49 protein-coding genes (1 of these 49 running past the window's edge) are annotated in these 57,671 nt (G+C 66.1%); 34 read left to right on the forward strand and 15 right to left on the reverse strand.

Features of this window, described 5'->3' with window-relative positions; translation table 11 throughout:
* From AC1RQC_RS32145 to AC1RQC_RS32160, 4 genes are all read left to right on the forward strand, one after another.
* Positions 1-96: acyl-CoA dehydrogenase family protein (locus AC1RQC_RS32145; RefSeq protein WP_492368604.1), on the forward strand; the 96-nt coding region annotated here is incomplete at its 5' end.
* Between the two features lie 69 nt (positions 97-165).
* Positions 166-1,773 (forward strand): carboxyl transferase domain-containing protein, encoded by a 1,608-nt coding sequence (locus AC1RQC_RS32150; RefSeq protein WP_492376809.1) that lies wholly within the window; start codon positions 166-168, stop codon positions 1,771-1,773.
* Positions 1,774-1,827: 54 nt separating this feature from the next.
* Entirely contained in the window at positions 1,828-2,616 is a 789-nt protein-coding gene (locus AC1RQC_RS32155) for an enoyl-CoA hydratase/isomerase family protein (RefSeq protein WP_492833238.1), read from the forward strand.
* A gap of 82 nt (positions 2,617-2,698) precedes the next feature.
* Positions 2,699-4,723 (forward strand): acetyl/propionyl/methylcrotonyl-CoA carboxylase subunit alpha, encoded by a 2,025-nt coding sequence (locus AC1RQC_RS32160; protein ID WP_492885655.1) that lies wholly within the window; start codon positions 2,699-2,701, stop codon positions 4,721-4,723.
* Between the two features lie 1,536 nt (positions 4,724-6,259).
* On the opposite strand, the gene AC1RQC_RS32165 is transcribed toward AC1RQC_RS32160, so the two are convergent.
* Positions 6,260-7,165 carry a MurR/RpiR family transcriptional regulator gene (locus tag AC1RQC_RS32165; protein ID WP_492372773.1) on the reverse strand — a complete coding sequence of 302 codons (906 nt, stop codon included), beginning with the start codon at positions 7,163-7,165 and terminating at the stop codon, positions 6,260-6,262.
* Positions 7,166-7,255: 90 nt separating this feature from the next.
* Here AC1RQC_RS32165 and AC1RQC_RS32170 point away from each other — a divergent pair, with 90 nt between their 5' ends.
* A complete protein-coding gene (locus AC1RQC_RS32170; RefSeq protein ID WP_492827022.1) occupies positions 7,256-8,431 on the forward strand; it encodes a M20 family metallopeptidase in 1,176 nt (391 codons plus the stop codon).
* A 52-nt stretch (positions 8,432-8,483) separates the two neighbouring features.
* The gene (locus AC1RQC_RS32175; RefSeq protein ID WP_492811385.1) at positions 8,484-9,485 is read left to right on the forward strand and encodes a Bug family tripartite tricarboxylate transporter substrate binding protein; all 1,002 of its coding nucleotides are present in this window, start codon (positions 8,484-8,486) and stop codon (positions 9,483-9,485) included.
* Between the two features lie 48 nt (positions 9,486-9,533).
* On the opposite strand, the gene AC1RQC_RS32180 is transcribed toward AC1RQC_RS32175, so the two are convergent.
* On the reverse strand, positions 9,534-10,472 hold the full coding sequence (locus tag AC1RQC_RS32180; protein WP_492811406.1) for a LysR family transcriptional regulator: 939 nt from the start codon (positions 10,470-10,472) through the stop codon (positions 9,534-9,536).
* A 331-nt stretch (positions 10,473-10,803) separates the two neighbouring features.
* Between AC1RQC_RS32180 and AC1RQC_RS32185 the strand changes: the two genes are divergently transcribed.
* Positions 10,804-11,544, forward strand: a complete 741-nt coding sequence (locus AC1RQC_RS32185; RefSeq protein WP_492885657.1) for a class I SAM-dependent methyltransferase — start codon at positions 10,804-10,806, stop codon at positions 11,542-11,544.
* 31 nt (positions 11,545-11,575) lie between these two features.
* On the opposite strand, the gene AC1RQC_RS32190 is transcribed toward AC1RQC_RS32185, so the two are convergent.
* Both AC1RQC_RS32190 and AC1RQC_RS32195 read right to left on the reverse strand, forming a co-directional pair.
* Entirely contained in the window at positions 11,576-12,478 is a 903-nt protein-coding gene (locus AC1RQC_RS32190; protein ID WP_492372769.1) for a dihydrodipicolinate synthase family protein, read from the reverse strand.
* A gap of 87 nt (positions 12,479-12,565) precedes the next feature.
* Positions 12,566-13,345, reverse strand: coding sequence for a LamB/YcsF family protein (locus AC1RQC_RS32195; RefSeq protein WP_492885659.1), 780 nt, complete (start codon positions 13,343-13,345; stop codon positions 12,566-12,568).
* 122 nt (positions 13,346-13,467) lie between these two features.
* On the opposite strand from AC1RQC_RS32195, the gene AC1RQC_RS32200 reads away from it, so the two are divergent.
* The 22 genes from AC1RQC_RS32200 to AC1RQC_RS32305 all read left to right on the forward strand — a co-directional run bounded on the left by AC1RQC_RS32200 (position 13,468) and on the right by AC1RQC_RS32305 (position 38,969).
* Complete coding sequence (locus tag AC1RQC_RS32200) at positions 13,468-14,517, forward strand: ABC transporter substrate-binding protein (RefSeq protein ID WP_045242071.1); 1,050 nt, start codon at positions 13,468-13,470, stop codon at positions 14,515-14,517.
* 27 nt (positions 14,518-14,544) lie between these two features.
* Entirely contained in the window at positions 14,545-16,251 is a 1,707-nt protein-coding gene (locus AC1RQC_RS32205) for an ABC transporter permease subunit (protein ID WP_492885661.1), read from the forward strand.
* A 2-nt stretch (positions 16,252-16,253) separates the two neighbouring features.
* Entirely contained in the window at positions 16,254-17,318 is a 1,065-nt protein-coding gene (locus AC1RQC_RS32210; RefSeq protein ID WP_492827010.1) for an ABC transporter ATP-binding protein, read from the forward strand.
* 49 nt (positions 17,319-17,367) lie between these two features.
* A complete protein-coding gene (locus tag AC1RQC_RS32215; protein ID WP_253927696.1) occupies positions 17,368-18,090 on the forward strand; it encodes a GntR family transcriptional regulator in 723 nt (240 codons plus the stop codon).
* A gap of 56 nt (positions 18,091-18,146) precedes the next feature.
* A complete protein-coding gene (locus AC1RQC_RS32220; protein ID WP_492885663.1) occupies positions 18,147-19,100 on the forward strand; it encodes a dihydrodipicolinate synthase family protein in 954 nt (317 codons plus the stop codon).
* Between the two features lie 24 nt (positions 19,101-19,124).
* Positions 19,125-20,579 (forward strand): N-acyl-D-amino-acid deacylase family protein, encoded by a 1,455-nt coding sequence (locus tag AC1RQC_RS32225; protein WP_492372766.1) that lies wholly within the window; start codon positions 19,125-19,127, stop codon positions 20,577-20,579.
* Between the two features lie 135 nt (positions 20,580-20,714).
* Positions 20,715-21,941, forward strand: coding sequence for a pyridoxal phosphate-dependent aminotransferase (locus AC1RQC_RS32230; protein ID WP_492827004.1), 1,227 nt, complete (start codon positions 20,715-20,717; stop codon positions 21,939-21,941).
* Positions 21,896-22,720, forward strand: a complete 825-nt coding sequence (gene pxpB / locus AC1RQC_RS32235; protein WP_492372764.1) for a 5-oxoprolinase subunit PxpB — start codon at positions 21,896-21,898, stop codon at positions 22,718-22,720. Before AC1RQC_RS32230 ends, pxpB (AC1RQC_RS32235) begins: the two co-directional genes overlap by 46 nt.
* Positions 22,717-23,721, forward strand: a complete 1,005-nt coding sequence (locus AC1RQC_RS32240) for a 5-oxoprolinase subunit C family protein (RefSeq protein WP_492885665.1) — start codon at positions 22,717-22,719, stop codon at positions 23,719-23,721. The genes pxpB (AC1RQC_RS32235) and AC1RQC_RS32240 overlap by 4 nt, the downstream gene beginning before the upstream one ends.
* Before the next feature lie 17 nt (positions 23,722-23,738).
* Positions 23,739-24,491, forward strand: coding sequence for a LamB/YcsF family protein (locus AC1RQC_RS32245; RefSeq protein WP_492372762.1), 753 nt, complete (start codon positions 23,739-23,741; stop codon positions 24,489-24,491).
* Between the two features lie 91 nt (positions 24,492-24,582).
* Positions 24,583-26,178, forward strand: a complete 1,596-nt coding sequence (locus tag AC1RQC_RS32250; RefSeq protein WP_492885667.1) for an ABC transporter substrate-binding protein — start codon at positions 24,583-24,585, stop codon at positions 26,176-26,178.
* Between the two features lie 78 nt (positions 26,179-26,256).
* Entirely contained in the window at positions 26,257-27,243 is a 987-nt protein-coding gene (locus AC1RQC_RS32255) for an ABC transporter permease (RefSeq protein ID WP_045242101.1), read from the forward strand.
* A gap of 10 nt (positions 27,244-27,253) precedes the next feature.
* Complete coding sequence (locus AC1RQC_RS32260) at positions 27,254-28,090, forward strand: ABC transporter permease (protein WP_492885669.1); 837 nt, start codon at positions 27,254-27,256, stop codon at positions 28,088-28,090.
* A gap of 4 nt (positions 28,091-28,094) precedes the next feature.
* Positions 28,095-29,810 (forward strand): ABC transporter ATP-binding protein, encoded by a 1,716-nt coding sequence (locus AC1RQC_RS32265; protein WP_492885671.1) that lies wholly within the window; start codon positions 28,095-28,097, stop codon positions 29,808-29,810.
* Positions 29,807-31,069 (forward strand): Zn-dependent hydrolase, encoded by a 1,263-nt coding sequence (locus tag AC1RQC_RS32270; RefSeq protein ID WP_492885673.1) that lies wholly within the window; start codon positions 29,807-29,809, stop codon positions 31,067-31,069. Before AC1RQC_RS32265 ends, AC1RQC_RS32270 begins: the two co-directional genes overlap by 4 nt.
* Positions 31,070-31,148: 79 nt before the next feature.
* Positions 31,149-32,153 (forward strand): hydroxyacid dehydrogenase, encoded by a 1,005-nt coding sequence (locus tag AC1RQC_RS32275; protein WP_492885675.1) that lies wholly within the window; start codon positions 31,149-31,151, stop codon positions 32,151-32,153.
* Positions 32,150-32,974, forward strand: coding sequence for an N-formylglutamate deformylase (gene hutG, locus AC1RQC_RS32280; RefSeq protein ID WP_492885677.1), 825 nt, complete (start codon positions 32,150-32,152; stop codon positions 32,972-32,974). The genes AC1RQC_RS32275 and hutG overlap by 4 nt, the downstream gene beginning before the upstream one ends.
* 123 nt (positions 32,975-33,097) lie before the next feature.
* Positions 33,098-34,054: a LysR substrate-binding domain-containing protein gene (locus tag AC1RQC_RS32285; RefSeq protein ID WP_492885679.1), complete on the forward strand. Its 957-nt coding sequence runs from the start codon at positions 33,098-33,100 to the stop codon at positions 34,052-34,054.
* 262 nt (positions 34,055-34,316) lie between these two features.
* On the forward strand, positions 34,317-35,303 hold the full coding sequence (locus tag AC1RQC_RS32290) for an N-carbamoyl-D-amino-acid hydrolase (protein WP_253927682.1): 987 nt from the start codon (positions 34,317-34,319) through the stop codon (positions 35,301-35,303).
* 111 nt (positions 35,304-35,414) lie between these two features.
* Entirely contained in the window at positions 35,415-36,428 is a 1,014-nt protein-coding gene (locus AC1RQC_RS32295; protein ID WP_492827035.1) for a threonine ammonia-lyase, read from the forward strand.
* Between the two features lie 81 nt (positions 36,429-36,509).
* On the forward strand, positions 36,510-37,496 hold the full coding sequence (locus tag AC1RQC_RS32300; protein WP_253927680.1) for a Bug family tripartite tricarboxylate transporter substrate binding protein: 987 nt from the start codon (positions 36,510-36,512) through the stop codon (positions 37,494-37,496).
* Between the two features lie 12 nt (positions 37,497-37,508).
* The gene (locus AC1RQC_RS32305; RefSeq protein ID WP_492885681.1) at positions 37,509-38,969 is read left to right on the forward strand and encodes an N-acyl-D-amino-acid deacylase family protein; all 1,461 of its coding nucleotides are present in this window, start codon (positions 37,509-37,511) and stop codon (positions 38,967-38,969) included.
* Positions 38,970-39,037: 68 nt separating this feature from the next.
* Here AC1RQC_RS32305 and AC1RQC_RS32310 read toward each other — a convergent pair whose 3' ends face one another.
* From AC1RQC_RS32310 to AC1RQC_RS32345, 8 genes are all read right to left on the reverse strand, one after another.
* Positions 39,038-39,865: a putative hydro-lyase gene (locus tag AC1RQC_RS32310; RefSeq protein ID WP_492826987.1), complete on the reverse strand. Its 828-nt coding sequence runs from the start codon at positions 39,863-39,865 to the stop codon at positions 39,038-39,040.
* 20 nt (positions 39,866-39,885) lie between these two features.
* Positions 39,886-41,229: an MFS transporter gene (locus tag AC1RQC_RS32315; protein WP_492885683.1), complete on the reverse strand. Its 1,344-nt coding sequence runs from the start codon at positions 41,227-41,229 to the stop codon at positions 39,886-39,888.
* A 536-nt stretch (positions 41,230-41,765) separates the two neighbouring features.
* Positions 41,766-42,005 (reverse strand): acyl-CoA carboxylase biotin carboxyl carrier protein subunit, encoded by a 240-nt coding sequence (locus AC1RQC_RS32320; protein ID WP_492372749.1) that lies wholly within the window; start codon positions 42,003-42,005, stop codon positions 41,766-41,768.
* 17 nt (positions 42,006-42,022) lie between these two features.
* Positions 42,023-42,787, reverse strand: coding sequence for a LamB/YcsF family protein (locus AC1RQC_RS32325; RefSeq protein WP_492372748.1), 765 nt, complete (start codon positions 42,785-42,787; stop codon positions 42,023-42,025).
* Entirely contained in the window at positions 42,780-43,760 is a 981-nt protein-coding gene (locus AC1RQC_RS32330; RefSeq protein ID WP_492885685.1) for a 5-oxoprolinase subunit C family protein, read from the reverse strand. The genes AC1RQC_RS32325 and AC1RQC_RS32330 overlap by 8 nt, the downstream gene beginning before the upstream one ends.
* Positions 43,757-44,518 (reverse strand): 5-oxoprolinase subunit PxpB, encoded by a 762-nt coding sequence (gene pxpB, locus AC1RQC_RS32335; RefSeq protein ID WP_492826981.1) that lies wholly within the window; start codon positions 44,516-44,518, stop codon positions 43,757-43,759. The genes AC1RQC_RS32330 and pxpB (AC1RQC_RS32335) overlap by 4 nt, the downstream gene beginning before the upstream one ends.
* On the reverse strand, positions 44,515-45,927 hold the full coding sequence (locus AC1RQC_RS32340) for an acetyl-CoA carboxylase biotin carboxylase subunit (protein ID WP_492826980.1): 1,413 nt from the start codon (positions 45,925-45,927) through the stop codon (positions 44,515-44,517). The genes pxpB (AC1RQC_RS32335) and AC1RQC_RS32340 overlap by 4 nt, the downstream gene beginning before the upstream one ends.
* A gap of 148 nt (positions 45,928-46,075) precedes the next feature.
* A complete protein-coding gene (locus AC1RQC_RS32345) occupies positions 46,076-46,510 on the reverse strand; it encodes a VOC family protein (protein WP_253930999.1) in 435 nt (144 codons plus the stop codon).
* A gap of 164 nt (positions 46,511-46,674) precedes the next feature.
* Here AC1RQC_RS32345 and AC1RQC_RS32350 point away from each other — a divergent pair, with 164 nt between their 5' ends.
* From AC1RQC_RS32350 to AC1RQC_RS32360, 3 genes are all read left to right on the forward strand, one after another.
* Entirely contained in the window at positions 46,675-47,553 is an 879-nt protein-coding gene (locus tag AC1RQC_RS32350) for a LysR family transcriptional regulator (protein WP_492372744.1), read from the forward strand.
* 238 nt (positions 47,554-47,791) lie between these two features.
* Complete coding sequence (locus AC1RQC_RS32355) at positions 47,792-48,496, forward strand: methyltransferase family protein (protein ID WP_492372743.1); 705 nt, start codon at positions 47,792-47,794, stop codon at positions 48,494-48,496.
* 215 nt (positions 48,497-48,711) lie between these two features.
* Positions 48,712-49,032, forward strand: coding sequence for a calcium-binding protein (locus AC1RQC_RS32360; RefSeq protein ID WP_183031142.1), 321 nt, complete (start codon positions 48,712-48,714; stop codon positions 49,030-49,032).
* A gap of 476 nt (positions 49,033-49,508) precedes the next feature.
* Here AC1RQC_RS32360 and bglX read toward each other — a convergent pair whose 3' ends face one another.
* Positions 49,509-51,797, reverse strand: coding sequence for a beta-glucosidase BglX (gene bglX / locus AC1RQC_RS32365; protein ID WP_492885742.1), 2,289 nt, complete (start codon positions 51,795-51,797; stop codon positions 49,509-49,511).
* Between the two features lie 241 nt (positions 51,798-52,038).
* Here bglX and AC1RQC_RS32370 point away from each other — a divergent pair, with 241 nt between their 5' ends.
* Positions 52,039-53,586, forward strand: a complete 1,548-nt coding sequence (locus AC1RQC_RS32370; protein WP_492885744.1) for a glucan biosynthesis protein G — start codon at positions 52,039-52,041, stop codon at positions 53,584-53,586.
* A 70-nt stretch (positions 53,587-53,656) separates the two neighbouring features.
* On the opposite strand, the gene AC1RQC_RS32375 is transcribed toward AC1RQC_RS32370, so the two are convergent.
* Positions 53,657-55,000, reverse strand: a complete 1,344-nt coding sequence (locus AC1RQC_RS32375) for an aspartate aminotransferase family protein (protein ID WP_492885687.1) — start codon at positions 54,998-55,000, stop codon at positions 53,657-53,659.
* A 29-nt stretch (positions 55,001-55,029) separates the two neighbouring features.
* Positions 55,030-56,496, reverse strand: coding sequence for an N-acyl-D-amino-acid deacylase family protein (locus AC1RQC_RS32380; RefSeq protein WP_492885689.1), 1,467 nt, complete (start codon positions 56,494-56,496; stop codon positions 55,030-55,032).
* Between the two features lie 349 nt (positions 56,497-56,845).
* On the opposite strand from AC1RQC_RS32380, the gene AC1RQC_RS32385 reads away from it, so the two are divergent.
* Positions 56,846-57,671 carry the 5' portion of a MurR/RpiR family transcriptional regulator gene (locus AC1RQC_RS32385; protein WP_492372740.1) on the forward strand. 68 nt of this gene lie beyond the right edge of the window, so 826 of the gene's 894 nt are visible here — the first part of the coding sequence; its start codon is at positions 56,846-56,848; its stop codon lies off the right edge, out of view.

Genomic DNA, 57,671 nt, shown 5'->3' on the forward strand with positions numbered 1-57,671 from the left:
CTGTGGCGCGACGCCAAGCTGTACGAGATCGGCGCGGGCACCTCGGAAATCCGCCGCATGCTGATCGGGCGCGAGCTCTACGCCGAAACGGCCTGAGCATCCAGCCGACGCCCCCCGCGCCCACAGCACAAGCCACAAGAACAAAGACCCGAGATCCGACACCTTATGCCCACGCTCGAAACCAAACTCAATGCGCGCTCGGAATCCTTCCGCGCCAATGCCGACGCCATGCAGGCGCTGGTCGTCGACCTCAAGGCGAAGATCGCCAAGCTGGCGGAAGGCGGCGGCGAGCAAGCCCGCGCCAAGCACCTTGGGCGCGGCAAGCTGCTGCCGCGCGAGCGTGTGCAGCAACTGCTGGATCCGGGCACACCGTTCCTGGAACTGTCGCAGCTCGCGGCTTACGACATGTACGACAATGCGGCGCCCGGCGCAGGCATCATCACCGGCATCGGCAGCGTGGCCGGACAGGAATGCGTGATCGTCTGCAACGACGCAACCGTCAAGGGTGGCACCTACTACCCGCTCACGGTGCGCAAGCACCTGCGCGCGCAGGAGGTCGCCGAGCAGAACAACCTCCCCTGCATCTACCTGGTGGACTCGGGCGGCGCCAACCTGCCTAACCAGGATGACGTGTTCCCGGACCGCGACCACTTTGGCCGCATCTTCTACAACCAGGCCAACCTGTCCAAGCAAGGCATTCCGCAGATCGCGGTGGTGATGGGTTCGTGCACGGCCGGCGGCGCCTATGTGCCGGCCATGAGCGATGAATCGATCATCGTCAAGAACCAGGGCACCATCTTCCTGGGCGGCCCGCCGCTGGTGAAGGCCGCCACCGGCGAGGAAGTCACCGCCGAAGACCTGGGCGGCGCCGATGTGCACACGCGCCTGTCGGGCGTGGCCGATTACTTTGCGCAGAACGACGCGCATGCGCTGTCGCTGGCGCGCAATATCGTGCAGCACCTGAACCGCCGCAAGCCGGACCAGATCCGCCTGCACGAGCCGCTGCCCCCGCGCTATCCGGTGGAGGAGCTGTACGGCGTGATCCCTACCGACACGCGCAAGCCCTATGACGTGCGCGAGGTCATTGCGCGCATCGTGGACGACTCGGACTTCGACGAGTTCAAGGCGCGCTACGGCACCACGCTGGTGTGCGGCTTTGCGCGGATCTGGGGCTATCCGGTGGGCATCATCGCCAACAACGGCATCCTGTTCTCGGAGTCGGCGCTCAAGGGCGCGCACTTTATCGAACTGTGCTGCCAGCGCAAGATCCCGCTGGTGTTCCTGCAGAACATCACCGGCTTCATGGTGGGCCGCAAGTACGAGAACGAGGGCATTGCCCGCAACGGGGCCAAGATGGTGACGGCGGTGGCGACCGCGCAGGTGCCCAAGTTCACGGTGATCATCGGCGGCTCGTTTGGCGCTGGCAACTACGGCATGTGCGGGCGCGCTTACTCGCCGCGCTTCCTGTGGATGTGGCCGAACGCACGGATCTCGGTGATGGGCGGCGAGCAGGCAGCCAGCGTGCTGGCCACCGTGCGCCGCGACGGCATCGAGGCCAAGGGCGGCAGCTGGAGCGCGGAAGACGAGGACAAGTTCAAGCAACCGATCCGCGACCAGTACGAGCACCAGGGCCACCCCTACTACGCCAGCGCGCGGCTGTGGGACGACGGCGTGATCGATCCCGCGCAAACCCGCACGGTGCTGGGCCTGGGCCTGTCGGCAAGCCTCAACGCGCCCATCGGCGAGATGAAGTTCGGCGTGTTCCGCATGTAATTTTCCATTGCTCAAGCGCCCCGGATAACGAATCGCACCGTACAGGACACCAACATGGATTTCACCACGCTTACCGTCACGGCCGCGCAGCACGTGGCCACCGTCACGCTGAACCGGCCGGACGTGCGCAACGCCTTCAACGAAACCGTGATCGCCGAGCTCACCGGTGCGTTCCGCGCACTCGGCAGCGAGCCCACGGTGCGCGCCATCGTGCTGGCTGGCAATGGCCCGGCCTTCTGCGCCGGCGCCGACCTGAACTGGATGAAGAAGATGGCCGGCTACTCGCACGACGAGAACCGGTCCGACGCGCTCACGCTGGCGCAGATGCTGCACACCATCTGGGCCTGCCCCAAGCCGGTGATCGCGCGCATCCACGGCGACACCTATGCGGGCGGCGTGGGCCTGGTTGCCGCCTGCGACATCGCCGTGGCCGCGCAGACGGTGAATTTCTGCCTGTCGGAGGCGCGCCTGGGCTTGCTGCCCGCCACCATCAGCCCCTACGTGATCCGCGCCATGGGCGAGCAGGCGGCGCGGCGCTACTTCATCACGGCCGAGCGCTTCGGCGCGGCCGAGGCGCTGCGCCTGGGCTTTGTGCATGAGGTGGTGCCGGGCGACACGCTGGATGCCAAGGTGAGCGAGATCGCCGCCGCGCTGGTGGCCAACAGCCCCAACGCCGTGCGCGAGAGCAAGCGGCTGGTGCAGGAAGTGTCCGGCCGCGCCATCGACGATGCGCTGCTGGCCGACACCGCCGAGCGCATTGCTGCGATCCGCGCGTCGGACGAAGGCCGCGAAGGGGTGCGCTCCTTCCTGGAGAAGCGCTCGCCGTCCTGGCGTCCTGCCTGAGCCAAGGCACCCAGCCAATCATGCGCATCCGCCGCGTGGCCACCGCAGCCGCGCCGCCAGAACCAGAAAACTAGGAACAGTCATGTTCAACAAGATCCTGATCGCCAATCGCGGCGAAATCGCCTGCCGCGTGGCAGCCACCTGCCGCCGCCTCGGCATCCGCACGGTAGCCGTCTACTCCGACGCCGACGCCAACGCGCGCCACGTGGCACTGTGCGACGAGGCCGTGCATATCGGCGGCGCGGCAGCGCGCGACAGCTACCTGCGCGGCGACCACATCATCGAGATGGCCAAGGCCACCGGCGCGCAGGCCATCCATCCGGGCTACGGTTTCCTCTCCGAGAACGACGGCTTCGCAGAAGCTTGCGCCGAAGCCGGCCTCGTCTTTATCGGCCCGCCGGCATCCAGCATCCGCGCCATGGGCAGCAAGAGCGCGGCCAAGCGCCTGATGGAGGCGGCTGCGGTGCCGCTGGTGCCCGGCTACCACGGCGAGGATCAGGATGCCGCCCTGCTGCGCCGCGAAGCCGACCGCATCGGCTACCCCGTGCTGCTCAAGGCCAGCGCCGGTGGCGGCGGCAAGGGCATGCGCGTGGTGGAGGCCAGCGAAGGCTTTGAAGCCGCGCTGGCGTCCGTGCAGCGCGAGGCCAGCGCCAGCTTCGGCGACGACCGCGTGCTGGTCGAGAAATACCTGACCCGCCCCCGCCATATCGAGATCCAGGTCTTTGCCGACACGCACGGCAACTGCGTCTACCTGTTCGAGCGCGACTGCTCGGTGCAGCGCCGCCACCAGAAGGTGCTGGAAGAGGCTCCGGCCCCTGGCATGAGCGAGGAACGCCGGCGCGCCATGGGCGAAGCCGCCGTTGCCGCCGCGCAGGCCGTGGGCTACGTCGGCGCTGGCACGGTGGAATTCATCGCCAACCAGGACGGCTCGTTCTACTTCATGGAGATGAACACCCGCCTGCAGGTAGAGCACCCGGTCACCGAGATGATCACCGGGCAGGACCTGGTGGAGTGGCAACTGCGCGTAGCCTCGGGCGAGCCGCTGCCTCTCAGGCAAGATCAGCTTCAAATCCACGGCCATGCACTGGAAGCCCGCGTCTACGCCGAAAACCCCGACAAGGGCTTCCTGCCCTCCACCGGCACGCTGCGCTACCTGCGCACACCGGCAGCGGTCACATTCGCGCTGGGCCAGGACGGCAACGGCCCGGCTGGCGTGCGTATCGACTCCGGCGTGCGCGAGGGCGACACCATCAGCCCGTACTACGACCCCATGATCGCCAAGCTGATCGTGTGGGGCCGCGACCGCGAGGAGGCGCTGGCGCGCATGGCGCAGGCGCTGGCCGAGTATCACGTGGTGGGCCTGTCGACCAATATCGCCTTCCTGCAGCGGCTGGTGACGTCGCAGGCGTTCCGCACGGCGGACCTCGACACCGGCCTGATCGAGCGCAACCAGGCAGCACTATTCCCGCCGCCCGCGAAGGTGGGCACCGAAGTCATCGCGCTGGCGGTAGCGGCACTGGTCGATGCGGAAAACCGCGCGCGCCGCGTGGACCCGGCCGACGCCCATTCGCCCTGGCAGAACGCCGGCGCATGGCGCCTGAACGGAGACGCCACCAGCCAGTTCCGCCTGCGCACCGGTGAAGGCGAAACGCTGGCCAGCCTGCGCAGTGACGGCGGCAAGCAATGGCTGACGGTAGGCGAGCAGACCCTGCCCTTCCGCGCGGCCAGCCTGGCCGGCAGCCACGCACTCGACCTGGGCGAGCGCACGGTCAAGGGCAACACCCATATCGAAGGCGACGCTCTCTACGTGTTCAGCGGCAAGCAGCAAACCCGGCTGGAAGTCATCGACCCGCTGGCCCATGCGGGCAGCGCCGATGCCGAGGGCGGTAAGCTGGTGGCGCCGATGCCGGGCCGCATCATCGCGGTGATGGTCAAGGCCGGCACGGTCATTGGCAAGGGAGATCCGCTGATCGTGATGGAAGCCATGAAAATGGAACACACCCTGACCGCGCCGGCCGACGGCGTGGTGCAGGAGGTGCTTTATGGTATCGGCGACCAGGTGCAGGATGGGGCGCAGCTGGTCACGTTGGAAGATGTGGTGGTGTGAAGGAATGCGGGCCTTTTGGGGCGGGGGGGCAGTTTGTAGCCCCGCTGACTGTAGCCCCGCTGACGCGGGGGTGGCGTTTGTGGGCGGGGTTTTGATGCTTCTAGCTGCTGTCGCGGCTGTACGGTATTGGCCGTTTTGGAACGTGTGAGATGTCACTTCTCTTTACTCGTAAAGAGAAGTAACCAAGAGAAAGCGATCCTTGCAGGAGGCTGGCTTATTGGGGTTGCGTAGCCCGGTGGTTTCGTCGTACGGCCCTGGGTTCTAATGGCCTCGTGCCGTTACCGGTTCAAAGGACCACGCTCCAGCAAATGACGCTGGTTTCGTGGTGAGGCTGCTCGGTAGCGACATCCCTGCTCATTCATCCATCTGCCGGTACCGGTGCAAAGTGTCACGATATGTCACGCCGCGATGGTTTCGTGGTGGGGTGGGCGCGGTGGAAGAATTCTTCGGCCTATCAATCCGGTGCCACCGCGCCCACGACGGAAACGGGACGCTTGCAACTTCGTAGCCGGCCACTCCGCGAGCGACAGACGGCTTGAAGTTCGTGATGGCCGCTACCGGGGGGGACCACCACGAATCCCTGGGCATTGGCCGGGTCGTGGTGCTCTGAACCGGTTACGGCACGAGTCCATTAGCACCCGGGGCCTGACGACGAAACCATTGGGGTCCCCAATGACGCCACGCCAGCCTCCTGCAAGGATGTACGAATCAACCACATGGGTATCGCTTTCTTTTGGTTACTTTTCTTTACGAGCCCGAGCGAGTAAAGAAAAGTGACATCTCACACATTCTAAATCAGCCAACACCGTACAGCCGCGACAGCAGCTAGAAGCATCAAAACCCCGCCCACAAACGCCACCCCCGCGTCAGCGGCGAAATCGCCGGCACCAGCCTACCCCCGCCTCAAACCCTCTCATGCCGTTACCGGATCGAGTGACCACGATCCTGCGGATGGCGCTGGTTTCGTGGTGAGGCTGCTCGGTAGCGGCATCCCTGCTCATTCATCCATCTGCCGGTACCGGTGCAAAGTGTCACGATATGTCACGCCGTGATGGTTTCGTGGTGGGGTGGGCGCGGTGGAAAAATTCTTCGGCCTATCAATCCGGTGCCACCGCGCCCACGACGGAAACGGGACGCTTGCAACTTCGTAGCCGGCCACTTCGCGAGCGACAGACGGCTTGAAGTTCGTGATGGCCGCTACCGGGGGGGACCACCACGAATCCCTGGGCATTGGCCGGGTCGTGGTGCTCTGAACCGGTTACGGCACGAGTCCATTAGCACCCGGGGCCTGACGACGAAACCATTGGGGTCCCCAATGACGCCACGCCAGCCTCCTGCAAGGATCGCTTTCTCTTGGTTACTTCTCTTTACGAGTAAAGAGAAGTGACATCTCACACGTTCCAAAACGGCCAATACCGTACAGCCGCGACAGCAGCTAGAAGCATCAAAACCCCGCCCACAAACGCCACCCCCGCGTCAGCGGGGCTACAGTCAGCGGGGCTACAAAGCAGCAATATCGTACCCAGAGCTAAATCCCTACCCCCGCCTCAACCCCTCAACAGGATCCGCCTCAAAAGCCTCCCACAGCGCATCGCGCCGTTGCAACGCCTTGATGACCGCCGGATGGCGCAATTGCGCGACCGCCGAGACCAGCGCATTGCACAGGAAGAAAGCCGCCGTATAAGAGTCGAAAGGCGACGCATTGGCCGTGCGCACCAACAGATGGTGATCCGATAGCGGCACCAGTGGCGCGGCCGGACTGTCGCAAATCGCGATCACGCGCGCGCCGCGTTCGCGAAAGGCGCGCGCGATGCTCACCGGTGCGCTGGAATACCGCCGGATACTGAAAGTCAGCAGCACATCCTCCGGCTCCACCCACAGCATGGCATCCGTGGCCGTCACCGCGCCCGCGCCCAGTTCCTGGACTTGTGGCCGGCACATATTCAGATGCAGCGCCAGCCATGCGCCCACGGGCGCGCTGTTTTTCTGCGCCAGCACGAACAGCCGGCCGCGCGGCTCGGCCAGCAGGCGCGCGATCGCCTCGAAGGCGGCCATGTCCAGCCCTTCGTGGGTGGCCGCCAGGTTGTGCTGGTCGTGCAGCAGCGCGTCGTCCACGCAAGCTCGCAGGGTGCGCTTGCCGCCAATCGTGGCCGGCGCACGCTGGCCGGCGGTGGGCAGCAGCGCCGTCACGCTGGCCCGTGCCTCGCGCTGGGCATCGCCATAGCTGGCATAGCCCAGCTTGGCGAACAGCCGCACCACCGTGGAAGCGCTCGTGCCGTGCTGGGCAGCCAGCGCGGTGGCCGATTCCAGCAGCGCATGCGGATAGTCGCGGCCCAGTGCATCGGCCAAGGTGCGCTCGCGGGCGGTCAGCGTGGCCGCCTCGCGCGCAAGGCGCTCGAGCAAGGTAGCGTCACGTGAGGGAGTCTCCTGGGCATGTTTCATGGTGTTGACACGTTGCAATGCGTATTGCATGATCATATCACTTTTGCAATGAACGATTCACTCCCACACGAAGCAAGGAGCAAGCGGTATATGGCGGACAACGCAGCGGATAGCGACATGCATGCCCAGGCGGCAAGCGGGGTGATCGATTGGCTGGGCGGCCAGCAGGCTGAAATGCAGGCGCTCCTGCAGCGCATTGTCGACATCGACAGCGGCAGCCGGCAGGAAGCCGGCGTGACGGCCGTGGCAGAGGTCCTGCGCGCGCACCTGGAGGCCGCCGGCATTGCGGTCACACTGCATGCCGTGCCCGGCTATGGCGTGTGCCTGGATGCGCTGGTGCCCGGTGCCGGCGATGGCGCGCCCATCCTGCTGATGGGCCATATGGACACCGTGTTCCCGGCCGGCACGGCCGCACGCCGCCCCTTCCGCGTGGAGGATGGGCTTGCCTACGGGCCCGGCGTGGCCGACATGAAATCCGGCCTGGTCATGAACGTATTCGTGGCCGAGGCCCTGGCGCGCTGCGGCGGCAACGCCTTGCCGGTGCGCCTGTTCTTTTCCTGCGACGAGGAAATCGGCTCCGGCGCCACCCGCGAACGGATCATGGACGTGGCGCGCGGCGCGCGCGCCGTGTTCAACGCCGAGCCCGGCCGCGTCAGCGGCAACCTGGTCACAGGGCGCAAGGGGTCGATGGTGGTGGAGTTCGAGGTGGAGGGCGTGGCCGCGCACGCCGGGGTCAACCATGCCCAGGGCGCCAGCGCTATCGACGCGCTCGCGCGCAAGATCCTGGCGCTGCATGCGCTGACCGACGCCGAGCGGGGCATCACCACCAATGTGGGCTGTGTGAAGGGAGGCATCGTGCCCAATATGGTGGCGCCACTTGCGCAGGCCGAGCTCGACGTGCGCTTTACCGCCGACACGGACATCGAAGCGCTGGTCGAGCAGGTGCGTGCGATCATCGAGGCCGAATCGCTGCCGCGTACCAAAGGCAGGATCACCGAGATGCGCCGCACCCGGCCGATGACCCAGACGCCCGCGGACCTGCTGGCGCTGTACCAGCGCGGCGCGCAGCACCTGGGCTTCTCGGTAGACGGCGAGTTCACCGGCGGCGCAGCCGATAGCGGGCTCACGTCCTCGGTGGGTACGCCCACGCTGTGCGGCACCGGCCCGGTGGGCGGCCATGCGCACACCGTGCGCGAGTACTGCGAGCTTGCCACTTTCGTGCCGCGCGCGCAGGCGGTGGCGCTGGCCGTCCTCGCACTGCGCTGAGCCGGGGCACTGCCCCCCGCACCCGATTTCTAACTACCTTCAACTCACTGCCATGCCGAACGTGCCATTCTCTCGCCGCCATTTCCTCCGCACCGGCCTCAGCGTAGCCGCGCTCGCGTGTGCCGCGCCGCTGGCCGCGCAAGCACAGGGCGCCTATCCCTCGCGCCCCATCACGCTGGTGGTGCCCTTCCCGCCTGGTGGTTCGGTGGACATCATGGCGCGCCAGTACTCGGAGCCGCTGTCGCGCATCCTCGGCGTGCCGGTGGTCGTCGACAACCGCCCGGGCGCGGGCGGCTCGGTCGCCACGCAATCGGTGGCGCGCAGCAAGCCCGATGGCTATACGCTGGTGGTGTCCTCCCAGAGCAGCCACCTGGCCAACCCGCTGACCCAGCCAAAGCTGGGCTATGACCCGATCAAGGATTTCGAGAACATCGCCATCCTGGGCCGCCAGCCCAACGCCCTGGTGGTGCATTCAAGCCTGCCGGTGCGGACTTTCGGGGAGTTCCTGGCCTACGCGAAGAAGAACCCGGGCAAGCTCGATTACGGCAGCGGCGGCGTTGGCAGCATGGGCCAGCTGAATGTGGAAATGCTCAAGGCCAGCACCGGCATCTACGCCACGCACATCCCCTATCGCGGCGGCACGCACCTGATCACGGCCGTGCTGAGCAATGAGGTCCAGTTCATCCTCGACAACCTGGTCATCATGCTGCCCTACATCAAGGAAGGAAAGGTGCGTGCACTGGCGGTGGCTTCCGAGCAGCGCCTGCCGCAGCTGCCCGACGTGCCGACCATGGCCGAGCTGGGCTACCCGCAGCTCAACCTGAGCTCCTGGACGGGCATTGCCGCGCCTGCCGGCACACCCGAGCCGGTGGTGCAGAAGCTCTACCAGGCGGTGCGCCAGGCCGCCAGCGATCCCGCCATGCAGACGGCGCTGCGCGCGCGCGGCGTGTTCCCGCCCGAGGAGATGGCACCGGCCGCCTTCGAACGCATGATGGCCGACCGGATGGTGCGTTACGGCGAAGTGGTCCGCAAGGCCAAGATTTCCGCGGATTGAGGGCGCGGGATTGAGCGCGCGGGATTGAGCGCGCGAACTAGGGCGGGACTAAGGCTTGGCGGTGGCCGCCCCGCCCTTGCCTTCCATGCCACCCGTTGCCGTCGCTCCGCCCGCGCGCAGCATGTCGATGACAAGCTGCATGGCGGGAGTGGGCGGACGGCTCCTGCGCAGCACCAGGCCATAGGGCGCAAGCCGGCCATGCAACGCTACCGGCAGCGTGGCGATCATGTTCAGGTCTTCGTAGTAGCGGGCCACCGAGGTGGGCAGCACGGCGAGCATGTCGGACTCGCGCAGCACGGACAGCGTGGTGAGGATCGACGAGGTCTCCACCGTGCTCACCGGCGGCGGCACGCGATTCTCGCGGAAGGTCTGGTCGATGATCTGGCGCATCGGGCTGGGGTGCGGCTGGATGATCCACGCGTACTCCGTCAGCGCGGCCAGCTTTAGCTTGCCGCGCGCCGCCGCCGGATGCCCCACGCGGGTGACGATCGACAGCGCCTCTTCCCCCAGCGTCTCGAACGACAACTCCTCCGACGGCCAGCCATCGGGGATGCGGCCCAGCACGATATCGATCTGGTCCTGCTGCAGCGCGTGCACGAGCACGTCGCTGGTATCGATCTGCACGATGATGTGCAAGCGCGGATGCGCCTGCTTGAGCTTGACGATCACGTGGGTGAGCAGGTCCGGCGCCGGCGCCATCACCGCGCCCACGCGCACCTTGCCTACATCGCCGGCCTGGATGGCGACAAGCTCCTCGCGCAGTTCATCCATGTCGGCAAAGACCACCCGCGCGTAACGCATCACCGCCTTGCCCGATACCGTCGGGTCCAGCCCGCGCGCGTGGCGCGTAAAGAGCGATACGCCGAGCACGTCTTCCAGTTCCTGAAGGGACTTGGTAGCGGCCGGCTGGGTCAGGGCCAGCCCTTCGGCCGCCTGGCGCAGCGAGGGCGACTCCGAGAGCGCCAGCATCAGTTGCAGGTGCCGCATGCGAAGGCGCTTGCGGATGGATGCGCTGGACGGGATGGATGGGATCGATGGAATGCTCACCGCGATAATCTCCGAGAATAGGCGGATCGTGATTTCCGCTATTTTGCTTATCGCGAATTCTCGCACGGCGTGGGTGGCAACAAGAACGGAGTGCCGCGTCAGGCGGTTGCCGCACTTCCTGCCTGCGGCGGCGCCTGCCCACCCCCTTTTCATGGCGACTTCGCTTCATTTCGACGCATTTAGCCTCACATTCCAGGCTTGCGGAGGGGTTTTCGGGCATACTGGCCAATTCCCTCCTATTGCGAAGCCGGCGTTCTGGCTTCCCCCCTCGATGCCCGGCTACCAAACCAAGCAAGAGAGCATCGCCGTGACGGGCGTCGCCGACCTGGTCATTCGCTCCTTGCTGGACAAGCAGCAGTACTCCGATCCCCTCGGCGAAGCCGAACGCATGGGCATTTCTTCCGCCATGTGGCCGCTGTTCGGGCTGCTGTGGCCGTCCGGCGCGCACCTGGCAGCGCGCATGGCGCTGCGCCCGGTGGACCCCACCGAGCGGGTGCTGGAAATCGGCTGCGGGCTGGGGCTGGCCAGCCTGGTGGGGCACCGCAGGGGTGCCGACGTGACCGCCAGCGACTGCCATCCGATGGCCGCCGCCTTCCTCGCGGAGAACGTACGCCTGAATGACCTCGCGCCAATGAAGTACCGGCACGGGCACTGGAGCGCCGCGGAGCACGAGCAAGATACCCCTGCTGGCGCCGGCCCCGCCCCCGCCGACGTCCACGGCCATTTCGACCTGATCATCGGCAGCGACCTGCTCTACGAGCGCGATGCCAATGCCAACCTCGCCCACTTTATCGGGCGCCATGCCAGCCCCACGGTCGAGATCTGGATCATCGATCCCGACCGCGGCAACCGGCCCGCCTTCAACCGGCAGATGGCCGAGCAGGGTTTCGCGATGCGCGAGGAAAAGCTCGACCGCGTGGCCGCGCCCGGCATCGATGCCTACAAGGGCCGCCTGCTGGTCTACCGCTGGGCCATGGCACTGCCGCCGACGCCTGGCCTGCCTCTGCAGTAGGGCAGCAATGCCCCACACAAGGTTCTGGTAGTCACGCCTCGCGCACCCCACTGGCATGCAAAGCTTCGCGCACGGCTTCGATCCCGGCTGCATCGAGGTCCCGCAGCGGCTGCCGCACATGACCGCCGCGCCAGCCGCGCAGATTCATGGCAGCCTTGGTGGACTGGGGCTGGCCCAGTTTGCGGGCGACCGCCCGCATGGGGTACCAGCGACGATGCAGCCCGCCGGCGTCCGCCGCGTTGCCAATGCGCACCGCATCGTAGGTAGCCTTGACCAACTCAGGCAGCGCGCAACTGTTGGTCGAGCTGACACCGTCGAACCCTAGTACCAGCGGCCCAAGCATCACGAGATCGGATGCGGCCAGTACGCGAATGCGGCCGCTGACGCGCCCGACGAGCTGATCGACCGTGGTCGGATTGAGATCGCCTTGCTTGAGTGCGACCACTTGGGGCACATCGCACAGGCGCTCGATCAGCGGCACCGATAGCGTAATACCGACGCCCGGCGCGTTATAGATCATCACGCCGGTTCTAGAGAGCGGCGCCACTTCCTCAAAGAAGCGCACGATCTGGCCATCGGTGACTTCGGACACGAACGGCGGCATCAACATGGGCAATCCGCCCAGTTCGCCAGCCAACGAGGTCAGTTCCTTCACCACGCGCACATCGGCATGTGCGGTGCATAGCAATACAGGCACGCGATCGCCCACCACTTCCATGGCGTGGCGGAAGAGCGCTGCGCGCTCGGCGGTATTCATGGCCGGGAATTCGCCGTAGGTGCCGCCAATCAGAAGGCCGTCGTAGCCCAGGCCCAGCATGCGCTCGACGTTCTCCGTCAGCGCGGGGAGATCCAGGCTGCCATCCGCCGCGAAAGGCGTGACTGCGATATTGAACAGGCCGCGGGCACGCGCCAGGGATTCGTCTTGAGATTTCATAATGCCTCGGGTCAATGTTGAGACGTTAGCTGTGAAAAAAATAGGTGGCCGACCTAGGAATCGGCTGGAATACGAACAGGATTGGGATTAGAAATCGAGCTGGCTGAGCGGACGAATGCGTACGCCATCGCCTTCCAGCGCGGCGCGCACCGCCCTGGCAATGGCAACCCCCTGCGGGTTGTCGCCATGCACGCAGATCGTGTGGACCCGCATGTCGACCTTGCGGCCGCCAACGGTATGAATCGCCTGCTCCCGAACCATCTGCATGGCACGTGCCGCCGCAACGCCCGGGTCGTGGATGACGGCGCCCGGCTGGTTGCGCGGCAGCGTTAAGCCGTTGTCGCCATAGAGACGATCCGCAAAGACCTCGCAGGCCATGCGCACGCCGCCCCGGCGGGCCGCGCGCTCGGTTTCATTGTGCGGCGTGCAGACCAGCACGAGATCCCGGTCAAGGGCGCGCATGGCGCCGATGAGTGCGTCGGATAGCTCGGGGCACTCGAAGGCCATCGTGGCCAGGGCGCCATGGAGCTTGACGTGCGTCACGCGATGGCCCACGGCCTGCGCCATCCCCTGCAGCGCGGCAATCTGGTAGATCAGCATCTTCTCGATGTCACCGGGACTGTCCCCGACGATCTTGCGCCGGCCAAAACCGTACAGATCGTTAAAGCCAGGGTGCGCACCAACATCGACGCCTCGCGACAGTGCCTGGGCCGCGGTCTGGTGCATGACGACGGGATCGCCGCCATGAAAGCCGCAGGCCACGTTGGCCGACGTGACGATGGCCAGCATGGCGCCGTCGTCCCCTATTTCATAAGGGCCAAAGCTCTCGCCCAGGTCTGAATTCAGATCGACTTCCCGCACTTTCATTCTCCGAAACGCCACTCGGCGCCGCTTGGTATACCACTGGCACGCAAAATGCATGCCATTTGCCGGGCAGCAGAATCCTGATGGCCGCATCCCCAAAATCGGGCGTTTCAACTGGAGAAAGCATGACAAGCAAGTTGCAGAAAATGGTTAGTACCGTGGCGGCCGCCGCGGCCTTGCTGGCAGGTGCAGCCCACGCGGCGGAACTGAACTTCGCGAGTTGGGGCGGTGCCTACCAGGGCGCGATCCGCGAGGCCTGGCTGAAGCCGTTCGCCAAGGACACTGGCGTCAAGCTGACGGAAGACACCGATCCGCAGGTCGCAAAGATCCGCGCCATGATCGACACCAAGACCGTGAACTGGGATGTGGTGACGGAGAACAGCGCACGGCTGACGCGCGGCATCAAGCTGGGCGTATTCGAAAAGATCACGCCGGAGATGGTGGATCAGAAGCACGTGATCCGCGGCGCGCGCAACGACTATGGTGTGCCGTCCGAGATCTTCTCGACCGTGGTGGGTTTTTCGTCCAAGACGTTCCCGGCCGGCAAGCCCCAGCCATCCACCTTCGCGGATTTCTGGGACGTGGCCAAGTTCCCGGGCAAGCGCACGCTGCAGGACGATCCGGCCACCGTCATCGAGGCCGCGCTGATCGCCGACGGCGTTGCGCCCGCCGACGTCTACAAGGTGCTCGCCACGCCTGCTGGCGTGGACCGCGCCATGAAGCAGATCGAGAAGATCAAGCCAAGCGTCGCCATGTGGTGGAAGAACGGCGCCGAGCCGGTCAACGCGCTAGGCAGCGGCGAGGTCGTCATGGCGCTGGGCTGGAACGGCCGCTTCCAGGCCGGCATCGATTCCGGGCTGCCGATCCAGATGGGTTGGGGCAACGCCGTGGCGCAGGTTGGCTACTTCGCCCTGGTCAAGGGTGCGCCGCATCGCGACGAAGCCCTGAAGCTGCTGAACTACATCATCCAGCCGAAGAACCAGGCCGAATTCAGCAAGCACATCGCCTACGGTCCCACCACCGAAGCCGCCTTTCCCCTGATCGACGAGGCCCGCAAGCAGCGCCTGCCTTCCACGCCCGAACGGCTGAAAAGCGCGTTGTTCCTCGACTCCGAATTCTGGGAAAAGCAGGGGCCGGCCATCGTCGAGCGCTACAACCAGATCCGCGCACGTTGATTCGTACCACCGCGAGGTAACTGCATCATGACAGGCACCGCCCTGCCCCTTCCCCCCGCCTCGACCGCACCCGCCGTGAGGCAGGCGCGCCGCCGTCCGAGCCGCGCGGCGGTGCTCGCCAGCTTGCCGTTGCTGCTCTTCCTGCTGTGCTTCTTTGTCGGGCCCATCGCGGGCCTGCTCAAGGAAGGCTTCTATCAGGACGGCGTGGCGACGCTGGCCAACTACCGCCACCTGATCGACACGCCAATCTACCGGATCGTGCTGGGCAACACCTTCACCATCGCCGCGGCGGTGACGCTGTCCTGCGTGCTGATGAGCTACCCGCTTGCCTACCTGATGGCCAGCGTGCGGCCCAATGTGGCCAAGCTGCTGTTCTTCGCGGTGCTGCTGCCGTTCTGGTCGAGCGCACTGGTGCGCACCTCTGCCTGGATCGCGCTGCTGGGCAAGAACGGGCCGCTCAATGCCCTCCTGACGGGCAGCGGCATTCTGGACCAGCCGATGGCCTTCCTCTACAACTTCACCGGTGTGATGATCGGCATGACCCATGTGCTGATGCCCTTCGTGGTGCTGCCGCTCTATGCCTCGTTCCGCTCGCTGGACCACACCCTGGTGCAGGCCGCGCAGAGTCTCGGCGCGGGTTCGGTGAGCATCTTCAGCCGCGTGGTGCTGCCGCTAACCAGCCCCGGGGTGGTGGCGGGCGGCATCATCGTCTTCATGAATGCGGTGGGCTACTACATCACGCCCTCGCTGATGGGAGGCCCGGCCCAGCGCATGGTGGCCGAGCTGATTTCCTACAACATCACCGAGGAACTGAACTGGGGCCTGGCCGCGGCGTTAGCCGCCGTGCTGCTGCTCACGGTGCTGGCATCGCTGTGGCTCTTCAATCGCCTCTTCGGCCTGGACAAGCTGATCGCCGGTTCGACCAGCAAGGGCAGCAGCACGCCTGGCACGGGGCGCACTCCGGGCGGTCGGCTCGCCGTGGCCGCCGGCATTGCCTGCGCCGTGTTCCTGGTGCTGCCGATCGTCATCGTGATCCCGATGAGCTTCGGCACCACCGATTTCCCGGTGTTCCCGCCGCCACGGTATGGGCTGCGCTGGTACGCCAGTTTCTTCGACGACGCCAAATGGCTCGATGCTCTCTGGTCGAGCCTGCGCGTTGGCGCGATCGTGACGGTGCTGGCCACCCTGCTTGGCACCACCGCGGCGCTGGGCGTGCACAAGATGGCATCGGCGCGCAAGGGCTGGCTCGATGCCCTGTTCGTCGTGCCGATGTCGGTGCCGGCGATCATCACCGCTGTGTCCCTCTACTACCTGCTGGCGCCGCTGGGCTGGGTGGCCAACTCGCTGGCCATCGTCATCGGCCACACCGTGCTAGCCACGCCCTACGTCTACATCACGGTGCGCGCCGCGCTGCGCAGTTTCGATCCCAGCCTGGAACTGGCAGCGCTGAGCCTGGGCGCCCCGTGGCCGACCATGTTCCGGCTAGTGATGCTGCCGGCGCTGCTGCCCAGTCTCGTCGGCGGCGCGGTGTTCGCCTTCGTGACCTCGTTCGACGATGTCGTGATGGCGCTGTTCCTCACCACCATCCGTAACCGCACCCTGCCCAAACTGATGTACGAGGGCCTGGCGCACGATTTCGATCCAACGGTGATCTCCGCGTCCTGCGTGCTGATTGCCGCTACAGCGCTCATCCTGATGGCCAACCAGTTGCTGGGAAAGAAGAAAGGAGCATGACGATGCAAGCCACCCTCTCGCCAACCGCGTCCCCGCCCTATGCTGCGGCGCCTGCGCTGCAGCTCTCCGAGCGCCCCGAGGCCCAGGGCAAGGACATCTCGGTGCGCGCCGTGCGCAAGTCCTATGGCAGCACGGTCGCGCTGCCGGATGTCTCGCTATCGGTGGCACGCGGCGAATTCTGTACCCTGCTTGGCGCCTCGGGCTCGGGCAAGACCACGCTGCTGAAGATCATCGCCGGCTTCGAAGCGCCCGACACCGGCAGCGTGCACATCGCCGGCCGCGACGTCACCCACACGCCGATCGCCGAACGCAATATCGGCATGGTGTTCCAGAACTACGCGCTGTTTCCCCATATGTCGGTGTTCGAGAACGTAGCCTTTGCGCTGCGCATGCGGCGCCTCAACCATGAGGACATCAAGCGGCGCGTTGGCGAAGCGCTCGAGCTGGTGAGCCTGCAGGCCCTGGCAGCGCGCCTGCCACGCGAGCTCTCAGGCGGGCAACAGCAGCGCGTCGCGCTGGCCCGCGCGCTGGTCTTCATGCCGGACGTGCTGCTGATGGACGAACCGCTTGGCGCGCTCGACAAGAACCTGCGGCAGGCGATCCAGCTGCAGCTCAAGAAGCTGCACCATGACCTCGGCCTGACGGTGGTCTTCGTCACCCACGACCAGGAGGAAGCCATGAACCTGTCGGACCGCATCGTCATCATGGACCAGGGCCGCATCGTGCAAGCGGGCGCGCCCGCCGCGCTGTACCGCTCGCCCGATACGCCGTTCGTCGCGGGCTTCCTCGGCGAATGCAACTTCCTCGGAGAACCCGCCCGCGTGCTCGGGATCAGGCCGGAGAACGTGCGCGTTGGCGCGCTGCTTGGCGCGTCGGACGTACGGCACGAGGGCCGCGTGGTGGCGTCGACCTTCTGCGGCCTGCACTGGAAGGTATTCATCGCCTGGCGGGACAGGACCATCGTTGCCTATGCGGCTACCGGCATGGCTGGTACCGATCACGAGCCCGGGCGGCTCGTAGCCTGGGGGTTCAGCCCCAGCGACGCCATGGTGTTCGCCACCCAATGAGGGCCGGTGAGCACCAGCAGCGCGACAGCATATTCACTACCGCACCAACATGAAAACACTGACAAAAATCGAGACTGACCACGGCGCTGCCGCAAGCGAGCTGGACGACATCGCGCTGACCTCGACCACGCCCGCCGGAGACATCCCCGACCTGGCGGGCGATGCCTACAACACGCTGCTTGACATGATCCAGCTGGGCCGCTTGCGCACCGAGACGCCACTGCAGGAACGGGCGCTGGCGGCAACGCTGGGCATCTCGCGCACGCCGCTGCGCGAAGCCATGAGCCGGCTCATCGGCGGCGGCTTTGCCGTGCGCACGCCGCGCGGGCAGCTCATGATCAAGGAGCCCACGCTGCGCCAGTATCTGGAGATTCTCCAAATGCGGGGCCTGCTGGAAAGCGAAGCCGCCGCCCAGGCCGCGAGCCGGATGGACCCCAAGCATGCGCAATACGTCATCGCCCAGGTGGAGGCGCATCTGCTGGCGCGCAACACCACCAAGGACGAGAACCACAGGATCGATAACCTGCTGCACGACACCGTCGCCACGGCCAGCGGCAACCAGATGCTGGCGCAGACGATCCATGACCTGCGCATCAAGGCCAGATGCTTCGACCAGAACGGCGCACCCGAGCGTTTCGAGCCCTGCGCACGCGAGCATATCGCCATCCTGCAGGCCATCGCCGAGCGCAACCCCGACGCGGCGCGCGCCGCCATGAGCCTGCACCTCGCCAACGCACGCGCCGGCCTGGTTGCGCGCCATACAAACCTGTGACTCCGTGTGTCCACCAACACGTCCATCAATGCTTCCATCAACCAGCAGATTCATCCATGACAAGTACATCGCGCATTGACGAAGGCGCAAAGGGCGTCTTCATCATCTCCGCGACCCCCTTCACGGAACAGGGGGCGCTCGACCTGGAGAGCACCGACCGCCTGGTCGATTTCTACCTCGGCAAGAAGGTCGCGGGCATGACCATCCTCGGCATGATGGGCGAAGCGCCCAAGCTGTCGGAGGAGGAGTCCATGATTTTCGTGCGCCGCGTCCTCGAGCGGGTCGATGGCCGGGTGCCGGTGATTGTCGGGGTGAGCCACGCGTCGAATCAGCATGTGGAGCGCCTGGCGAGGACCTCGATGGCGCTCGGCGCGGCCGGGGTCATGCTGGCGCCAGCGGCAAACCTCAGGACCGACGACCAGGTTTATGGCTACTACGCCGCCATTGCGCGCCTGCTTGGACCGGATGTGCCGATCTGCCTGCAGGACTTCCCCCAGGCCACTGGCGTCTACACCTCGGTCGACGTCGTCCTGCGGATGGTGCGGGAATTCCCGCAGGTGGTGATGTTCAAGCACGAGGAGCTACCCGGCCTGCGCAAGCTCTCGCAGATTCGTGCCCAAAGCGAGGCGGAAGGCCTGCGTCGCATCAGCATCCTGGCCGGCAATGGCGGCCTGTTCCTGCCGCAGGAGATGCTGCGGGGCGCGGATGGCGCGATGACCGGCTTCGCCTACCCCGAGATGCTGGTCCAGGTCTGCGACCTTTTCGCCCAGGGTAGGGCCGGTGAAGCTGAAGACCTGTTCGATCTGTACCTGCCGCTGCTGCGCCATGAGTTCCAGTACGGCATCGGCCTGGCACTGCGCAAGGAAACCCTGCGCCGGCGCGGTGCGATCGCCAGTGCCGCGGTGCGCAAGCCCGGACCGGTGCTGGACGCAACCGACCTTGCGGAGCTGGAGCGGCTGATCGGCCGCCTGGAAGCCAGTTTGGCGAACGCCGGCCAGGCTGGTCACTGACGCCAGGGGAGACAGGGAAACAGCATGACTTTCGACTTCTGTATCACCGGCGCATCGATCGTGGACGGCAGCGGCAGACCCGCCTTCGTTGGCGACGTGGGCGTGAAGGACGGGAAGATCGCGGCCGTTGGTGAGCTTGCCCACGCCAGCGCGGTGGAACGCATCGATGGCCGTGGCCGGGTTGCAGCGCCTGGCTTCATCGACGTCCATACGCACGACGACCGCGCCTTGCTGATGCCGGGCGCGATGACGGCGAAGCTGTCCCAGGGCGTGACAACCGTCGTCACCGGCAACTGTGGACTCAGCCTGGCGCCTGCGCGGCCGGGCACCGCCATACCGCCTCCGCTGGACCTGATCGCCACGCCGGAATGGCTACGTTTTCCTGCCTTCCGCGATTACCTCCACGCCTTGGACGCGAACGGGACCGCGGTCAACGCCGTCTGCCTTGTGGGCCACCTGACGCTGCGGGCCAGCGTCATGGACAACCTGGAACGCCCGGCCACCCCGGCCGAATGCGATGCCATGCAGCGCCTGCTGGCAGACGCGCTCGAGGCAGGTGCCTGGGGCATGTCCACCGGCACCTTCTATCCGCCCGCGCGGCTTGCCACCACCGACGAAATCGTCGCGGTAGGCGAGCCCCTGCGGGCCCATGGCGCGCTCTATGCCACCCATATGCGCAACGAAGCCGAGAAGATCATCGATGCGCTGGATGAAACCTTCGAGATAGGCAGGCGGCTTGGCGTACGCGTTCTGATCTCGCACCACAAGCTGGCGGGCATCGCCAATCACGGGCGCTCCGCCGAGACGCTGAAGCACATCGCAGCCGCGATGCAAACGCAGCCGGTATCGCTGGATTGCTACCCCTACAACGCGTCTTCCACGGTACTGCGGCCGGAGTTCGTGGCGCGCGCCGCCGCCGTGATGGTCAGCTGGTCCACGCCACATCCGGAACATGCCGGCAGGCTGCTCGCCGATATTGCGCGCGAGATGGGCTGCGGCGATGAACAAGCCGCCGCGCGCCTGGCACCCGCCGGCGCCGTCTACTTCATGATGGACGAGGGCGACGTGCGCCGCATCCTTGCCTTCCCCAAAGCCATGATCGGCTCGGACGGCATGCCGCACGACGAGCATCCCCACCCGCGCCTGTGGGGAACATTTCCCCGAGTGCTGGGCCACTACTCGCGCGAGGAGCGGCTTTTCCCGCTGGTCACGGCAATCCACAAGATGAGCGGCCTGACCGCCGGCGAGCTCGGCATCGCCGACCGCGGCCATATCGCCGTTGGCCAGGCGGCCGATCTTGTGCTGTTCGACCCGGACACGGTCGGGGATCGCGCGACCTTCGCCAAGCCGGCCACGCTATCGGCAGGTATCGAGAGCGTCTGGGTCAACGGACGGCTGGCTTTCGCAAAAGGAGAAGTGCGGGACGATCGCGCGGGACGTGTACTGACCAGGACACCATCACAACCCGTCCAAGCGTAGCAATCCGTTTGGCACGTGTATTGCTTGCACTCCATTGGCATACCAATGGCACACAAGCCTCATATCAACCACCAACGCAATGCCATGTGCGATCGATCGATCCCCATGGGCGCGTATAGGAAAGCAGCGCAAGCCATGTCTGTTCTTAGCTTAGATACCCGCCTGGCGTCCCGCCTGAGCGCCGCGCGGCCGTCGGCCACGGGGGCTGTTGCCGAAGCCGCCCGCCTCATGGTGGCGCAAGGCCGCGCAGTCATCAGCCTGGCCGAGGGGGAACTCGACTTCGATACGCCCGCGCACATACGGCAGGCTGCCGTCGCCGGCATCATGGACGGGCATACGCGCTACACAAACGTGGCAGGCACGCCCCAACTCAGGGCCGCGATCGTGCGCAAGTTCGTGCGTGACAATGCCCTGCACTACGACGAGAGCGAGGTCATTGCCGCGACGGGCGCAAAGCAGATTCTCTTCAATGCCTTGCTGGCCACCGTCAACGACGGGGACGAAGCCATTGTCGTGGCGCCCTGCTGGGTGTCCTATTCCGAGATGGTGCGCATTGCCGGAGGCACGCCAGTGGCGGTGACGCCGGCGGCCGATGCCGGCTTCAAGCTGACGCCGGACGCACTCGCCGCCGCCATCACGCCCAGGACACGCTGGCTGATGCTGAACTCACCCTGCAATCCTTCCGGATCACTCTACTCCGCCGACGAACTGCGTGGGCTGGCGGACGTGCTGCGCGCACATCCCCGCGTGCTCGTGATGTCAGACGACATCTATGAAAAGATCGTGTTCGAGGGCGAGTTCTGCTCCTTTGCGCAGGCGGCGCCGGACATGAAGGCGCGCACGCTCACCGTCAATGGCGTCTCCAAGGCTTACGCCATGACGGGGTGGCGGCTGGGCTATGCCGGCGGCCCGCGGTGGCTGGTCAAAGCGCTGGAGATGTTGCAATCCCAAAGCACTAGCAACCCCAGCTCGGTTAGCCAGGCCGCCGCCATCGCCGCGCTCGACGGGCCGCAGGATTTCCTGGAGGACTGGATGGCGCGCCTGCGCTGGCGCCGGGACCTTGCCATCGATCTGCTCGCGGGGGCGGCGCCGCTGTTGACCATGCGCACGCCGCCCGCGGCCTTCTACCTCTATGCGGATTGCAGCGGCACGCTTGGCATGCGCACGCCGGGCGGCAGCCTCATCGAAAGCGACCTGGACCTGGCGCGCTACCTGCTGGAGGAAGCGGGTGTCGCGGTCGTGCCTGGCACGGCATTCGGCCTGGCGCCGTACCTGCGGTTTGCCTATGCGGTCTCCGATGACCGTCTGCGCATGGCATGCGAGCAGATCGTCCGGGCCTGCCGCAGGCTGTCCAGGCCATGAAAGCGGCGGACATGGATGCACCGGCGCAACCCGGGAGCGTGGCGGAGCCCGGGCCTGCGCACCAGCGCCTGCGCGACGGATGGCACATCGAGCCCGCCGGCGACCGCTGCCTGTTGATCCGCCTGGGCAACCGGGTCGATGCCGAAGTCAGCCAGACAGTGCACGCAGTGACGGCATGGCTGTCCAGCCACGCCCTGCCCGGCGTCGTCGACGTGGTGCCGGCGTTCACCACGGTGGCCGTCCACTACCTGCCCGCCCAGTTGCCACGCGGCGAGGGCTCCGCCTCGCAGTCCCTGAGCGCGACCATAGACCATCTCCTGTCACAAGGCGTGCCCAGGATCGCGGGCTCCGCACGCCTGGTGGAAATTCCGGTGTGCTATGGCGGCGAGTACGGCCCCGACCTGGAAGACGTCGCGCACCAATGCAGTATCTCCACCGGCGAGGTCATCCGCCTGCATACCGCCGCGCCGCTCGTCCTCTATACGTTCTTCTTCGCGCCGGGCACCCCGTTCGCCGGACCGCTGGATCCCAGGCTGCAGGTGCCGCGCCGTGCGGTGCCGCGCACCCGTGTGCCGGCCGGGTCCGTGGCGATCGCCAACGGGATTTCCTCCATCTACCCAACTGAATCCCCCGGCGGGTGGAACCTCATCGGCCGTACGCCCTGGACCTTGTTCGACATCCGCAAGAGCCCGCCGACGCGCCTGCAGATCGGCGACCGCCTGCAATTCATGCCGATCACGCCGCGCGAGTTCGAAGCGCTGCTGGAGCCGCACCAATGAACCATATGCTGGTTGAGAAGCCCGGGGTGTTTTCCCTCCTCCAGGACACGGGGCGCAACGGCTACCAGCGCTATGGCGTACCGGTCAATGGGCCGATGGACGAGTGGGCGCACCGCGTCGCCAATACCCTGGTAGGCAATGGCGAGGAGGCCGCCACCCTTGAGTGCACGCTGAAGGGACCCAGCATCAGCTTCTCCCGCAACACCCTGATCGCCCTGAGCGGCGCGGATATGCGGGTCACCGCGGGCGGTGCACAGATACCGATGCACTGTGCCGTCGTGCTGCGCCACGGCGTACGCCTGGAGTTCGGCGAGCGCAGGTCGGGTGCCCGCTCCTATCTCGCGGTGCGGGGCGGATTCGATGCCCCGCTCGTGCTGGGCAGCCGCAGCACCTACGTGCGGGGCGGCTTCGGCGGCTTCGAAGGCCGCGCGTTGCGCCGCGGCGACCGGGTGCCGGTGGCATCGCCAAGGGGCGAAGTCCTGGAACTCGAGCGCATGATGATCCAGAGCGGCATGCCCTTCGTCGCCGCGGCGGCGCCGGACACCACACCACCGTCATCCGCCACGCCGGCGCTGCGCTTCGTGCCCGGCCCGCAGTGGCAGTCCTTCACCAGCCAGGCGCAGCACGATTTCGAATCCGCGTGTTTCCGGGTTTCAGCGCAATCCGACCGCATGGGCTACCGGCTGGAAGGTCCCGAGTTGAGATTGGCGCAGCCACTGGAAATGATCTCCGAAGTCGTGACCTTCGGCACCGTCCAGGTGCCACCGGGCGGTAGTCCCATCGTGCTGATGGCCGACCGCCAGAGCGCCGGCGGGTATCCGAAACTGGCCTATGTCGCCAGTGCCGACCTGCCGTCGCTGGCGCAGGCCCTGCCAGGCGATGCGCTGCGCTTCCAGGCCATCACCCAAGCCGAGGCAGAGGCACTCTGCCTGGAAGTCGAAGATCGCTTTGCCCGCGTCAGCGTACTGGGCGCAAAGGCGCTTGGCCTCCCCATCCCATAACGCAAAAGGAATCCATCATGCCGTTCATCGATATCAACTGCGATATGGGCGAGAGCTTCGGGCCCTGGGTCATGGGCAACGACCGCGCGATCCTGCAGCATGTCACCTCCGCCAACATTGCCTGCGGATTCCATGCCGGGGATCCGGACACGATGCTCGAGACGGTCCGTGCGGCCGCGGCCGCCGGCGTGGCGGTTGGCGCGCATCCGGGACTCCCCGATTTGCAAGGCTTCGGCCGCCGCGCCATGGCCATGATGCCAGGCGAGGTCTATGCCCTCATCGTGTATCAGGTGGGAGCCATGCTGGGCGTCACCCGCGCGGTGGGGGTCCCCCTGCACCACGTGAAGACACACGGCGCGCTCTACAACATGACCGCGCGCGACCCGGCGCTTGCCCAGGCGGTAGCGCAAGCCGTGCACGACATCGATCCCAAGCTGATGGTCTACGTCGCCAACGCCAACATGGCGAGCGCCGCCCGCGCGATGGGCCTGCGCGTGGCCTTCGAGGTCTATGCGGACCGCAGCTACCAGGACGACGGCACGCTGACCCCGCGCTCCGAGCCGCACGCGATGATCGAAGACGTGGCGGAATCGATCGCCCAGGTCAAGCGCATGGTGACCGATGGCAGCGTGATCTCGCTCGCAGGCAAGACCGTTCCCATCGCAGCCGACACGCTCTGCATCCATGGCGACCAGCCCGGCGCGGCGGTATTCGCGGCGCGTATCCGCGCCGCGCTCGATGCCGATGGCATCGGCGTGCGGCCCGTCTGACGTATTCCGCCACCGATGCAAGAAACGCTCACGAAACGCACACGCCCCGCGCCCCATTCCGACCGACCCTCCCCACACCAAGGTGATCCTCATGTCTTCCAAGCTGACTCCGCGCCCCAAGCGCATGCTCAACCTCGCGGCGTGCGCCGTTGCGCTGGCACTCGGCACGCTCGCTGGCACCGGCGCGCATGCGCAGACGCGCGGCGGCACGTTGCGCGCGATCGCGCAGCCCGAGCCACCCACGCTCATGCTCGGCCTCAATCAGCAAACGCCCACCCAATACGTGGCGGGCAAGATCTATGAAAGCCTGCTGACGTGGACGCCGGACATGAAGCCGAAGCCGGGCCTGGCCAGGTCCTGGACCATCTCGCCCGACGGCAAGGTCTACACGTTTGAGTTGCAGCCGAACGTCAAGTGGCACGATGGCAAGCCGTTCTCGGCAGACGACGTTGTGTTCTCGGTCGACAAGTTCCTGCGCACGGTGCACCCGCGCGCGCGGGTCATCATCGAGCAGTTCGTGGACACCGTGAAGGCACTCGGCCCAAACAAGGTGCAAATCACGCTGAAGGCGCCATTTGCTCCGTTTCTGAAAGCCTTCGTCAGCGACAACATGCCGATCGTGCCCAAGCACATCTATGACGGCACCGACTACGCCAAGAACCCGGCCAACCAGACGCCAATCGGGACCGGCCCGTTCAAGTTCAAGGAGTGGAAGAAAGGCGCGTACATCATCCTCACGCGCAACCCCGATTACTGGCAAGTCGGCAAGCCTTACCTGGACGAGATCGTCTTCAACGTGATTCCCGATGCAGCCTCGCGCGCGGTTGCTTTCGAGCGCGGCGACGTTCAGGTGGTGAGTGCAGGTGACGTGGACAACGTGGAGGTGAAACGTCTCAAGGCGCTGCCGGGCGTGCAATACACGACGAAGGGCTGGGAGATGTTCTCCAAGCTGGCCTATATCCAGATGAACCAGCGCAAGCCGCCTTTCGACAACGTCAAGGTGCGCCAGGCCGTGATGGAGGCCATCAACCGCAAGTTCGTCGTGAACAGCATCTTCTTCGGTCTCGGCAAGGTTGCCACAGGTCCGATTTCTTCCACCACGCCCTTCTACGATGCCAACGTGCCGGCCTACAACTTCGAACTGAAGAAAGCACGCGCGCTGATCAAGGAGTCGGGTGTCGACCCCGCGAAGATGCCGATCAAGATCCTGTCGTATCCCTACGGCGCGACCTGGGACCGGCTCGGCGAGTACACGCGTCAGAGCCTCGAACAGCTTGGCTTCAAGGTCGAGATAGAGTCGGCGGATGCGGGCACGTGGGCCAAGCGCGTCTCGGATTTCGATTTCGACCTCACCTTCAGCTTCACGTCGCAATATGGCGATCCGGCACTGGGCGTCTCGCGTCTTTACCTGGCCCGCAACATGGTCAAGGGCTCTGCATTCGTCAACAACCAGGGATACCGGAACGACGCGGTTGACGCGATGTGGGACAAGGCAGCCGCCGCGACCTCTAACGACGAGCGCCAGAAGCTGTACTCCAGCATCCAGAAGACACTCGTGGAAGAGGTGGCGAACGGGTACCTGTTCGAGATGGAGATTCCGACGCTCTACAACGCGAAGGTGCACAACCTGATCCAGACGGCGATCGGTCTTAACGACACATTCGCCGATGCCTACATCGACAAGTAAGCACCGGTGCGCGGCGATGCGCCGGGCGAGTGGCACGGCGCATCGCTCCTCCTCGTCAACCTTCTTGGAATCTATTCCGTGGATAAGGCACTGTCAGTGTTCGCGCGGCTCGGCAAGGCAGCCCTGGTCGTGCTGGGCGTCGTCGTCGTCAACTTCCTGTTGATCCGCCTGGCGCCGGGCGATCCGGCCGCCGTGCTGGCGGGCGAATCGGGGGCCTCGGACCCCACCTACGTGGCACAGCTACGGCAAGAGTTCGGCCTTGACAAGCCGGTCTATGTGCAACTGGCGAGCTACCTGAACGGCGTGGCGCACCTCGACCTGGGCTACTCATACCGTGAACGCTTGCCGGTGCTCGATATCATTCTCGACCGCCTGCCCGCCACGCTTCTGCTGATGTCGTGCGCGTTCGCCTTCGCGCTGGTGTTCGGCGTGTTGTTCGGTGTGGTGGCCTCGCGCAGCCGCTATCAGGGCACGCACCCATGGCTCGACAGCGTGCTGATGACGGGATCGCTTCTGATCTACGCCACGCCGCAGTTCTGGCTGGCACTGCTGGCCATTCTCTTCTTTTCCCTGCACCTGGGCTGGCTGCCGCCCTACGGCATGGAGACAGTCGGGGGCGCGTTGACCGGCTGGGCGCGCGTGCGCGACGTTGCGCATCACCTGGTGCTGCCTACCGCGTCGCTCGGCTGCTTCTTCATGGCGGTCTACGCGCGGCTGACGCGCGCTTCCATGCTCGAAGTGCTGGGCATGGATTTCATCAAGACGGCGCGCGCCAAGGGGGTTTCAGTGGGCGGGACCATCCGCCATCACGCGCTGCGCAATGCCTTGCTGCCGGTGGTGACTTTCGCGGGGATCCAGCTGGGGCAGATGGCCGGCGGCGCGGTGCTTACCGAAACCGTATTCGGATGGCCCGGCATCGGACGGCTGATGTTCGATGCGCTGCTCCAGCGCGACTATCAATTGCTGCTCGGTGTGTTCCTGGTGACATCGACGATGGTGGTGGTCTTCAACCTGCTCACCGATCTCGCCTACCGGCTGATCGATCCACGCATCCAGCAAGCCTGAGGAGCCTCACATGTCTTTCCTGAAACGATTCGTCGCCAACCGCGGCGCGGCCGTCGGCCTCGCGCTGCTACTGGTGGTGATCCTGACGGGCATCCTTGCCCCGACGCTCTATCAAGATCCCCCATGGATGATGGTGGCGGAGCCGCTGCTCGGCCCATTCGCCGACACCGCGTATCCGCTGGGCACCGATATGTTGGGCCGCGACATCGCGGCGGGCCTCGCCTACGGCGCGCGGGTGTCGCTGATGATCGGCGTGATCTCTACGCTGGTGGCGGTCCTGATCGGCATCGTGGTGGGTGCCCTGGCGGGCTACCACGGCGGCCGCGTGGACGACGCCCTGATGCGGGGGACGGAGTTCTTCCAGACCATTCCACAGCTGGCCATGGCACTCGTCCTGGTGGCGATCTTCAAGCCGTCGCTGTACTCGATCGTCGGGACCATCTCCATGGTGTCGTGGCCGCCGGTGGCGCGCCTGGTGCGATCCGAGTTCATGACCCTCAAGCAGCGGGAATTCGTGCAGGCCGCCATCGTGATCGGCCAGAAGCCGGCCCGGATCATTTTCACCCAGATCCTGCCCAATGCCGCCTCGCCGATCATCGTGACGGCCTCGCTGATGACCGCGACGGCCATCCTGACCGAATCGGCGCTGTCTTTCCTCGGGCTGGGCGACCGCAACCTGATGAGCTGGGGATTCATGATCGGCGCCGCGCGCACGATGCTCCGCGAAGCGCCGTGGATAAGCCTCTGGCCCGGCATTGCCATCATGCTGACGGTGCTGGCCATCAATCTGATCGGCGAGGGGCTCAACGACGCCCTCAGCCCGCAACTGCGCAAGCGAGGAGCTTAATACCGTGGCTACAGGCAATCCAGGCAATCCAGGCCAGGGCGCCGCCCTGCTCTCCATCCGCGGATTAAGCATCCCGCTTCCGGCTGGCGGCGACCGCCAGTATGCCGTGCGCGATGTGTCGTTCGACATCCGCGCCGGCGAGATCCTCTGCATCGTCGGCGAATCCGGATCGGGGAAATCGATGAGTGCCAACGCCATCATGGGCTTGCTGCCCACCTATCTGCGTCCGCAGCAGGGGCAGATCCTGCTGCACGGCGAGGATCTGCTCGGCATGGACGAGGCGGCGCTGCGCGGCATGCGCGGCAAGGACATGGCGATGATCTTCCAGGAGCCGCTGTCGGCGCTCAACCCGCTGCAGCCGGTGGGCGCGCAGATCGCCGAGGTCATGCGCGTCCATGCGGCCTATCCGGGTCCGGCACGCGAGGCCCGTGTACTAGAACTGCTCGACTTCGTCGGCTTGCCGGATCCGGCAGGGTTGTTTCATGCCTGGCCGTTCAGCCTTTCGGGTGGCCAGCGCCAGCGCGTGATGATCGCGATGGCGCTGGCGCTGGAGCCGGCGCTGCTGATCGCCGACGAGCCCACCACGGCGCTGGACGTCACCACGCAGGCGCAGATCCTCGCGCTGATCGCCCGCATCCAGCGCGAGAAAGGCATGGGTGTCATGTTCGTGACGCACGATTTTGGCGTCGTGGCCGAAATCGCGGATCGTGTCGTCGTAATGGAGAAGGGCCAGCTGGTCGAGGAGGGTACGGCCGACCAGGTGCTGAACCGGCCCCGCCATCCCTACACGCAGCGGCTGATCGCCAGCGTGCCGTCACACCGGCCGGGCGATCGCGAGCACGATGACCCGGCTGACGCAGCGAACGGATATCCAGTGCTGCGCGTCGATGCGTTGCGCAAGACCTATGTTAGTTCGGGCGGGCTGTTCAAACGCAAGCGCGTGGTCGAAGCCGTCAAGGACGTGAGCTTCTCGGTCGGCGCCGGCAAGACGCTGGGAATCGTCGGCGAGTCGGGTTCAGGCAAGTCGACGATCGGCAAATGCCTGCTCAAGCTGACCGGAACCGACGGCGGTGGGATGTATTTTGATGGGCGCGACATCGCCCCGTTGAGCGAGCGGGAGTTCCGGCCGTTACGCCGCCATATCCAGATGATCTTCCAAGACCCGTTCGCCTCGCTCAATCCGCGCCATACGGTCGGGCGCATCCTCTGCGATGGCCCGCTTGCGTGTGGCGTGTCCCGGGAACAGGCACTGGCGAGGGCGCGCGAGCTGTTGCAGCTCGTCGAGCTCGATGCCTCGGCATTCGACCGCTATCCGAGCCAGTTCTCCGGCGGCCAGCGCCAGCGCATCGGCATCGCGCGGGCGTTGGCGATGGAGCCGCGGCTGATCGTGGCCGACGAATCGGTATCTGCGCTCGATGTCTCCGTGCAGGCGCAGGTGCTGCGGCTGCTTCGCGCCGTGCAACAGCGCCTCGGCATCGCGCTGGTCTTCATCACCCACGATCTGCGTGTGGCGGCGCAGATTTGCGACGCGGTGCTGGTCATGCACCGGGGCAGCGTGGTCGAACAGGGCAGCCCTGCCCAGATCTTCGAGACACCCCAGCATGCCTACACGCGCCAGCTCATCGACGCGATGCCGGGGCGTGACTGGGATCCGTCACTTGCCAGGCAGACGGCCACGCAAGCCGAGGTGCAGGCAGACACGATGGCAACCATCCTATGACCATCGCCGAACCGGATTTCACCCTCGCCACCAAGCTGTTCGACCGCTTGCGCGAACAGAGTTTTGACGGCGTCGGCGTCACGCGAGACAGCTACGGCGCGGGCGAGCAGCGGGCGCACCGGCTTGTCGCCGACGCCGCCCGCGCGCTCGAACTGCAGGTGGCGACCGATGCGGCGCTCAATCTCTATCTGACATTGCCGGGCACGGATCGCGGTGCTGCAGCGGTCATGACGGGTTCGCATCTCGACTCGGTACCGCGCGGTGGTAATTTCGACGGCGCCGCCGGGGTCGTCGCCGGTCTCGCCGTGCTGGCTGGCTGGCGCAAGGCGGGCTTTGTGCCGCGTCGCGACGTCACCGTAGCCGCAATCCGCGCCGAGGAGAGCGCTTGGTTTCCGGTGTCCTATGCCGGCAGCAAGGCCGCCTTCGGACTACTGGAGCCGCAGGCGCTTGACAGCGTGCGTGCCGACACCGGGCGCAGCCTGGCCGACCATCTGCGTGAAGCCGGCGGACGGCCGGACGACGTCCGCGCGGGCCTGGCGTATCTGTGCGCCGACCGCATCGATTGTTTTGTCGAACTTCATATCGAGCAGGGACCGGTGCTGCTGGAGGCGGGCGACGTCGTGGGCATCGTCACCGGCATCTGCGGCAGCCAGCGCTACCGGCATGCCCGCGTGCAGGGCGCCTATGCGCATTCCGGCGCGACGCCGCGCAGCCACCGGCAAGACGCCGTGGTCGCGACCGCGGCGCTGATCCACGCGCTGCAACAGGACTGGATCGCACTCGAGGCGCAAGGGCATGAACTCACGCTGACGTTCGGCCGCTGCATGACGGACCCGGATCAGGCCGACTTCAGCAAGGTCGCCGGCCTGGTCGAATTCAGTATCGACATGCGTTCCCGCAGCCGCGCCACGCTCGACCTGATGGATGCGCGGGTACACGCTGCCGCGGCAGGCATTGGCACGCAGCACCACGTGCAAGTCGATCTCGGTGCCGCGTCGTCCAGTGCCGCGGCACAGATGGATCCGTCGCTCCAGCACGCCCTGCTCTGCTCCGCGAGCCAGGGCGGCGTACGCGCGCGGGCCATGCCCAGCGGCGCGGGACATGACGCGGCACTGTTCGCCGCCCAGGGCATACCCGCTGCGATGATCTTCGTGCGCAATGCCCATGGCAGCCACAACCCCGACGAGTCGATGGACCTCGCCGACTTCGCCGTCGCCACGCGGCTGCTGGCCGGCACGTTAGCAGCGCGTGCAGGCTAGGATGCCTGCAGCACGACCGGCAGCACAACCCGCATCGCACTTCAAAACACAGCCCATGCCTGATTCCCATGAAACGCCCATGCCAGTCTGCCTGATTACCCAGCCCATCCACCCGATCGGTGCGGAGCGCCTGCGCGCCGCGGGCTTCGAAGTGCGCCCGGGCCAAGCCGGTGACGAAGCCGCTCGCATCCGTGAAGTCGCCGGCGCCGACGCTGTGATCGTGCGCGAAGGTCTGACCGCCGCGATGATCGATGCCGCACCGCGGCTCGCGGTCATCAGCAATCATGGCACTGGCACCGACAAGATCGCGGTCGCCCATGCGCATGAGCTGGGCATCCCGGTGGTGTCCACGCCCGACGCCAATATCGGCGCCGTGGCCGAACACACGCTGATGCTGATGCTCGCGGTCGCGCGCCGGGCGCCGCTGGCCGACGCAGCCACGCGGCAGTCAGACTGGCGCTACCGATACGCGGCACCGATGCTCTCGCTCCGTGGCAAGACCCTCGGCGTGATCGGCTTCGGCCGCACGGGGCGCCTGGTCTGCGACATGGCGCGCGCGGGACTCGGCATGCGCGTGCTGGTGTGGTCGCCCAGCGCGCCGACGTGCGAGGTCGAAGCGCACGGCGCGACGCGGGTATCGGCGCTGCCCGAGCTGCTGGCGGCCTCCGACGTTGTCTCCCTGCACCGTCCGCTGCGTGCCGACACGCGCCACACGCTCGATGCGAAGGCGCTGCGCAACATGAAGCCACGCGCCATCGTCATCAATACATCGCGCGGCGGGCTGATCGACGAAGCCGCGCTGGCCGCGGCGCTAAAGGAAGGCAGGCTCTTCGGCGCCGGACTGGACGTCTTCGCGCAGGAGCCGCTCTGCGCGGCGTCCCCGCTGGCCGGGCTCGACAACGTCGTGCTGAGCCCGCACCTTGCCGGCTCCACCGAGGAGGCGCTACATGCCACGGCACTCCAATGCGCCGAACAGATCATCGACGTGTTCGCGGGGCGGCAACCGAAACACCTTCTCGACGCGCGCGTGTGGTTGCGCAGGCGCGTTCCCGTTATCACGCCATCCAAGGAAGTCCAGTCATGAATCCCCCCGTTTGCAAGCTGACGCAGGGCACCATTCCCCTGGTAGTCTCGATTCCGCACGGCGGCGAGCTGTTGCCCGACGCGTTCGCCGCGCAAATGCAAGACGTGGCGCGCGTGCGTGCCGATACCGACTGGCATCTGGGGCGTCTCTACGCGTTCGCGACAACGCTGGGCGCCTCCGTCGTGGCAGCCAACTACTCGCGCTACGTGATCGACGTGAACCGCCCCGCCAACGGCGAAAGCCTCTATCCGGGCCAGAACACCACGGCGCTTTGCCCACGCGACACATTCCTGGGCGAGCCGCTGTATCCCGATCCCGAGGCTCCGTCCTCCGCCGAGATCGCCGACCGTATCCGCGATTACTGGAATCCGTATCACAGCACGCTGGCCGCCGAGATCGCGCGCCTGCGCCAAGTGCACGGGCACGTGCTGTTGTGGGAAGCGCACTCGATCGCCAGCGTGCTGCCCCGCCTGTTCGCGGGCCGCTTGCCAGATCTGAACATCGGCACCAACAGCGGTGCCAGTTGCGCGCCGGCGCTGCGCGAGGCCGTCATCGCCGCCGCGTCGGCCAGTCCCTTCTCGTGGGTCGCCGACGATCGTTTCAGAGGCGGGCATATCACGCGGCACTACGGCCAGCCGCAGCGGGGGGTGCACGCGGTGCAACTCGAAATGGCGCAGGCCATCTACATGGATGAAGCGGCACCGTTCGGCTACCGTGAAGACCTGGCCGCGAAGCTGTGGCCAACACTGCGCGACATGGTAGGGGGAGCGCTCGCGGCAATGGCAACGCTGCGGCCCGTCGCGGCCGACGCACAGGCTTGAATCAGGCTTGACACCTCGCTCGCGCCCGACGGTCGGCGTGGATCCGCCGCCCGATGGCGCGCTTCTTGCGTCGTCACGGGCCCCTCTTGCCGTTACCGCGCTTGTGCCTTGGCGCCACCTTGTATGTCAGCCGTTAGCAGGCCTCCCGCCATACCCCTGAACCTTCGCCAGATCGAAGTCTTCCACGCGATCATGGTCACCGGCTCGCTGAGCGAGGCCGGGCGCATGCTGTGCGTGTCACAGCCGGCAATCAGCCGGGTGCTGGCAACCGCGGAAAGCCGCCTGCGGTTCCTGCTGTTCGAACGGGTCAAGGGACGGCTGCAGCCCACGCCGGAGGCGCGCCGGCTGTTCGAGGAAGTCGAGGTCATCCTCAAGGGCGTCGCCCAGTTCAATGCGGTGGCCAGCAGCCTGGGCGAACAGAACCAAGGCAAGTTGTCGATTGTCTCTAGTCCGAGCTACAGCGAATGGCTGATGCCGCGCGCCATCCAGCGCTTCCGGCTGCGGCATCCCGCCGTCCGTGTCCACTACCGGCCCATGCCGTTCGACGCCTTGCTGCCGTTCGTGGTGCAGGGGCACGCAGACCTCTGCATTGCATCGATGGCGCCGCCCGACGGCGCGAATCTCCGGACCCGGGAAATCGGCGAGGGGCGGATCCTGTGCGCGCTGCCCAAGGGACACGCGCTAGCGGCGCTGGACGTTGTGACAACCAGCAACTTGCGCGGCCAGACCTTCATCGGCTATGGCGCAGACACCCCTTTCGGCCAGCTCTCCTCGCATTTCCTGTCGTCGGGCCGGGGGCCACTCACGCCGGACATCGAGATTCGCTCGACACCCGAAGCCATGGCGCTGGTGCGCCAGGGTGTCGGGGTGGCCTTGGTGGAGTCGTTCGGATACACAGCATCCGCATCGGACGACGTCGTGCTCAAGCCGATCAGCCCGGCGCTCAGTCACAAGATCTACCTGATCCATTCGCGGCAGAGCCCGATGTCGACCCTTGCCAAAGGCTTTCTTGCCACGCTCGTGCACCTGCTGGACGCCGCACCGCGTGGGGATGCGCAGCGCCCGCCGATGTTCGCCTGAGCGGCGGTTGGCGGCGCGGTGGCGCGATTGCCACAGACCACCACCGCGCCCCATCACATATTGCCCAGGACCCATAACGAGGGGCTATGAGGCGGCTGCGAACCGGGGCTGCTCCCGAGGCATTTGTTCCTTTCAAATCAATGCGTTGGGCTTGCGAGACGGCGCCAATGCGCGCACTGCCGGCGCGCGGGGCGCCGCATTTCAAGGGCGGTATCGCGTCCCTATACTCGACACCACCCCATCGCACCAGAGGCTCCAGTACATGTCCAGCATCATCACCGTCGCCGCCGCCCAGCTCGGGCCCATCCAGAAGTCCGAAGGACGCGAGATCGCGGTCGCGCGGATGGTCCAACTGCTCGAACGTGCCTATCGGCGCGGTGCACAGGTCGTCGTGTTCCCCGAACTCGCGCTGACCACGTTCTTTCCACGCTGGTACCACGAGGACCTCGACGAGGCCGACCGTTGGTTCGAGGCAGCGCTGCCCTCGCCGGAGACTGCGCCACTGTTCGAGGCAATCCGCCGCTTTGGCCTGACGGTTTATCTGGGCTACGCCGAGATCGCTTATGAACCCGATGAAGCCGGTGTCATGCGTAAGCGCCGGTTCAACACCTCGGTGATCATCGCACCGTCGGGCGAGGTGATCCTCAAGTACCGGAAAGTCCATCTGCCCGGCCACGCAGAGTACGCGCCGGCGCGCAAGGTACAGCACCTCGAGAAGCGCTATTTCGAAGTCGGCAATCTCGGCTTCCCGGTGGTCCGGGCGCCGGTCGGCGAGGCCGAGGGCGTGAACATGGGCATGATGATCTGCAACGACCGCCGCTGGCCAGAGGCCTGGCGCGTGCTCGGGCTGCAGCAGGTCGAGCTCGTCATGCTGGGCTACAACACGCCAAGCATGAACATGGAGAATCGCGGCTTCGAGGCTCATCACCTGCGCGTGTTCCACTCCCAGCTGTCGATTCAGGCGGGCTGCTATCAGAACGCGTGTTTCGCGGTTGCCGTCGCGAAGGCCGGGACCGAGGACGGCCACGAAATGTTCGGCCATTCGATCATCGTCAATCCCCAAGGCGAAATCATGGCGCAGGCCACCAGCTGGGACGACGAGCTCATCGTGGCCGACTGCAACCTGGACCTGTGCAAACTGGGCCGGTCTACCGTCTTCAACTTCGGTTTGCATCGCCGCGTCGAGGCGTATTCACGCATCACGGACCAGGTCGGTAGCGTGGCTCCGCCGACCTGGCCGGCGCGCTGATCCCGTTTCCTGTCTTTCTTCGACCACCCACGGGCCTTCTCCATGCAGCCAACCGAAACCCTGGATGTCCATCCGGCACGACCACGACCCGCGCACGCGATCCAGCACGAGATGCTGGGTGACATGCGCGTCCCCGATTTCACCGACGTCGAGCTGGCGGCCCTGGACATCGCGCCCCATGTCGTTCGCACGCCGTTGCTGCGTTCGGCGGCACTCGACGCCATTGCCGGCGCGCCGGTCTGGCTCAAGGCCGAGAACCTGCAGGTCACGGGCTCGTTCAAGGCACGCGGCGCCTTCAATGCCCTGCTGTCGCTGCGCGGCGACCAGCGCGCGAAAGGCGTGATCGCCTATTCCACCGGCAATCACGGGCAGGCGATCGCCTGGGCCGCGCGCCAGCTCGGTGTGGCGGCGACCATCGTGATGCCGATCGATGCGCCACGCAACAAGGTCGAGCGCGCGCTGGCCCAGGGTGCGCGCGTCGTTCACTACGACCGCCTCCATGAGAGCCGCGAGGCGATCGGGATGCGGCTGCTCGGCGAAACCGGCGGCACGCTGATTCCGCCGGGCGACCATCCTGCGGTGCTTGCCGCCCAGGGCACGGTGGCCCTCGAGGCGTTGCAGGACCTGCCCGAGGCCGCGCTCGACAACCTCGGCCTGTTCGCCGCGCCCTGCGGCGGCGGCGGGTTGATGGCCGGTTGCGGCCTGGTTGTCGACGCATTGAATCCAGGCACGCGGCTGATCGCGGCCGAGCCCGCCGGTTTCGACGACACGGTGCGCTCGCTGCGCAGCGGCCTCAGGGAAATCAATGCGGCGGGCGCCACAACGCTCTGCGACGCGTTGCAGGCCACCACGCCAGCCGAACTACCCTTCGAGATCAACAAGCGCTTTCTCGACGGCGCGGTGGCGGTCACGGATGCGCAGGTCCGCGCCGCCATTCGCTTCGCGCTCGAGGAGCTTCGGTTGCTGGTCGAGCCCGGCGGAGCCGTCGCGCTGGCGGCCTTGCTCGCCGGCGTGATCGATCTCGAAGGCCGCGACGGCGTCATCGTCCTGTCCGGCGGCAACATCGATCTGCCCTTGCTTCAAACGATGCTGCAGCCCACTGCAGCCGCCGTGCACGGTACCTGAGACAGCCGTGTCACCGGCCCTGCGCGCATTGGCGCGAGCCGGCCTTGATGCCAACTTGCCTACCACGAAAGGAATACCACCATGTCTCTCCTCCGCCATTTCGACCGGCTACTCAGGCGAATGTCGCTGACGGCCGCCGCCATGCTGCTCACGGCGAACGCCTTCGCAGCCTATCCCGAGCGCCCCATCACGCTGATTGTCCCATTCAATGCAGGTACGACGCCCGACATCGTCTCGCGCTTGCTGGCCGATGCGGTCGGCCATGATATCGGGCAGCAGATCGTGGTCCTCAACCGCGTGGGCGCGTCCGGCATCATCGGCACGCAGGCTGTGATCAACGCGCCGGCCGACGGCTACACCATCGGCTTCGCGAACGCCGGCACATTGGCCATCAACCAGTCCCTGTACAAGAAGCTGCCCTACGACGCCGACAAGCAACTGGCGCCCGTAGCCCTGACCGGATTCGTGCAGAACGTGCTGGCCGTGCGCAAGGACCTCGGCGTGAAATCGGTCTCCGAACTGATCACGCTGGCCAGGAGCGCGCCGGGCAAGCTCTCCGTCGGCTCGGGCGGCAACGGCACCACGGGCCATCTGAGCGCCGAGATGTTCAAGGCGATGGCGGGTGTGTCCATTACACATATTCCATACAAGGGCGGTCCCGAAGCGGATCTGGCGCTGATGCGCGGCGAAGTGGATCTGGTCTTCGAGAACATTACGTCGATCTCGCCATATCTGAAGAACGGCAGCGTCGTGCCGCTCGCCGTCACCGGTGCACGCCGCGACAGCCGCCTGCCGAAGCTGCCGACCATGGCGGAGACGGGGTTGAAGGATTACCAGGCGGTGGCATGGACCGGCTACGTCGCGCCCGCCGCGACCGACCCGCAGATCCTCGACTTTCTCAACAAGGCCTTCAACAAGGCGGCCAACTCGGACGCCATGAAAGCGCGGCTGGCCGACATGGCGTACGAGGTCACCACGGGGCCGCGCGGCGCGTTCTTCGATCTTGCCCGCAAGGAGCGGCCGGTCTGGGCCGCAGTGATCAAGAGTTCCGGCGCGGCAATCGACTGAGGCGCAAGGAACATGGCGCAATTCGACATACTGATTCGCGGCGGCACGGTGATTGACGGCACCGGCGCACCGCGCAGGCTCGCCGACATCGGGGTCGACGGATCGCGTATCACGGCACTGGGCGCGCTGGCGTCCGACTCCGCGGCGGTGGTGATCGATGCGCGGGACCGCATCGTCGCCCCCGGCTTCATCGACTCGCATACGCACGACGACCGCTATCTGACGCTCGATCCACTGATGCCGGCCAAGCTCAGCCAGGGCGTTACCACGGTCGTGACGGGCAATTGCGGGATCAGCCTGGCGCCCTGGCGTGCGCCTCCGGGACAGACCGTTCCGCCGCCGCTTGACCTGCTCGGCGCCGACCCGGCCCTCTTTCGTTACCCCGCGTTCGGCGACTATCTCGCCGAGCTGGCGCAGCATCCCGCTGCCGTCAACGCGGCCTGCCTGGTCGGCCATACGACGCTGCGGGCCGCGGTGATGGACCGGCTGGACCGGGCGGCGACGGACGCAGAGATCGCGGCGATGCAGGCATTGCTGCGCGGCGCCATGGAGAGCGGTGCCATCGGGCTCTCGACCGGGGCCGCCTATCCTGCCGCGATGTCCGCCACGACTGGCGAAATGGCCGCCGTGGCGGCGGTCATGCGCGGCTACGGCGGTGTCTACGCCAGCCATATCCGCGATGAGGGCGATCGGATCCACGAGGCGCTTGACGAAGCGTTCGAGGTCGGCGCGGCGGGCGGCGCGCCAGTCGTGGTCTCGCATCACAAGCTGATCGGCCCAAAGAACCACGGACGCTCGGTCGACACGCTGAGGCACATTGCTAACGCGGCGCAGCGTCAGCCGATCGGACTCGACTGCTATCCATATAACGCTGGTTCCACAATTTTGCGAAAGGACCGGCTCGCGGTGTCGAGCCGCGTCATCGTAACGCGCTCGGTACCGCATCCCGAGTTCGCCGGACAGGACCTCGACGTCATTGCGGCGACGATGGGCCTCTCGCCCGAGGACGCCGTCGACGCGTTGCAGCCGGCAGGCGCGATCTACTTCCTGATGGACGAGCAGGACGTGCAGCGCATCCTCGCCTATCCCGAAACCATGATAGGCTCCGACGGGTTGCCCCACGACGCCGCGCCGCATCCGCGTCTCTGGGGCACGTTTGCGCGCGTGCTGGGGCACTACTGCCGGGACCTCGGCCTTTTCCCGCTCGAGCAGGCCGTGCACAAGATGACGGGCTTGACGGCCCGCTACTTCAGGCTACCGGGGCGCGGGATACTGTCACCCGGGAATTTCGCGGACATCACCATCTTCGATGCCGCCAGCGTGGCCGATATGGCGACTTTCGCGCACCCTGTCGCGCCCGCGAGGGGCATCGAGACGGTGATCGTCAATGGCGCCATCGCGTGGAGCAGCGGCGAGAGCACCGGCGCCCGCGCCGGGGCGGTGATCCGCCGCAACGATACCGCCCGAGCTTAGCGCACGCATTTGCGTGCGGTTCCCGCTAGCTCCAGTGCCATCCTTCGTGACACCTCATCTCCCTGCGCTCAGAGTAACCTCAACCCATCGGCAGGCACGTCGCACACCAGCATGTGCCCCGGCGCATGGGTGATGCACAGCGGCGGACGCGCCATCATGGCCGCCGCCTGCGGCGTCACCCCACACCCCCAGAACACCGGAATCTCCCCGGCCAGGATCGCGGTCGGCTCGCCTTCGTCCGGGCGGCCGATGTCCGCGATGCCGATCGCGGCGGGGTCGCCCATATGAACCGGCGCCCCGTGCGCCCCCGGCAAGCGGGCGCACACGGCCGAGGCGATGGCCGCCTCTTCCGGCGTGTAAGGCCGCATCGACACCACCATCGGCCCATGGAAGGCGCCGACGCGCGTGGTCTGGATGCTGGTGCGGTACATCGGCACGATCTTGCCTTCGTCCACGTGCCGCACGCGCAAGCCAGCGCGTTCCAGCGCGTCCTCGAACGACAGCGAGCAGCCCAGCACAAAGCCCACGAAATCGTCCTGCCAGAGCGTGCTGATATCGTCGCGCTCCTCCACCAGTTCGCCATGGCGCCACACGCGGTAGCGCGGCACGTCGGTGCGCAGGTCGATATCGCCGCCGAGCATCGGCACCGCCGGGCTGCCCGCTTCGGTCATGCCGATCAGCGGGCATGGCACCGGGTTGGCCCGGCAGTACCCGAGGAAATCCCCGGCCCAGGCCTTGGGCAGGATCATCAGGTTGCCCTGCCCATGGCCGGGCGCCATGCCGCTGGTATTGCCGTTGTACCGGCCGCTGCGGATGCCGGCACGGGCGCCAGCCGGCGTGGCGGCCCAGCCGGGGGCAAGCCCGGCCGCGGCGTGGATGCTTCTTTCCATCTCCATGCTCCGGTTGCGCTCCGTCATCAGTCGAGGGCCTGGCGGGCGGTTTCCTTCACGCCCAGCAGGGCCAGCAGGCTGACTGCCGCGCCCCCCATGAGCAGGTAGGCCGGGCTGAGCAGGTTGCTGGTGCTGCCGATCAGCGCGGTGGCCACATACGGCGTGAGCCCGCCGCCGAGGATGGCGCCGATGTTGAAGCTGAACGCCATGCCGGTGTAGCGCACGCGGGTCGGGAACTGCTCGGCATAGGTCGGGTAGCCGACGGACTGCACGATGGGCATGGGCAGCGCCACCACCATCATGGCGAGAAAGGCCAGGCCGATGCTGTGGTTGTCCATCAGCATCATCATCGGCAATACCAGCACCATATAGGCGCAAAAGCCGATGGCAAGCACCTTGCGCCGGCCGAGCCGGTCGGACAGCCCGCCCCACAGCGGCATCAGCATGGCCATGGTCAGGCTGACGAACGCCATGATCCAGTACACCGTTGCCTTGTCGTACTTGAGATAGGTGGTCATGTAGATGTTCATGAACACCAGCCCCACCCAGTAGCCCACGTTCTGGCCGAAGGACAGCAGCACCACCTTGACCACGGCGGGCATGTGCTCGGTGAAGACTTCCTTGAGCGGCGCCTTGGGCGGCTCGCTGTGTTCCTGGAACTGCTTGAAGGCCACGGACTCTTCCACGCGCTTGCGCACCATCGACGAGATCACCACCATCGGGATCGCCATCAGGAACGGAATGCGCCAGCCCCACGCCTGCATCTGCGCAGGCTCCAGCAAGCCGGTGGTGATGCCGCACACGGTCGCAGCCAGCGCGCCGCCCACGGCCACGCCCACCGGCGTGAAGGCACCATAGAAGCCGCGCTTGCCCTTGGGCGCGGACTCGGCCACATAGGCGGCCGCGCCGGTGACTTCGCCGCCGGCGAAGAAGCCCTGCGCCAGGCGAATCGCCAGCAGCAGCAGCGGCGCGACGATGCCCGCGCTGGCAGCCACCGGCAGCAGGCCGATGATGCCGGTGGCGATGCCCATGCCGATCACGGTGACCAGTAGCACGGCACGGCGGCCAACGCGGTCGCCCAGGCGCCCAAGCACGATGCCGCCGATCGGGCGCATCAGGAAGGCGCTGCCGAACACGGCCAGGATGGCCAGCAGCGAAGCCGTGGCGCTGTCGCTAGGGAAGAACAGCGGGCCGATGGTAGAGGCCATATAGCCGTACACGCCGAACTCGTAATACTCGATGGCGGTACCGGCGGCGGCGGCCATGGCGGCTTTGCGGGCGACGGCATTGCCGGTTGCCGGCGCCGTGGCAGGGGTGGATGCCGGCGCCACGTCGGGCATCGGCAGGGATGAGGTGGGGGCGTTGGACATATTGTCAGTTTCCAGGATGCAACGGGGTAGAAAATCCAGTCCAGGCGTGGTGAAACGCCTGGATGAACCAGCGCTGAAGCACGAATACCTGCCGCGATGGCCGTCCTGTGCCTGAAACTTCCTGGCGCACAGGGCGGGCTCGCGTCTTGTTTTTATTTCCGGAGAGCTAACCACCTGCCGGGAATCGCGGGCCTTTAAATGCCGCCGGGATTCATGCTTCATCGATTACACCGGATACTTTGCAACAAGCATGCCAGCGGCTATTTCGTTAAAAACACGGAATTCCGGGCGTTACGATTCCTGACTAAAAAAAGCCATCTGACTCGGGGATTCAATGCGCCCCGCCGCACCACAACAATGAACCTTTCGTCCCGCCTGGGGCATGGAACGCACCGAAACCGGTATCGTTCACAGCCAGCTGGTGATTAATCTCCCAACCCACGGGATCATTGAGAAAACAGCCAGGCCGTGCGGCCGGGCCGACGCCACAAAATCAATGTCAGCGGCGGATTTACAGCTTTATCAATAGCGCGATTTCAAGCAGCGGGAATAAAACTGCCCAATACCTGCCCTTCTTCCACCATCTCACCCTCGGCCACGCAATACGATTCAATATAACCAGCCGATCCGGCCTCAAGCGGTATTTCCATTTTCATGGATTCGATAATCAGCAGCGTGGCATCCTTTACCTGCATCTCGCCAGGCTGCGCCACGAGTTTCCAGAGGGTGCCGGCGGTGTCTGCCACGATGGATATGGGGGATTTTGTGTGGGGCATATTCTGTTTGTCCGTTGCTATCGTGATTGCGGTGCACGCACCGTGATACCTTCCGCCTCCAGCGCGGCGCGGATGCGGCGGGCAAACCCGGCCGCACCCGGCTGGTCGCCGTGGATGCAGAGCGTGTCCGCCCGGACCGGCACGTCCACGCCACCCAGCGAGCGCACCACACCGTCGCGCACCATGCGCAATACCTGCGCGATGGACGCCTCCACGTCGGTGATCATGGCGGCGGGATGGCTGCGCGGGGTCAGCGAGCCATCGTCCTGATACGTGCGGTCGGCAAAGACTTCCTGCGCCACCGCGAGTCCGGCCTCGCGCGCGGCCGTGACCAGCGCGGAGCCGGCCAGGCCGTAGAACACCAGCGACGGATCCACATCGCGCACCGCCTCGCACAGCGCGCGCGCCATGACGCCATCGCGCGCGGCCTGGTTGTACAGCGCACCGTGCGGCTTCACATGCGCGAGCCGGCTGCCGGCCGCGGCGGCAAACGCCTGCAGGGCGCCAACCTGGTAGACCGTGATGTTGTAGACCTCCTCGCGGCCGAGCTGCATGGCGCGCCTTCCAAAACCCTGCAGATCCGGAAAGCCCGGATGCGCGCCGAGCGAGACGCCGAGCGCACTGGCGGCGCACACGGTAGCTGCCATGGTCTGCGCATCGCCTGCGTGAAAACCGCAGGCGATGTTGGCGGAGGTGACATGCGGCAGCACGGCCGCATCGTCGCCAAGGCGGTAGATGCCGAAGCTCTCGCCCATATCGCTGTTGAAATCGATCTCATCCATGCGCGTGCTCCCCTGCCGTTTGCGTATCCATGGCGTCGAATACTGCGTCTTGCAGCATGGCAAGGCGTTGGGCTTCCGGCAGATCGATCAAGGCAAAGCGCACCGTCTCGCCCGGCATCTTTTGCGCCAGGCGCGGCAGGTCCACCGCGCACACATGGGCAATCTTGGGATAGCCGCCAGTGGTCTGGCGGTCCGCCATCAGCACGATGGGCTGGCCGTCGGGCGGCACCTGGATCGTGCCGAAGGCCACGGCCTCGGACAGCATCTCGGCAGGCGCAGCCAGCGCGAGCGGCAAGCCTTCCAGGCGATAACCCATGCGGTCCGATTGCGCGCCAATGCGAAACGGCTCGCTGACAAGCGCATGCCTGGCGGCGTCGGAGAAGCGCGCCCATTCGCGCCCGGCGACGATGCGTACAGGCTGATCGGGCGCGGTGAGGACATCGGCCGGAAACGCCGGAAGCGCCGGAAACGCCGGGAAACCGGCATCGCGGACCGGTGCGGGCACGCCGCCACGCAAGGCAATGCGGTCGCCCTTGCGCAACGGCTTGCCGGCCGCGCCGCCATAGCCGCCGCGCACAAAGGTGCTGCAACTGCCCATCACCGGCGTCAGCGCAAAGCCGCCCTGCGCCGCAAGGTAAGCGCGCAGGCCGCTGCGGCGCTTGCCGAAGGCAAGCACCGCGCCTGCGGCGACGGGCACCGCACGGTTCATCGGGACGGGCGTGCCGTCGAGCATGGCATCCAGATCCGCGCCGCACACGGCAATCACGGCCGGCACATGGAACCGCAGCGTGGGGCCCATCAGCGTGATCTCCAGCGTGGCTTGCGCCGCGGCGTTGCCGGCCAGCGCGTTCGCCAGCCGGTGGGCGCGCTCGTCCATGGCGCCATTGGCCGGCACGCCGAGTTGCTGGTAGCCGTTGCGGCCGAGATCCTGGAAGGTGCTCAACGCACCGGGCTTGATGACTTCGATGCTCATGGTTGCACGCCTCCGCCCGCCAGCATGGATTCAAATACGTCGGAAGAGATCGGCACGAAGCGCACACGATCGCCGGCGGCCAGCAGGCACGGCAACGCGCGATGCGGGTCAAACAGCGCCACGGGCGTGCGCCCGATCAGGTTCCAGCCACCCGGCAAGGTCATGGGATAGATCACGGTCTGCCGATTGGCCAGGCCAATCGAGCCCGCCGCCACCGCGGTACGTGGCGTGCTGCGGCGCGGCGGCGAAAGGCGCGCGTCGAAGCGGCCCACATAGGGATGCCCCGGTGCGAAGCCCAGCATCAGCACATCGACCGGCTCGGCACTATGCAGCGCGATGACCTGCTCGGGCGACAGGCCACAGGTGGCTGCCACATCGTCCAGGTCGGGACCGTGCTCGCCCCCATAGCAGACGGGAATATCGATCACCAGCGGCGCGCCCGCGTTTGACGAAAGCCCTTCGCACAGGAGTTCGCCGATCATGGCCGAAAGCGCCTCGAACGGGGCGCTGGTACCCATCGCGCGGGCCACGGCAATCGGCTGGTAGTGCACGCCCACGGTGGTCAGGGCGGGCACGATGTCGGTCACGCCGGGCAAGGCCGCGGCGGCGATCCGCACCGCTGCCGCGCAGGCTTGGCGATTGATGGCGATTTCCGCCACCGTGCCGAACTCGACAATCAGGCAGCGATCGCCGGACGGCGCGATCCGCCAGGACGCTTGCGCGTCCGGCGCGGCGTGTTGCGTGTCCTGCGCGATCATGCCCGCACCGCCACGGCGGATGGCGCGGGCACTGCCACCGGCGCGGCCGACTCGCCCACCAGCACCGCCAGCTCGCGCTCCACAAAACCGGTATCGACGCGGCCGGCCCGGAAGTCCGCATGGTCCAGCACGCGGCCAAGGAACACGGCGTTGTGCCGGATGCCTTCGATCACGGTTGCACCGAGCGCCGCCTGCATGGTGGCGATGGCGGCTTCGCGGTCGGTGCCATAGGCAATCAGCTTGGCGATCATCGGATCGTAGAACGGCGTGATCGCATCGCCCTGGCGCACGCCGGTGTCCACGCGCAGCCCGGCCATGCCCGCCGGAAGGCAAAAGCGCGCCAGCTTGCCCGGCGATGGCATGAAATGGCGCGCCGGGTTCTCGGCATAAAGCCGGCACTCGATGGCCGCGCCTGCCCGCCGGATATCATGCTGCGCGCTGGGTGCGAGCGTGCCGGCGGCGAGCCGGATCTGCGCCTGCACCAGGTCCCAGCCGGTGATGGCCTCGGTCACGCCATGCTCCACCTGGATGCGCGTGTTCATCTCCAGGAAGAAGTACTCGCCGCTGTCCGCGTCGAGAATGAACTCGACCGTGCCCGCGCCGCTGTAGCGCTGGTGCGCGGCCAGCGCCACCGCAGCCGCGCTCATGCTGGCCAGCACGGCGGCCGGCACATTGGGCGCCGGGCTTTCTTCAATGATCTTCTGGAAGCGGCGCTGCACCGAGCATTCGCGCTCGAACAGGTGCACCGCCGTGCCGTCACCGAAGCCAAACACCTGCACCTCGATATGCCGGGCGCGCGGCACGTAGCGCTCCAGGTAGATGCTGGCGTCGCCAAAGGCCTTCAGGGCCAGCGCCTGGGTGGACGCCACCGTGGCCGCCAGCGTGTCTGGCCCGTCGACGCGTTTCATGCCGATGCCGCCACCGCCGCCGGCGGCTTTGACCAGCACGGGATAGCCAACGCGCCGGGCCTCGGCGTGCAGGCGCGACAGGTCTTCGGGCAGGAAGCGGATACTGCCGGGCAGCACCGGCACGCCGCACGCGGCGGCAATATCGCGGGCGCGGTTCTTGTCGCCCATGTTCTCGATCGACTCGACGCACGGGCCGATCCACTGCATGCCTTGCGCTTGCGCCGCACGGGCAAACGCGGTGTTCTCGGAGAGGAAGCCATAGCCTGGGTGCACGCCATCGGCGCCATGCGCCGTGCCCGCGGCGAGCACCGCCTCCACATTCAGGTAGCTCTGCGCCGCCGGCGCGGGCCCTACCGCGACGGCAATATCGGCCATCTCGCAGTGCAACGCGCCGGCATCGGCGGCGGAATGCACGGCGATGGTTTCCATGCCGAGCGCCTGCGCGGCGCGGATGATGCGGCAGGCAATCTCGCCACGGTTGGCAACCAGGATTCTTCGCATATCGACTAACTCTTGCAGCTACTGCGTGGGGGCGATGCACGCGGGGCGGGTAAGCCCTGCCCCCGCGTGCGGCGGCCGGCCTTGTGGCCGGTCTCACTCTGGTCTGACGTGGATCCGATGTGGATCCGATGTGGATCCGACGTTCGTGTTACTTGGCGAACAGCGAAGCGATATTGGCAAAGGCCTTGAGCTCCAGCGCATTGCCCGACGGATCGAGGAAGAACATCGTGGCCTGCTCGCCTACCTCGCCCTTGAAGCGGATATGCGGCTCGATGATGAACGACAGGTTGGCGGCCTTGAGCTTGTCGGCAGCGACATGCCACTGATCCATCGGCAGCACCACGCCAAAGTGGCGCACCGGCACGGCATCGCCATCCACGGCGCTGGTGTGGCGGTGGCCTGCTTCTTCCGGCGCCAGGTGGGCCACGATCTGGTGGCCGTAGAAGTTGAAATCCACCCAGTCCGGCGCGCTGCGCCCTTCGGGGCAGCCCAGCAGGTCGCCGTAGAATTCGCGCGCGGCGGCGATGCTGTGGACGGGGAAGGCAAGGTGGAACGGGGCGAGGACGGGAGTGATTTCGCTCATGGTGCTTGGGGATCGAAGTGTTCGAAGTGTTGTGTGGGTCGGGTCTTGGCCCGCCGCCGGCAACGCCGGCCGGTGAACCAATGAGGGAAAGTCTAGGCATGGCAACCAATTAAAAAAAGCGATATATTTTTGACCTTAGCTACACGAAAATTGATGAAACGATCATGCTGCGCGAATTCAAGACCTTTATCGCCGTAGCCCGGCACGGCACCTTTGCCAGCGCGGGCGCGCGCATCGGGCTGACCCAGTCGGCTGTCAGCGCGCAGATCCACCGCCTCGAGCAAGAGCTTGGCTTCTCCCTGTTCGACCGCACGGGCCGCTCGGCGCGGCTGAACGCCGCCGGCCGGGAAACCCTGGCGCTGGCGGAGGAACTGATGGCGCTCTACGCGCGCATCGGCGAGCACGGCGGCGCCACGGAGCGCAGCGGCATGGTGCGGGTGGGCTCGATCGCCTCGGCCCAGGTGTCGTTCCTGATCGACGCGATGGCCGCCTTCCGCGCCGAGCTGCCCGGCTGCAGGATCCGCGTTGTGCCGGGCGTGTCCCTGAACCTGCTTGGCCAGGTGGATGCGGGCGAGATCGATATCGCGGTGATGATCCGGCCTCCCTTTGCGCTGCCGTCGGAGCTGGAGTGGCGCACGCTGGTGATGGAGCCGTTCGTGCTGCTGGCGCCGGCCGCCATGGCAGGCCAGGCCTGGAGCGACGCGCTGGAATCCGCGCCCTTTATCCGCTATGACCGCAGCTCGTTCGGTGGCCGGCTGGTCGACCAGTTCTTGCGACAGTCACGGCTGGCGGTACAGGACGCCATCGAGCTGGACGAGCTGCAGGGCATCGTGCAACTGGTGGCGCGCGGCCTTGGCGTGGCGCTGATTCCGCAAACGGCGGCGCAAGGCCCTTGGCCCCACGGCGTGACTGCCCTGCCGCTTGGCGACGATACCTTTCACCGCGAGATCGGCCTGGTGGAGCGGCCACGCCATAGCCGTCAGCCGGTGGCAAGCCGGCTCGCCGAGTACATCAGCGAGGCGGCGTCGGGCAGCAAGGTGTAGGCAGGCGCACATCCCGGCCGCCACCGGCTTGCACGATGTCGCCCCCCTCCCGCGCGCCCCGCGGCTGCCTGACACGCGAGGCGCAAGGTTGTCCCCTCGTTAGGGGGATATGGGTTGCACCCGCATCCCGGCGTAATCTCTGCTCATGATTGGCACGCTGAATCCATCCGACGCGGCATGACGATGTCCCGCGCGGGTCATGCAGGCTTGCCTTATAAAAACAGAGAGGTCTCAGGGAATGCATAACGATAGCGACGCAAAGTCGCGTAGCGCCAATCGGGTCAATGCGCGCAACGGCGGTGGATTCTCTATCAGATTCATCCGGCCACAAGTGCGTGAGATGGTGATGGAGGTGTCCGCGCGCCTGGGCGTCGTCCTGTTGCTGAGCCTGTTCGCCTATAGCGCTTACGCGCAGTGGCGCCTGGCGCCCGAGCGCATCACCTTGCTGCTGCTCGTGGTTGCCACGGTGCTGACCGTAGGTTTGTCGCTGTTCTCGCGGATCCCCGAAAGGCGCGACATGCGCCCCTTGAGCTTTGTGATGTCGATTGGCGGCAGCTTCTACTATCTCGGGATCGAACTCGACCCCGGCGTTCGCCTTGTCCCCGAGACAGTCGGCGCAACGCTGGAAATCACCGGCATCCTGTTCCAGCTATTCGCCAAGCTATCGCTGCGCGGCTCCTTCGGCATCCTGCCCGCCAATCGCGGCGTGGTGTCGCGCGGCGCGTACCGGCTCGTGCGCCACCCCATTTATCTCAGCTATCTGGTGACGGACCTTGGCTTCCTGCTGGCCAACTTTGGCTGGCGCAATGCACTGCTCTACGGCGGCCTTTATGCCTTGCAAACGGGCCGGATGTTCAGGGAAGAACAACTCCTGGGCCAGGATCCCGCCTATCGCGCGTATCAGGCCAATGTGCGATATCGCGTCATTCCCGGCGTGTTTTAAGTGGTGCTAGGGATTACCCGGCTCGCCCCCTGGATTGGGAAAATTCTAATATCAGATCCGGAAATATCTAAATACCCGAACACCGGAAAGCCAACGATGATCATAGCCAAGGATCTGGGGGAATCGATTGCTCCCCGATTCCTGCAAAAGCCCGCCGATCGCGGACATCCGCCAGACCGGCAGGCCCCACCATCGAAGTGTTCAAGGAGACGCTAATGATTCCACGGCTAGTATCAACAGCCAGCCTGGCGCTGCTCGCCTTTTTCGCCGCCGGCAGCGTCGGCGCGCAACAGCAGCCGATGAATGCAAAGGAAGCCAAGGCAAAATTCGCGGAAAAGTTCGCTGCTGCCGACACTAATCACGACGGCAAGCTGACGAAAGAGGAAGCGGAGGCGGGCATGCCCGAGGTCTACAAGAATTTCGACGCGATCGACGCCAAGAAGAAGGGCGAGATCACGCAGAAGCAGATTGGCGCGTACTGGGCGGCCAAGTCCAAACAGCGCGCTGCGGCACAAAATCCGGGAAGCCTGAACTGAGCTGACGGCGCTGGCCCTCAAGGTAGGGTCAAGGCGAGTTCCCCGGCGTGCTGGCCAGAACCAGGCCAGTGCCGGGGAGCTTTAGTGCTTATTTAGTGCTTATTTAGTGCTTATTTAATGCTTATTTAATGATGGACGGTCCCTGGCGATATTCCAGTCAGGTCAGGAGGTTGAAGGCGAACCCTAGCGCAATCGCGCCGCCTAGCGCTTCCACTGCCGCCAGCGCGAGAAGGTTTTTCAAAACGAATGCATCGTCCTGCTTGGTCACCATGGTGTTGTCTCCTGAAGTAGGAATCCACGGCTGATCATTTGTGGAAAGCACGGCAGTATCTGTTCCACACGCCAGCCACGTCTCAACTCGCTTTCAGTAGACCGCAACGCGGCGCCGGCGAAAAGCTGGCATAAACCCCTATTCAGGCCAGCGGGCTGAGACCGCGCGCGCAATCAACGCACTTTCCCAAGCCCTCACCTCTCCCCTACTGCAGCACAAAGCCCTGCTCACGCACAGCTTGCGAATCCAACCCGATCTGGACCTTGAACTCCCCCGGCTCGGCGACATAGTCAAGTTTGGCATTGAAGAACTTCAGCTTGTCCTCATCGAGGGCAAAACGCACCACGCGCTCCTCGCCTGCCTTGAGCATGAGCTTGTGGAAGTCCTTCAGTTCCTTCACCGGCCGCACCACGGAAGCGGCAACGTCCTGGATATAGAGCTGGACCACGGTTTCGCCATCGCGCTGCCCGGTGTTCTTCACCGTCACGCTCGCCTCGATGCGGCCACCGCGCGGCATGGTGGGGCTCGACAGCGTGATGCCGGATACGCTGAAGTCCGTATAGCTCAGTCCGTAGCCGAACGGGTACAGCGGACCGGACGTTTCCTCGAAGTATTGCGAGGTGTAGTTTGGCGGCTGGCCCGGCACGAACGGGCGCCCGATACGCAGCTGGTTGTAGTAGGTGGGGATCTGCCCGAGCGAGCGCGGGAAGGAAACGGGCAGCTTGCCCGAAGGGTTGTAGTCCCCGAACAGCACGTCGGCAATGGCATGGCCGCCTTCGGTGCCGGCGTACCAGGTCTCGAGCACGGCGTCGGCGTTGTCCTTCACCCAGTTGATGGTGAGCGGGCGGCCGTTCATCAACACCACCACCATCGGCTTGCCGGTGGTCTTGAGCGCCTTGAGCAGCGTCTCCTGGCTGCCCGGCAGCGACAAGGTGGTACGACTCGAGGCTTCATGCGACATGCCGCGCGACTCGCCCACGGCCACCACGATCACGTCGGCGCCGCGCGCTGCCGCCACGGCTTCGGCAATCATGTCCCCCGGGGCACGCTTATCCTGGACAATCTCGGGTTTGTCCCAGTTCATGAAGTTCAGGTACCCGACCACGCCAGCGTCGTCGGTCACGTTCGCGCCGCGGGCATAGACCACGCGGCCATTGCCGCCGAGCGCGTCGCGCACGCCTTGGAGCAGCGTCACCGTCTGCGCGGATTTGCCGGCAGCCGACCAGCTCCCCATGGTGTCGATGGGCGCATCGGCCAGCGGCCCGACGAGCGCGACCGTGCCGGCCTTCTTCAGCGGCAGCGTGCGCTCGCGGTTCTCGAGCAGCACCAGCGACTTGCGCGCGGCGGCGCGTGCGGCCTCCCGATGCAGGCGGCTCGGCGCGTCGACGTCGGCCGGGTCCTGCTCCGCGGCGCCGATGCGCTTGAAGGGTTCCTGGAACAGTCCCAGGTCGTACTTGGCGCCCAGTATCTCGCGCACCGCGTCGTCAATGACGCGCATGGGCACTTCGCCGGATTTCACCAGTTCGGGCAGGTGGTCCCGGTAGGCGGAGTCGTGCATGCTCATGTCGACGCCGGCCAGGATGGCGAGCTTGGCGGACTCGCGCGCATCCTTGGCCACGCCATGCTTGGTCAGCTCGTCGATGGCCCCGTGGTCGCTCACCGTGATGCCCTTGAAGCCCCAGCTCTTGCGCAGCAGGTCCCGCAACAGCCATGTGTTGGATGTGGCCGGCACGCCGTTGATCGAGTTCAGCGCAATCATGACGCCGCCGGCGCCGGCATCGATGCCGGCGCGGTACGGCGGCAGGTAGTCCTGGTACATGCGCAGCGGGCTCATGTCGACCGTGTTGTAGTCGCGCCCGCCTTCCACCGCGCCGTACAGCGCGAAGTGCTTGACCACCGCCATCACGCTATCTGCGTTGGCCAGGGAGGTTCCCTGAAAGCCCCTGACGCTGGCCTGCGCGCACAGCGAGACCAGGTACGGATCCTCGCCAAACCCTTCCGACGTGCGCCCCCAGCGCGGATCGCGCGAGATGTCGACCATCGGCGCGAAGGTCATGTCGAGGCCATCCGCGCTGGCTTCGATGGCCGAGACGCGCGCGCTCTGCGCCACGGTTTCCATGTCCCAGCTCGATGCCAGGCCCAGGCTGATCGGGAAGATGGTGCGTTGCCCGTGCACCACGTCGTAGGCGAAGAAGATGGGGATCTTCAGGCGGCTGCGCTCCACCGCCGCCTGCTGCATCGGCCGGTTGTCCTTGCGCGTCACCGAGTTGAACGTGCCGCCTACCCGGCCCGCCGCGATCTCCTTGAGCAATTGGGGCTGGGGCATGTCCTCGCCGATGCTGATCAGGCGCAATTGCCCGATCTTCTCCTCCAGCGTCATCCGTCCTATGAGATCGGCGACGAAGGCATTCTTGTCGCCGGCGGCAGCCGGCGCGGTACCGGCAAGAACCGGGGAACAAACCAGGCTGGCCGACAGGGCCAGCAAAGAGAGCATTCTCATCTGAGTGTTATCCAGGTGGCGCGACAAGGTAGCTGCCCCGCAGGTGGTGCGCGTTTCCTGCCTGACAGGCACGCGAAGCGAAATACGCTATCGTTTATCTTTCTGCACTGCGAGCGCAGTTTACCGCCACTACACTATCTGCTGCCGCCGCATGTGACGCGGCAGCCTTGCTTAACCTGTTTTTCTGGAGAGATTCGTGGTTCTTGCCGTCATCGCCGCGTCGTTTCGTAACAAGATGCAAATCGCCTTGCCAACGCTGCTGGCCGCCGGGGCGTTGCTGGCGGGCAGCCAGGCCAGCGCGTTCTCCCTGGACGACGTGGTGCCCCGCGCCAAGACCCTGGCCGACAAGCCCTATGCCGCACCGGTCAGCAACCTGCCCCCGGTGTTCAGCCAAATGCAGTTTGCCGACTACATCAAGATCCAGCCCCGGCGCGACAACCTGGAGTGGAAGGACCAAGGCACGCCGTTCCGCCTGGGCTTCTACCACCAGGGCATGCAGTTCGGCAGCCCGGTACGCATCAACGAGATCGTGGGCGGCGCGGTCCATGAGATCAGGTACGATCCCGCGCGCTTCGACTTCGGCGACCTGAAGCTGGACAAGTCCGCGACCGGCAAGCTCGGCTATGCCGGCTTCCGGGTGCTCTACCCGATCAACCGGGCCGACAAGCTCGACGAGATCATGAGCGTGCTGGGCGCCAGCTACTTCAGGGTCATCGGCAAGAACCAGGTCTATGGCCTGTCCAGCCGCGGCCTGGCCATCGATACCGGGCTGCCCGTCGCAGAGGAGTTTCCGGCCTTCCGCGAGTTCTGGATCGAGCGGCCGGATCCACAGGACAAGCACCTGGTGTTCTATGCGCTGCTTGATTCCCAGCGTGCCACCGGCGCCTACCGCTTCGATCTCTATCCCGGCGAGGACGCGGTCCTCAAGGTGCAGGCGCGCATTTTCCTGCGCGGCCCCGTCGCCAAGCTCGGCGTGGCGCCACTGACCAGCATGTTCCTGTTCGGGCCGAACCAGCAGCGCGACCAGTACAACTTCCGCCCGGCCCTGCACGACTCCAACGGCCTTGCCATCCATACCGGCAGCGGCGAATGGCTGTGGCGCCCGCTGAACAATCCGCGCAACCTCGCCATCAGCACCTTCCAGGTCACCAACCCCAGGGGCTTCGGCCTGCTCCAGCGGGGCCGCGAGTTTTCCTCGTATGAAGACCTGAAGGACCGTTATGACCTGCGGCCAAGCGCCTGGATCGAGCCCCAGGGCGACTGGGGCAAGGGCAAGGTCGAGCTGGTGGAAATCCCCACGCCTGACGAGACCAACGACAACATCGTCGCCTTCTGGACGCCGGACCAGTTGCCGCCCAAGGGCCAGCCCCTGAAGGCGGACTACACGATGCACTGGACCCTTGACGAGCGCGCCCTGATGGACAAGAACCTGGCCTCGGTCAGGCAGACGCTGCGCTCCGCAGGAGAAATCACGCAGGCCAACCTGATCCGCCACCTGGATGGCAGCACAGGCATCGTGGTTGACTTCGAAGGCCCCGTGCTGGCGAGCCTTCCCCCGGGCACGCAGGTGGGCGCGCAGGTCAGCGTGAGCAGCAACGCCGAGATCATCGACAGGGTGGTGGAACCCAATCCCGTCATCAAGGGCTGGCGGCTGAACCTGCGGATCAAGGTCAAGGATCCGAAGCACGTGGTGGAAATGCGCGCGGCGCTGGTGTCCGGCGACAAGACGCTGAGCGAAACGTGGAGCTACCAGATGCCGCCGTATTCGGTCGGCGGCAAATAATACGGGCAATACGAAATACGACCGCCTGTTGCGCCGTGCCGCCCCCCCGTCCTGCGCCTGGCGTCCCGGCTCAGGCGAGCGCGCCGCGGGTCGCCGGCATCACGGTCTGCACCGACGCGGCAAAGCGCTCGACGATGCGGTCGATATCCTGCGCCGTGCAGATGAACGGCGGCGCAAAGAGCACGTGGTCGCCCCGCACGCCATCCACGGTGCCGCCCATCGGATAGATCAGCAGCCCGTTGTGCATGGCGGTGGACTTGAGCCGGGCATGCATCTTCAGGGCGGGGTCCAGCGTCGCCTTGGTCTCGCGGTCGGCCACGAACTCCACGCCGACAAAGAGGCCGCGGCCGCGGATGTCGCCAACGTTGGGGTGGTCGCCCAGCGTTTCGCGCAGCCGCGCGCGGAGCTGCTCGCCGCGCGCCAGCACGTTCTCCAGCAGATGGTCCCCGGAGATGGTGCGCTGCACGGCCAGTGCCGCCGCGCAAGCCGTGGCATGGCCGATATACGTGTGCCCATGCTGGAAGAAGCCGCTGCCGCCCACCACCGCGTCATAGATGCAGCTGCTCGATATCATTGCGCCGATCGGTTGATAGCCCGCGGCCAGGCCCTTGGCGATGGTCACGATATCGGGCACCACGCCATCCTCCTCGCACGCGAACAGGTAGCCGGTGCGGCCCATGCCGGACATGATTTCGTCGAGGATCAGCAGCACGCCGTACTTGTCGCAGACAGCGCGAATACGCCTGAGATAGTCCGCCACCGGCGGCACCGCGCCGGCGGTCGCGCCCACCACCGTCTCCGCCACGAACGCGGCGACGCTCTGCGGGCCAAGTTCGAGGATCTTGGCTTCGAGCTCGTCGGCCAGGCGCTGCGCGTACTGCTGGTCGGTCTCGCCCGCTTCCTGGTCGCGGTAGGCGTAGCACGGCGCCACATGGTGCGCCGGCACCAGCAGGGGCAGGAACGGCTCGCGACGCCATGCATTGCCGCCGATGGCCAGCGCCCCCAGCGTGTTGCCATGGTAGCTCTGGCGGCGCGCGATGAAGTGGCGGCGCTGCGTTTGCCCGATCTCCACGAAATACTGCCGCGCCAGCTTCAACGCGGCCTCGACCGCCTCCGAGCCGCCCGAGACAAAGTAGACGTGGTTCAGATCGCCGGGCGCCGCTTGCGCCAAGGTGCGGGCCAGTTCTTCCGACACTTCGGTGGTGAAGAACGACGTATGCGCGTAGGCGAGCGAGTCGACCTGCTGCTTGATCGCCTCGATCACCCTGGGATGCCCGTGGCCCAGGCAGGACACCGCGGCCCCGCCCGAAGCGTCGATATAGTGCTTGCCATTGCTGTCGATGAGCTCGATGCCCTTGCCGGAAACTGCCACGGCAAGCGTCTGGCGGGGATTGCGGTGGAATACGTGGGTCATGGTGTCTGGTGTGGAAACGAAATGTCGAATTAGGGACGCGGGCGGTGCGTCAGAACCTGGCCGGAAAATGCCGGGATAACGTGTGTGTTCTCCCACACGCGCTGGCCATTGACCCAGACGCCGTGGATGCCTTCGCTGAGGCGGATCGGATCCTCGAAGGTGGCGCGGTCCTGCACGCGTTGCGCGTCGAACAGGACCAGGTCGGCGAACTGGCCGGCCCGGACTAGCCCGCGGTCCGTGAGTCCGTATTGCTCGGCGGCAAGCCCGGACATCTTGTGAACGGCTTGCTCAAGCGTCATCAGCCCGGACTCACGCACCATCCGCGCGAGGATGCGCGGGAACGTACCCCACTGGCGCGGGTGGGGCCGTGGGTCGAACGGGAGCCCGTCCGAGCCAAAGATGGTCAGGGGAAAGCTGGCGATGCGCTCGACGTCCGCCTCATCCATGATGAAGTAGATGGCGGCGGCGGGCTTCAGCCGTTCCAGCAGGCCATGTTCGTCCAGCCCCAGTGTCTGCATGAGTTCCTGGAAATCCCGGCCACCCGCTTCCGGGTAGCCTTTGGACCAGGTGATCATGGTGCGTGTGGATTGCCGTACGCGGTCCAGCCGGAGCATGGTCGAGGTTGCGGGATAGGGATGGCAGTCCAGGCATAGCGGCTGCAGCCTGGAGGCTTTCTCCAGGATGGCCAGGGTCTCCACGGAGCGGCCATGATTGCGTTTGCCCGCTACTTTGTGATGCGAGAAGACGATGCGGCAATCCAGCGCCCCACCGATCCTGAGCGCCTCTTCGATCGAGGGCACGATATCGTCGGTCTCGTCACGCAGGTGGGTGGAGTAGATGCCCCCGAATGCCCGCAGCGGCTCGCAGACCTGGATGATCTCCTGCTCCGTGGCGGCAGCGGCCGGCGGATAGAAGGTGCCAGTGGATACGCCGAAGGCGCCTGCCTGCATGGCTTTTTCCACCTCCACGCGCATGGCGGCCACTTCCTGCGCATTGGCCTCGCGGCTCACGTCCGGCATGGCCTTGACGCGCAGCGTCGAGTGGCCGAGCAACGGCACCACGTTCACGTTGGCCGGCTTGGCGCGCATGGCATTCAGCCAGTCGGCGAACTCGGCGAACCGGAACAGTTCCGCCGGCCCCAACAGGTCCAGTGGCTGTGGCGGATCGCCGATGACCAGCGGCGCCACGCTGATGCCGCAGTTGCCTGTCACCACCGTGGTGATGCCCTGCGAAACCTTGGGTTCCATCTCCGGATGCACCAGCAGGTACCCGTCGTCGTGCGTGTGGGAATCGATGAAGCCCGGCGCCAGCACGCGGCCCGCCGCGTCGATCACTGCCCTGGCCTGCATGCCGGCCAGGTCGCCGACGGCAACGACCCGGCCGCCGGCGACGGCGACATCCGCGATCCGCCGCGGCGCGCCCGTGCCATCGACCAGCGTCGCGCGCCGAAACAGCAAATCTGCAATGCTGGCGGCCTCCATGGGTAATGCCGACATGACTTCTCTCCCCTGCTTACCGTGGTTCGATTCCCGCTTGCTTGACAACCTCCGCCCACCTCACGCCCTCCAGGGCCGCAAAGCTGGTCCGCGCCTGTGCGCCTGTGCGCCTGTGCGCCTGTGCGCATTGGGGCCGCGAACTTCGCCTTCAAGGCGGGACCGGCCAAAGAAGCGCTGCCGGCGTCGGTGAAGTATAAGAAAGCGCGCCCGCTTATGCAACATATGTTTCTTTACAAACCAATGAGATTCACTCGATTCATTCCGCACCAAGCCACGCCGGAGGCACGCCCCGTGCGTCGGGTGACTAGTTGTGCAACAATCGTTACATCCGTCAATCAGGACACCACCCATGCCTACCGAAGTCTCCATGCCGCCGCAGAGCCTGGATGAACTACTTGTTCATCTCCGGGAGAACTTCGCTACGCTTAGTACGCAGTTCCAGGGCGGGGCGCGCTACCTGCTCGATCATCCGCAGGAGATTCCCATCCTGTCCATGCGCAAGATTGCCGCGAATGCAGGTGTCCAGCCGGCCACCCTGGTGCGCCTGGCGCAGTTCCTTGGCTTCGAGGGCTGGCAGGGCCTGCGCGAGCTCTTTGTCGAGTCGATCCGCGGCGGCCCGCAGCCCTACGCCAAGCGTGCCAAGAAGCTGGTACGCGAGAGCGGGTCAAGCCGGATGCTCACGGAAATGCTCGACGCCCAGCACCGCAACCTGGACCTGACCGGGGCCAACAATGCCGAGTCGATGCCGCAGGCTGCTGACCTGCTCAGCGCCGCGCCCAATGTGTATGTAGCGGGCTTTCGCTCGTGCTACCCCATCGCGTTCACCCTGCACTACGTGTATCGGCTGTTTCGCCCAACGGTGCACCTGATCCGTGGCGATGCGGGCACGCTCGAGATGGAGCTGCGCGCCCTGACGGCCAAGGATGCCGTGGTGGTCGTGAGCTTTGCGCCCTACTCGCAGGAGAGCATCCGCGTGGCCGATGCCGCGCGCGAGGCCGGCTGCCGCGTGGTGGCCCTGACCGACAGCACCGTGGCGCCGATTGCCTTGCATGCCGATTGCACCCTGCTGTTCTCCATCGACAGCCCGTCGTTCTTTCCCTCCATCACGGCCGGCGTGGCGGTGGCGGAAGCCCTGGTCGAGCAGTTGCTGGCCAAGAAGGGCAAGGGCGCGATCA

The sequence above is a fragment of the Cupriavidus sp. GW822-FHT03E04 genome (genome assembly GCF_058801495.1).

Excerpts from the sequence above, each read along its gene's own strand:
- AC1RQC_RS32150 (WP_492376809.1), top strand. The coding sequence starts at position 166 with ATGCCCACGCTCGAAACCAAACTCAATGCGCGCTCGGAATCCTTCCGC.
- AC1RQC_RS32155 (WP_492833238.1), top strand. The coding sequence starts at position 1,828 with ATGGATTTCACCACGCTTACCGTCACGGCCGCGCAGCACGTGGCCACC.
- AC1RQC_RS32160 (WP_492885655.1), top strand. The coding sequence starts at position 2,699 with ATGTTCAACAAGATCCTGATCGCCAATCGCGGCGAAATCGCCTGCCGC.
- AC1RQC_RS32165 (WP_492372773.1), bottom strand. The coding sequence starts at position 7,165 with ATGAAACATGCCCAGGAGACTCCCTCACGTGACGCTACCTTGCTCGAG.
- AC1RQC_RS32170 (WP_492827022.1), top strand. The coding sequence starts at position 7,256 with ATGGCGGACAACGCAGCGGATAGCGACATGCATGCCCAGGCGGCAAGC.
- AC1RQC_RS32175 (WP_492811385.1), top strand. The coding sequence starts at position 8,484 with ATGCCGAACGTGCCATTCTCTCGCCGCCATTTCCTCCGCACCGGCCTC.
- AC1RQC_RS32180 (WP_492811406.1), bottom strand. The coding sequence starts at position 10,472 with ATGCGGCACCTGCAACTGATGCTGGCGCTCTCGGAGTCGCCCTCGCTG.
- AC1RQC_RS32185 (WP_492885657.1), top strand. The coding sequence starts at position 10,804 with ATGCCCGGCTACCAAACCAAGCAAGAGAGCATCGCCGTGACGGGCGTC.
- AC1RQC_RS32190 (WP_492372769.1), bottom strand. The coding sequence starts at position 12,478 with ATGAAATCTCAAGACGAATCCCTGGCGCGTGCCCGCGGCCTGTTCAAT.
- AC1RQC_RS32195 (WP_492885659.1), bottom strand. The coding sequence starts at position 13,345 with ATGAAAGTGCGGGAAGTCGATCTGAATTCAGACCTGGGCGAGAGCTTT.
- AC1RQC_RS32200 (WP_045242071.1), top strand. The coding sequence starts at position 13,468 with ATGACAAGCAAGTTGCAGAAAATGGTTAGTACCGTGGCGGCCGCCGCG.
- AC1RQC_RS32205 (WP_492885661.1), top strand. The coding sequence starts at position 14,545 with ATGACAGGCACCGCCCTGCCCCTTCCCCCCGCCTCGACCGCACCCGCC.
- AC1RQC_RS32210 (WP_492827010.1), top strand. The coding sequence starts at position 16,254 with ATGCAAGCCACCCTCTCGCCAACCGCGTCCCCGCCCTATGCTGCGGCG.
- AC1RQC_RS32215 (WP_253927696.1), top strand. The coding sequence starts at position 17,368 with ATGAAAACACTGACAAAAATCGAGACTGACCACGGCGCTGCCGCAAGC.
- AC1RQC_RS32220 (WP_492885663.1), top strand. The coding sequence starts at position 18,147 with ATGACAAGTACATCGCGCATTGACGAAGGCGCAAAGGGCGTCTTCATC.
- AC1RQC_RS32225 (WP_492372766.1), top strand. The coding sequence starts at position 19,125 with ATGACTTTCGACTTCTGTATCACCGGCGCATCGATCGTGGACGGCAGC.
- AC1RQC_RS32230 (WP_492827004.1), top strand. The coding sequence starts at position 20,715 with ATGTCTGTTCTTAGCTTAGATACCCGCCTGGCGTCCCGCCTGAGCGCC.
- pxpB (WP_492372764.1), top strand. The coding sequence starts at position 21,896 with ATGCGAGCAGATCGTCCGGGCCTGCCGCAGGCTGTCCAGGCCATGAAA.
- AC1RQC_RS32240 (WP_492885665.1), top strand. The coding sequence starts at position 22,717 with ATGAACCATATGCTGGTTGAGAAGCCCGGGGTGTTTTCCCTCCTCCAG.
- AC1RQC_RS32245 (WP_492372762.1), top strand. The coding sequence starts at position 23,739 with ATGCCGTTCATCGATATCAACTGCGATATGGGCGAGAGCTTCGGGCCC.
- AC1RQC_RS32250 (WP_492885667.1), top strand. The coding sequence starts at position 24,583 with ATGTCTTCCAAGCTGACTCCGCGCCCCAAGCGCATGCTCAACCTCGCG.
- AC1RQC_RS32260 (WP_492885669.1), top strand. The coding sequence starts at position 27,254 with ATGTCTTTCCTGAAACGATTCGTCGCCAACCGCGGCGCGGCCGTCGGC.
- AC1RQC_RS32270 (WP_492885673.1), top strand. The coding sequence starts at position 29,807 with ATGACCATCGCCGAACCGGATTTCACCCTCGCCACCAAGCTGTTCGAC.
- AC1RQC_RS32275 (WP_492885675.1), top strand. The coding sequence starts at position 31,149 with ATGCCAGTCTGCCTGATTACCCAGCCCATCCACCCGATCGGTGCGGAG.
- hutG (WP_492885677.1), top strand. The coding sequence starts at position 32,150 with ATGAATCCCCCCGTTTGCAAGCTGACGCAGGGCACCATTCCCCTGGTA.
- AC1RQC_RS32285 (WP_492885679.1), top strand. The coding sequence starts at position 33,098 with ATGTCAGCCGTTAGCAGGCCTCCCGCCATACCCCTGAACCTTCGCCAG.
- AC1RQC_RS32290 (WP_253927682.1), top strand. The coding sequence starts at position 34,317 with ATGTCCAGCATCATCACCGTCGCCGCCGCCCAGCTCGGGCCCATCCAG.
- AC1RQC_RS32295 (WP_492827035.1), top strand. The coding sequence starts at position 35,415 with ATGCTGGGTGACATGCGCGTCCCCGATTTCACCGACGTCGAGCTGGCG.
- AC1RQC_RS32300 (WP_253927680.1), top strand. The coding sequence starts at position 36,510 with ATGTCTCTCCTCCGCCATTTCGACCGGCTACTCAGGCGAATGTCGCTG.
- AC1RQC_RS32305 (WP_492885681.1), top strand. The coding sequence starts at position 37,509 with ATGGCGCAATTCGACATACTGATTCGCGGCGGCACGGTGATTGACGGC.
- AC1RQC_RS32310 (WP_492826987.1), bottom strand. The coding sequence starts at position 39,865 with ATGGAGATGGAAAGAAGCATCCACGCCGCGGCCGGGCTTGCCCCCGGC.
- AC1RQC_RS32315 (WP_492885683.1), bottom strand. The coding sequence starts at position 41,229 with ATGTCCAACGCCCCCACCTCATCCCTGCCGATGCCCGACGTGGCGCCG.
- AC1RQC_RS32320 (WP_492372749.1), bottom strand. The coding sequence starts at position 42,005 with ATGCCCCACACAAAATCCCCCATATCCATCGTGGCAGACACCGCCGGC.
- AC1RQC_RS32325 (WP_492372748.1), bottom strand. The coding sequence starts at position 42,787 with ATGGATGAGATCGATTTCAACAGCGATATGGGCGAGAGCTTCGGCATC.
- AC1RQC_RS32330 (WP_492885685.1), bottom strand. The coding sequence starts at position 43,760 with ATGAGCATCGAAGTCATCAAGCCCGGTGCGTTGAGCACCTTCCAGGAT.
- pxpB (WP_492826981.1), bottom strand. The coding sequence starts at position 44,518 with ATGATCGCGCAGGACACGCAACACGCCGCGCCGGACGCGCAAGCGTCC.
- AC1RQC_RS32340 (WP_492826980.1), bottom strand. The coding sequence starts at position 45,927 with ATGCGAAGAATCCTGGTTGCCAACCGTGGCGAGATTGCCTGCCGCATC.
- AC1RQC_RS32345 (WP_253930999.1), bottom strand. The coding sequence starts at position 46,510 with ATGAGCGAAATCACTCCCGTCCTCGCCCCGTTCCACCTTGCCTTCCCC.
- AC1RQC_RS32350 (WP_492372744.1), top strand. The coding sequence starts at position 46,675 with ATGCTGCGCGAATTCAAGACCTTTATCGCCGTAGCCCGGCACGGCACC.
- AC1RQC_RS32355 (WP_492372743.1), top strand. The coding sequence starts at position 47,792 with ATGCATAACGATAGCGACGCAAAGTCGCGTAGCGCCAATCGGGTCAAT.
- AC1RQC_RS32360 (WP_183031142.1), top strand. The coding sequence starts at position 48,712 with ATGATTCCACGGCTAGTATCAACAGCCAGCCTGGCGCTGCTCGCCTTT.
- bglX (WP_492885742.1), bottom strand. The coding sequence starts at position 51,797 with ATGCTCTCTTTGCTGGCCCTGTCGGCCAGCCTGGTTTGTTCCCCGGTT.
- AC1RQC_RS32370 (WP_492885744.1), top strand. The coding sequence starts at position 52,039 with ATGCAAATCGCCTTGCCAACGCTGCTGGCCGCCGGGGCGTTGCTGGCG.
- AC1RQC_RS32375 (WP_492885687.1), bottom strand. The coding sequence starts at position 55,000 with ATGACCCACGTATTCCACCGCAATCCCCGCCAGACGCTTGCCGTGGCA.
- AC1RQC_RS32380 (WP_492885689.1), bottom strand. The coding sequence starts at position 56,496 with ATGTCGGCATTACCCATGGAGGCCGCCAGCATTGCAGATTTGCTGTTT.